The 57671-nt window shown below is 70.6% G+C and carries 41 protein-coding genes (1 of these 41 only partly in view); 21 read left to right on the top strand and 20 right to left on the bottom strand.

The window, feature by feature from the left end; translation table 11 throughout:
- Positions 1-318: 318 nt before the first annotated feature.
- From C6Y14_RS13645 to C6Y14_RS13605, 9 genes are all read right to left on the bottom strand, one after another.
- Positions 319-1515, bottom strand: coding sequence for an inositol-3-phosphate synthase (locus tag C6Y14_RS13645; RefSeq protein WP_107016866.1), 1197 nt, complete (start codon positions 1513-1515; stop codon positions 319-321).
- 123 nt (positions 1516-1638) lie between these two features.
- Positions 1639-3051, bottom strand: coding sequence for a ThuA domain-containing protein (locus tag C6Y14_RS13640; protein ID WP_107016865.1), 1413 nt, complete (start codon positions 3049-3051; stop codon positions 1639-1641).
- 35 nt (positions 3052-3086) lie between these two features.
- Entirely contained in the window at positions 3087-5543 is a 2457-nt protein-coding gene (locus C6Y14_RS13635; protein ID WP_225891060.1) for a PQQ-dependent sugar dehydrogenase, read from the bottom strand.
- Between the two features lie 225 nt (positions 5544-5768).
- Positions 5769-6773, bottom strand: coding sequence for a sugar phosphate isomerase/epimerase family protein (locus C6Y14_RS13630; protein ID WP_107016863.1), 1005 nt, complete (start codon positions 6771-6773; stop codon positions 5769-5771).
- Positions 6774-6788: 15 nt separating this feature from the next.
- Entirely contained in the window at positions 6789-8021 is a 1233-nt protein-coding gene (locus C6Y14_RS13625) for a Gfo/Idh/MocA family protein (protein WP_107016862.1), read from the bottom strand.
- Between the two features lie 173 nt (positions 8022-8194).
- Positions 8195-9232, bottom strand: a complete 1038-nt coding sequence (locus C6Y14_RS13620; RefSeq protein ID WP_107016861.1) for a substrate-binding domain-containing protein — start codon at positions 9230-9232, stop codon at positions 8195-8197.
- Positions 9233-9343: 111 nt separating this feature from the next.
- Positions 9344-10363 (bottom strand): ABC transporter permease, encoded by a 1020-nt coding sequence (locus tag C6Y14_RS13615; RefSeq protein WP_107016860.1) that lies wholly within the window; start codon positions 10361-10363, stop codon positions 9344-9346.
- A complete protein-coding gene (locus tag C6Y14_RS13610; protein ID WP_107016859.1) occupies positions 10360-11877 on the bottom strand; it encodes a sugar ABC transporter ATP-binding protein in 1518 nt (505 codons plus the stop codon). The genes C6Y14_RS13615 and C6Y14_RS13610 overlap by 4 nt, the downstream gene beginning before the upstream one ends.
- Before the next feature lie 223 nt (positions 11878-12100).
- Positions 12101-13282, bottom strand: a complete 1182-nt coding sequence (locus tag C6Y14_RS13605) for an ROK family transcriptional regulator (RefSeq protein ID WP_107016858.1) — start codon at positions 13280-13282, stop codon at positions 12101-12103.
- A 427-nt stretch (positions 13283-13709) separates the two neighbouring features.
- Between C6Y14_RS13605 and C6Y14_RS13600 the strand changes: the two genes are divergently transcribed.
- The 3 genes from C6Y14_RS13600 to C6Y14_RS13590 all read left to right on the top strand — a co-directional run bounded on the left by C6Y14_RS13600 (position 13710) and on the right by C6Y14_RS13590 (position 18069).
- On the top strand, positions 13710-15293 hold the full coding sequence (locus C6Y14_RS13600; RefSeq protein WP_107016857.1) for a flavin-containing monooxygenase: 1584 nt from the start codon (positions 13710-13712) through the stop codon (positions 15291-15293).
- 116 nt (positions 15294-15409) lie between these two features.
- Positions 15410-16378: an AurF N-oxygenase family protein gene (locus tag C6Y14_RS13595; protein WP_107016856.1), complete on the top strand. Its 969-nt coding sequence runs from the start codon at positions 15410-15412 to the stop codon at positions 16376-16378.
- Between the two features lie 50 nt (positions 16379-16428).
- On the top strand, positions 16429-18069 hold the full coding sequence (locus C6Y14_RS13590) for an FAD-dependent oxidoreductase (RefSeq protein ID WP_107016855.1): 1641 nt from the start codon (positions 16429-16431) through the stop codon (positions 18067-18069).
- A 118-nt stretch (positions 18070-18187) separates the two neighbouring features.
- On the opposite strand, the gene C6Y14_RS13585 is transcribed toward C6Y14_RS13590, so the two are convergent.
- From C6Y14_RS13585 to C6Y14_RS13570, 5 genes are all read right to left on the bottom strand, one after another.
- Positions 18188-18868: a TetR/AcrR family transcriptional regulator gene (locus tag C6Y14_RS13585; RefSeq protein ID WP_107016854.1), complete on the bottom strand. Its 681-nt coding sequence runs from the start codon at positions 18866-18868 to the stop codon at positions 18188-18190.
- Between the two features lie 102 nt (positions 18869-18970).
- Complete coding sequence (locus C6Y14_RS13580) at positions 18971-19651, bottom strand: GntR family transcriptional regulator (RefSeq protein ID WP_107016853.1); 681 nt, start codon at positions 19649-19651, stop codon at positions 18971-18973.
- A 150-nt stretch (positions 19652-19801) separates the two neighbouring features.
- The gene (locus C6Y14_RS13575; protein WP_107016852.1) at positions 19802-20740 is read right to left on the bottom strand and encodes a beta-ketoacyl-ACP synthase III; all 939 of its coding nucleotides are present in this window, start codon (positions 20738-20740) and stop codon (positions 19802-19804) included.
- Between the two features lie 207 nt (positions 20741-20947).
- Positions 20948-21112, bottom strand: coding sequence for an MFS transporter small subunit (locus C6Y14_RS44500; RefSeq protein ID WP_199854722.1), 165 nt, complete (start codon positions 21110-21112; stop codon positions 20948-20950).
- Positions 21099-22421 (bottom strand): OFA family MFS transporter, encoded by a 1323-nt coding sequence (locus C6Y14_RS13570; protein WP_107016851.1) that lies wholly within the window; start codon positions 22419-22421, stop codon positions 21099-21101. Before C6Y14_RS13570 ends, C6Y14_RS44500 begins: the two co-directional genes overlap by 14 nt.
- 352 nt (positions 22422-22773) lie before the next feature.
- On the opposite strand from C6Y14_RS13570, the gene C6Y14_RS13565 reads away from it, so the two are divergent.
- From C6Y14_RS13565 to fdhD, 5 genes are read left to right on the top strand one after another with little or no spacing between them, the layout of a single operon-like run.
- A complete protein-coding gene (locus C6Y14_RS13565; RefSeq protein WP_107016850.1) occupies positions 22774-23745 on the top strand; it encodes a 2-dehydropantoate 2-reductase in 972 nt (323 codons plus the stop codon).
- 34 nt (positions 23746-23779) lie between these two features.
- Positions 23780-25705 carry a molybdopterin oxidoreductase family protein gene (locus tag C6Y14_RS13560; protein ID WP_107016849.1) on the top strand — a complete coding sequence of 642 codons (1926 nt, stop codon included), beginning with the start codon at positions 23780-23782 and terminating at the stop codon, positions 25703-25705.
- 25 nt (positions 25706-25730) lie between these two features.
- Positions 25731-27554 carry an NAD(P)H-dependent oxidoreductase subunit E gene (locus C6Y14_RS13555; protein WP_107016848.1) on the top strand — a complete coding sequence of 608 codons (1824 nt, stop codon included), beginning with the start codon at positions 25731-25733 and terminating at the stop codon, positions 27552-27554.
- Entirely contained in the window at positions 27551-28411 is an 861-nt protein-coding gene (locus C6Y14_RS13550; protein WP_107016847.1) for a 2Fe-2S iron-sulfur cluster-binding protein, read from the top strand. The genes C6Y14_RS13555 and C6Y14_RS13550 overlap by 4 nt, the downstream gene beginning before the upstream one ends.
- 7 nt (positions 28412-28418) lie before the next feature.
- Entirely contained in the window at positions 28419-29282 is an 864-nt protein-coding gene (fdhD, locus tag C6Y14_RS13545; protein ID WP_107016846.1) for a formate dehydrogenase accessory sulfurtransferase FdhD, read from the top strand.
- Positions 29283-29397: 115 nt separating this feature from the next.
- Here the strand turns inward: fdhD and C6Y14_RS13540 are convergent, their stop codons facing one another.
- Positions 29398-29874, bottom strand: a complete 477-nt coding sequence (locus tag C6Y14_RS13540; protein WP_107016845.1) for a hypothetical protein — start codon at positions 29872-29874, stop codon at positions 29398-29400.
- A 367-nt stretch (positions 29875-30241) separates the two neighbouring features.
- On the opposite strand from C6Y14_RS13540, the gene C6Y14_RS13530 reads away from it, so the two are divergent.
- The 4 genes from C6Y14_RS13530 to C6Y14_RS13515 all read left to right on the top strand — a co-directional run bounded on the left by C6Y14_RS13530 (position 30242) and on the right by C6Y14_RS13515 (position 34760).
- Positions 30242-30514 (top strand): hypothetical protein, encoded by a 273-nt coding sequence (locus C6Y14_RS13530; protein WP_107016843.1) that lies wholly within the window; start codon positions 30242-30244, stop codon positions 30512-30514.
- A complete protein-coding gene (locus C6Y14_RS13525; RefSeq protein ID WP_225891052.1) occupies positions 30511-31335 on the top strand; it encodes a collagen-like protein in 825 nt (274 codons plus the stop codon). Before C6Y14_RS13530 ends, C6Y14_RS13525 begins: the two co-directional genes overlap by 4 nt.
- A gap of 223 nt (positions 31336-31558) precedes the next feature.
- Positions 31559-33514, top strand: a complete 1956-nt coding sequence (locus C6Y14_RS13520; protein WP_107016842.1) for an exo-alpha-sialidase — start codon at positions 31559-31561, stop codon at positions 33512-33514.
- Positions 33515-33524: 10 nt separating this feature from the next.
- On the top strand, positions 33525-34760 hold the full coding sequence (locus C6Y14_RS13515) for a DUF4185 domain-containing protein (RefSeq protein ID WP_107016841.1): 1236 nt from the start codon (positions 33525-33527) through the stop codon (positions 34758-34760).
- On the opposite strand, the gene C6Y14_RS13510 is transcribed toward C6Y14_RS13515, so the two are convergent.
- On the bottom strand, positions 34699-35760 hold the full coding sequence (locus tag C6Y14_RS13510) for a bile acid:sodium symporter family protein (RefSeq protein WP_107016840.1): 1062 nt from the start codon (positions 35758-35760) through the stop codon (positions 34699-34701). The genes C6Y14_RS13515 and C6Y14_RS13510 overlap by 62 nt on opposite strands.
- 169 nt (positions 35761-35929) lie before the next feature.
- Here C6Y14_RS13510 and C6Y14_RS13505 point away from each other — a divergent pair, with 169 nt between their 5' ends.
- From C6Y14_RS13505 to C6Y14_RS13475, 6 genes are all read left to right on the top strand, one after another.
- Positions 35930-36796 (top strand): LysR substrate-binding domain-containing protein, encoded by an 867-nt coding sequence (locus C6Y14_RS13505; RefSeq protein ID WP_107016839.1) that lies wholly within the window; start codon positions 35930-35932, stop codon positions 36794-36796.
- Between the two features lie 711 nt (positions 36797-37507).
- The gene (locus C6Y14_RS13500) at positions 37508-39334 is read left to right on the top strand and encodes an AMP-dependent synthetase/ligase (RefSeq protein WP_107016838.1); all 1827 of its coding nucleotides are present in this window, start codon (positions 37508-37510) and stop codon (positions 39332-39334) included.
- 189 nt (positions 39335-39523) lie between these two features.
- A complete protein-coding gene (locus C6Y14_RS13495; RefSeq protein WP_107016837.1) occupies positions 39524-40780 on the top strand; it encodes an ABC transporter substrate-binding protein in 1257 nt (418 codons plus the stop codon).
- Positions 40781-40790: 10 nt separating this feature from the next.
- Complete coding sequence (locus C6Y14_RS44970; protein WP_225891051.1) at positions 40791-43811, top strand: ABC transporter permease subunit; 3021 nt, start codon at positions 40791-40793, stop codon at positions 43809-43811.
- On the top strand, positions 43808-44647 hold the full coding sequence (locus tag C6Y14_RS13480) for an ABC transporter ATP-binding protein (protein ID WP_107016836.1): 840 nt from the start codon (positions 43808-43810) through the stop codon (positions 44645-44647). The genes C6Y14_RS44970 and C6Y14_RS13480 overlap by 4 nt, the downstream gene beginning before the upstream one ends.
- Positions 44648-44817: 170 nt before the next feature.
- On the top strand, positions 44818-45606 hold the full coding sequence (locus tag C6Y14_RS13475; protein ID WP_107016969.1) for an aldo/keto reductase: 789 nt from the start codon (positions 44818-44820) through the stop codon (positions 45604-45606).
- A 90-nt stretch (positions 45607-45696) separates the two neighbouring features.
- Here C6Y14_RS13475 and C6Y14_RS13470 read toward each other — a convergent pair whose 3' ends face one another.
- From C6Y14_RS13470 to C6Y14_RS13460, 3 genes are all read right to left on the bottom strand, one after another.
- Positions 45697-46398, bottom strand: a complete 702-nt coding sequence (locus C6Y14_RS13470) for an SDR family oxidoreductase (RefSeq protein ID WP_107016968.1) — start codon at positions 46396-46398, stop codon at positions 45697-45699.
- A 115-nt stretch (positions 46399-46513) separates the two neighbouring features.
- The gene (locus tag C6Y14_RS13465) at positions 46514-47425 is read right to left on the bottom strand and encodes a class I SAM-dependent methyltransferase (protein ID WP_107016835.1); all 912 of its coding nucleotides are present in this window, start codon (positions 47423-47425) and stop codon (positions 46514-46516) included.
- Between the two features lie 161 nt (positions 47426-47586).
- Positions 47587-49299, bottom strand: a complete 1713-nt coding sequence (locus tag C6Y14_RS13460; protein WP_107016834.1) for a glycoside hydrolase family 6 protein — start codon at positions 49297-49299, stop codon at positions 47587-47589.
- A 430-nt stretch (positions 49300-49729) separates the two neighbouring features.
- On the opposite strand from C6Y14_RS13460, the gene C6Y14_RS13455 reads away from it, so the two are divergent.
- The 3 genes from C6Y14_RS13455 (at position 49730) to C6Y14_RS13445 (ending at position 56519) form a co-directional block, all read left to right on the top strand.
- A complete protein-coding gene (locus C6Y14_RS13455; protein ID WP_107016833.1) occupies positions 49730-52642 on the top strand; it encodes a glycoside hydrolase family 48 protein in 2913 nt (970 codons plus the stop codon).
- Between the two features lie 173 nt (positions 52643-52815).
- Positions 52816-55494: a cellulose binding domain-containing protein gene (locus C6Y14_RS13450; protein ID WP_107016832.1), complete on the top strand. Its 2679-nt coding sequence runs from the start codon at positions 52816-52818 to the stop codon at positions 55492-55494.
- A gap of 191 nt (positions 55495-55685) precedes the next feature.
- Positions 55686-56519, top strand: coding sequence for a PIG-L family deacetylase (locus C6Y14_RS13445; RefSeq protein WP_107016831.1), 834 nt, complete (start codon positions 55686-55688; stop codon positions 56517-56519).
- Between the two features lie 97 nt (positions 56520-56616).
- Here C6Y14_RS13445 and C6Y14_RS13440 read toward each other — a convergent pair whose 3' ends face one another.
- Positions 56617-57671 carry the 3' portion of a rhamnogalacturonan lyase gene (locus C6Y14_RS13440; protein ID WP_107016830.1) on the bottom strand. 817 nt of this gene lie beyond the right edge of the window, so 1055 of the gene's 1872 nt are visible here — the last part of the coding sequence; its start codon lies off the right edge, out of view — the gene reads right to left on this strand; the stop codon is at positions 56617-56619.

Here is a 57671-nt window from a genome sequence, read left to right as displayed (position 1 = left end):
GACCCAGGCCCGGATCCGGCTCGGCACCGGGCTGCCGCGATGCGGTCAGGTCCGGCTGCCGCGATGCCCTCAGGTCCGGGTGCCGTGGTGGCTGCGCGTCCGCCGGCCGTGGCGCCCTGGCATCCGGCCGCCGCGGTGCTCCGGTGGCTGGGCGAGCCGGTGTCGCCGACCCCGTACGCCACCCGAGCCGCTCCCGCCACGCGGAGACTCCGCGCGCGGCGGGGGCCCCGTCCGGGCCGGGCGCACCGGTCCGCCCGGACGCCGCACCGCTTCCTGGCGCAGCGCCCCGCCCCGGGCCCACCAGTCCTCGTAGAACACTCACCGGTGCTCCCCCGCCATGCGCTCCGCGGCGTCGCGGACCTCTCGGGGCTCCTCAGGGCCCGGCGGTCGCGCGAGTTCGCGCAGACGGTCGGCGAAGCCGATCAGGTGGGCGTACTGCTCGCCCAGGGGCGCGGGGCCCTCCCCCACCGGGTCCTTGAAGTAGAAGCCCAGTTCGGCGAGCGGGCCCGAGACGCCCAGCTCGTGGGCGCGGGCGGTCAGGCGGGCCAGGTCCAGGATCAGCGGGGCGGCGAGGGAGGAGTCGCAGCCCTGCCAGGTCGTCTGGAGGACCATCCGGGTGCCGAGGAAGCCGTCGAAGGCGATGTGGTCCCAGGCGGTCTTCCAGTCGCCGAGGGACGGTACGTCGTCGATGTGGGTCTCGCCTTCGGGGACCGTGCCGAGGGTGTCGGCGAGGACGCGTTCCTTGCCGGCGTTCTTGGCGGCCGCGGCGGCCGGGTCGGCGAGGGCCGCGCCGTCACCGCCGCCCAGCAGGTTCGTACCGGACCAGGCGCGGACGGCCAGCGCGCGCTGCGCGAACATCGGGCCGAGGACGGATCGCAGCAGGGTCTGGCCCGTCTTGCCGTCGCGGCCGGCGTAGGGCAGCCCCGATGCGGCTGCCGCCGGTGCGAGGCGGGGGTGGTGCAGGCCCGCGGACGGGGTGAAGTTGACGTACGGGCAGCCGGCCCGCAGTGCGGCGGCGGCGTACAGGGAGCTGGCGGGGAGGGTGTCGCCCTCGGGGACGGGTTCCGTGGAGGAGACGTTCACCACGACGGTTCTGGCGAGTCCGCCCCGGTGGGCGAAGTCGCGGATGTCCTGGGCGAGGGCCTCGATCAGTTCGTCCTCGGTCCGGGTGTCGCCGGGGAGCGGGCCGCCGATCCTGATCTCCCGGTCGGCGGAGGCCAGTTCGGCGGCGACGGCGGACGGCAGGTCGTGGGGCAGGACCCCGCCCGCGGCGAGGGACTCGGCCCGTTTCGGGAGTGGGCAGTCGACGACGTCGTGGCCGCCGAAGACGAGTGAGGGCAGGGCGGGCAGGCCGGCCTCGTGGAAGGCGCCGGTCTCGGTCACCATGCCGGTCGGTGGATGGAGCCCGGCCGTGACGGCCGCGCAGCCCGCGACGGCGGTAGTGGCGACGGAGCCCCTCGCTCCGATCAGCCACACTCCGACCCGAGAAGGGGAAACAGACGGTTCGGCGGACATGGGCAGCCTCCCTCTCAAACGCGAACTCAGCGCGAACGCAACGCGGAAAAGCCGGTGCCGGAAGGTGGAGGTGGAGAGGTCAAGACGGCGGGCGGGGGTCCGGCGTCCCCCGCCCGCCGTCGCTCAGTCGCCGTGTACGGCGGTTCGCACCGGCCGCACCGGCAGTTGTTTGATCCGGACGTCGCGGAAGGACACCCGGTCCTCGGCACCGTGGTTCTGGATGCCGACATGACCGTCCCGCAGGCTCCGCGCCGGATCGGTGTTGGTGTAGTCGTTGACCTTCACGCCGTTGAGCCAGACGCGGAGTCGTTCGCCCTCCACGCGGATCTCGTACGTGTTCCACTCCCCCGGCGGGTTCAGCGCACGGTCGCGCTTCTTGATGTCGGCGGACTGGAAGCTGTACACGGCCCCGGTGGTGCGGTCGGGGGCGTCGGTCGCGTCGATCTGGATCTCGTACCCGTTGTCGACGGCCGACCACGGGTCGTCGGAGGCCGGGAAGCCCACGAAGACACCGGAGTTGTCGTCGCCGGAGGAACTCGCCATCCTCCAGTCGAGCTTCAGCGAGTACGAGGTGAACTCCGAGGCGCCGTACCAGAGCATGCCCAGGCCGCCGGACGACGTGAGTGTCCCGTCGTCCGAGAGCGAGAACGCACCCGGTCCCGCCTGCTTCCAGGCGGCCAGCGATTCGGCACTTCCGTCGAAGAGCGGTGTGTAGCCCTTCTCCGGACGGCAGTCGGCCTGGGTGTCGCCGACGGCCCAGCGGATGCCGCCCAGCAGGTGCTGCCGGAAGGCGGGGTCGGCGTACGACTCCTTGGTGTGGCCGCTGCCCGTGTAGAAGGAACGGCCGCCCTTGTACTCCTGGCACCAGGCGATCGGATGGTCGCCGCTCATCGTGCCGCCGGTGTACGACGACTCGTCGAGCGAGGCCAGTACATGGGCCCGGTCGCGCGGGTTGGAGCGGTAGTTGTACCACTCGTCCGTGCGGTTCCAGGACTCCCCGAGGTGCGAGGTGGCCGGGTGGCCCCGGTCCTCGACCTCGACGCGGGCGGGCTGGATCGCCGGGTGCGACTGGAACCAGGCGCCGGCGAGGCCGCCGTAGAACTCCCAGTCGTACTCGGTGTCGGCGGCCGCGTGGATGCCCACGTAACCGCCGCCCTGCCCGATGTACCGCTCGAACGCCTTCTGCTGCCCGTTCGTGAGGACGTCCCCGGTCGTGGAGAGGAACACCACGGCGTCGTACCGGGCGAGGTTGCGCGTGGAGAAGGCGCGCGAGTCCTCGGTGGCGTCGACCGCGAAGCCGTGTTCGGCTCCGAGGGCCTTCACCGCGGCGATGCCCTCGGGGATGGAGTCGTGCCGGAACCCGGCGGTCTCGGAGAACACCAGGACCCGGTCACCGGCCGAAGACCCCTTCGGCCCGTTCGATCCGTTCGGTCCTTTCGATCCGTTCGGACCGTTCGACGCCGCCGGACCCGACACACACCCGATGAGCAGGGCGGCGCCGATCACCGCGGTCACGGTACGGCCAGTTGCTCGCATGAAAGACCTCCCTCGGCGAATCAGCGGATCGGCGGTCAGCGGGTCGTGAAGGTGAAGTCGTCCACGTCGTACAGGGCCCCGGTGCCGCGTCCCTTGAAGACGAGGTAGAGCGTGGTCGTGCCGCGCGGAGCCTTGGACAGGGAGGCGGTGACGTCCTGGAAGGTCTCCCAGCCGCCGGTCACCGGGACGGTCGCGCTGCCCAGGAGGCGTCCGGTGGGCGAGCCCGCGCGGACTTCGAGCTTGCCGCCCGTGCCCGCGGAGGAGACGCGTGCCGTGAGCTTCGTGGCGTTGCTCAGGACGTACGGCTCGAAGGAGATCCAGTCCTTGTTGTGGATGTCACCGACGGTCTTCGCGCCGTGCGCGCCGGCCCGCTCCGTGACGGTCACGCCCTCGGACTTGCCGAAGTGCTCGGCCTGGCGGTGCTTGGGCTGGACGACGGACTGGTCGTGCGTGGTGAGGGCCTGCTGGCCGCCGCCTCCGCCGTCGGTGTACTCCGCGTCGAAGACACCGAAGATGTTGGCGTCCTCGTCGTGGCCGCCGTCGGCGCTGGTCTGGATGGTGCCGGAGCAGCCGTTCGCCGAGGTCACCGGGTGGCCGTGGCTGTCGTGGCCGAGGACGAAGGTGACCTTCACCTTGGCGCAGTCGATGGTGCCGTCCTCCGGGTCGGTCACCTTCACCTTGAAGGGCACCGCGTCACCGAAGGCGAACAGCTGGCCGTCCTCGGGGAGTTGGAGCGTCACCTTGGGGGCGGTGTTGCCGACGACGATCTGCACGCTGGAGCTGCCGGTGCGGCCGTCGGGGTCCTTCGCGGTCAGGGTCGCGGTGTAGGTGCCGTTCGCCTTGTACTTGTGCGTCGGGTTGGCCGAGGTCGAGGTGCCGCCGTCGCCGAAGTCCCAGCTGTACGTGAGGGCGTCGCCGTCGGCGTCCGTGGAGCCGGCCGAGGAGAACTTGACCTTCAGGGGCGCCTGTCCGGACTGCTTGTCGGCCGTGGCCTGGGCGACGGGCGAGTGGCCGTCGGTGGCGTTCTCGATGCGGTACAGGGCGGAGTTCTCGTCGCCGCCGAACCAGGAGACACCGTAGTCGAGGACGTACAGCGCGCCGTCCGGGCCGAAGGCCATGTCCATGACCTGGGTGCCGGTCCACGGCACGTCGTTGATGGACTGCACGGTGCCGTCGCCGTCGGAGGAGATCCGCTTGATCCAGCGGCGGCCGAACTCACCGGCGAAGAAGTCACCGTCGTACGCCTCGGGGAACTTGACCGGCGAGTCGAGCGCGGGGTCGAAGTGGTAGACCGGTCCGCCCATCGGGGACTCGGAGCCGGTGCCGAACTCGGGCACGGAACCGCCGTCGTAGGGGATCCAGGCGGCCTGGGCCGGCGGCAGGTCGGTGAGACCGGTGTTGTTCGGCGAGGTGTTCTTGGGCGCGGCGCAGTCGAAGGCGGCACCCGAGGTCTTCGTGGCGAAGTCGTAGTCGACGTAGGCGTCGTTGTCGCCGGTGCAGTACGGCCAGCCGAAGTTGCCGGGCTCGGTGACGCGGGCGAACTCGACCTGTCCGGCGGGGCCGCGCGCGGGGTCGGCGGCACCGGCGTCCGGGCCGTAGTCACCGACGTAGAGGATGCCGGTCTTCTTGTCGACGCTGAAGCGGAACGGGTTGCGGAAGCCCATCGCGTAGATCTCGGGACGCGTCTTGTCCGTGCCGGGCGCGAAGAGGTTGCCGTCGGGGATGCCGTACGAGCCGTCGGCGTTCACCTTGACGCGCAGGATCTTGCCGCGCAGGTCGTTGGTGTTGCCGGAGGTGCGCTGGGCGTCGAAGACGGGGTTGCGGTCGGCGCGCTCGTCGATGGGCGCGTAGCCGTCCGACTGGAACGGGTTGGAGTCGTCGCCGGTCGACAGGTAGAGGTTGCCGTCCGCGTCGAAGTCGATGTCGCCGCCGACGTGGCAGCAGATGCCGCGGGTCGCGGGGACGTCGAGGACCTTCTTCTCGCTGGCGTTGTCGAGGGTGCCGTCCTCGTTCAGGACGAAGCGCGAGAGGCGGTTGACGCCGTCGAAGGGCGCGAAGTCAGCCGCGGTGCCCGTCTCGGGGGCGTCGCCCGCCGGGGTGTCCAGCGGCGGGGCGTAGTAGAGGTAGATGAAGCGGTTGTCGGCGAAGCCGGGGTCGATGCCGACGCCCTGGAGGCCTTCCTCGTCGTGCGAGTAGACGTCGAGCTTGCCGGCCAGGCGGGTGTTGCCCGCGCTGTCGGTGATCCGCAGTTCGCCGTCGCGCGAGGTGTGCAGCACCGAGCGGTCCGGGAGGACGGCCAGCGACATGGGCTCACCGGTCTCGGCTTCGCCCTTGGCGAGGGTGACCTGCTGGAAGTCCTCCGCGGCGACCGGTGCGGCGGGTGCCGCGCCCGGGTCCGCGGTGGCCGCGCCCGCCGGGGGTGTGGCGAGGGTGAGTGAGGCACCGGCGAGGAGTGCGCCGGTGAGCAGGGCCAGCGCCTTGCGGACCCGTATCTTCGGGCGGCCTCTGCGACTGTCGGAGCCATGGTTGCCGGAACCATGGTCGCCGGAGCCGTCGCTGCCGGAGCTGTGACCGCCGGCTCTGTGGCTCTCGGTTCTGTCGGTGCTGGTGGGGTCGTTCGCGTGCACGGGTGCCTCCAGAATGGGGCTGGTGGTTCCTGCGGGTGCGATACGCCGGGGTGCGCCGTCACCCCGGAGAGAACTCCTTGAGGGGGGTGGCTAGTCGTTGCCGCCGAACGCGGCGTCGAAGGACGCGGTGGGCGGTTCGAAGTCGAAGGCCTTCAGCCGGGTGAGTGCCTCGGGTGCGCCCTGGAGGCGGTCCATGCCCGCGTCCTCCCACTCGACCGAGATCGGTCCCGTGTAGTCGATGGAGCGCAGCATCCGGAACACGTCCTCCCAGGGCACGTCGCCGTGGCCCGCGGACACGAAGTCCCAGCCGCGGCGGGGGTCGCCCCACGGGAGGTGCGAGCCGAGGCGGCCGTTGCGGCCGTCGAGACGCTTGCGCGCCTCCTTGCAGTCGACGTGGTAGATCCGGTCGCGGAAGTCGTAGAGGAAGCCGACCGGGTCGAGGTCCTGCCAGACGAAGTGCGAGGGGTCGAAGTTCAGCCCGAAGGCGGGCCGGTGGTCGACCGCCTTGAGCGCCTCCTTGGTCGTCCAGTAGTCGTACGCGATCTCGCTGGGGTGGACCTCGTGGGCGAACCGCACGCCCTCGTGGTCGAAGACGTCGAGGATGGGGTTCCAGCGGTCGGCGAAGTCCTGGTAGCCGCGCTCGATCATCGACTCGGGGGCCGGCGGGAACATCGCGACCAGGTGCCAGATCGCGGAGCCGGTGAAGCCGATGACGGTGTCGACGCCGAAGGCCGCGGCGGCCCGCGCGGTGTCGGCGATCTCGGCCGCCGCCCGCTGCCGTACGCCCTCGGCCTCGCCGTCGCCCCAGATACGGGCGGGCAGGATCGCCTGGTGGCGTTCGTCGATGATGGCGTCGCAGACGGCCTGGCCGACGAGGTGGTTGGAGATGGCCCAGCACTTGAGGCCGTACTTGTCGAGCAGTTCCCGCCGCGAGTCCAGGTACCCGGGGTCCGCGAGGGCCTTGTCGACCTCGAAGTGGTCGCCCCAACAGGCGAGTTCGAGGCCGTCGTAACCGAAGTCACGGGCGAGGCGGCAGACCTCTTCGAGCGGCAGGTCGGCCCACTGGCCGGTGAAGAGCGTGAAGGTGCGCGGCATCGGGACTTGCCCTCCTCAGCTGGCGATGGGGGTGAAGACGGAGTTCTTCTCGGCGCTCTCCTCGACCGCCGCGAGCACGCGCTGCACCTGCAGCCCGTCGGCGAAGGACGGCAGTGGCCGGCCGCCCTCAGCGATCGTGTGGACCAGGTCGCGGGCCTGGTGCACGAAGGTGTGCTCGTAGCCGAGGCCGTGGCCCGGCGGCCACCAGGCCTCCAGGTACGGGTGATCGGGTTCGGTGACGAGGATGCGGCGGAAGCCCGCGTGCGTGGCCGGCTCCGTACCGTCGTGGTACGAGAGTTCGTTGAGGCGTTCCAGGTCGAAGGCCAACGAGCCCTTCTCGCCGTTGAGTTCGATGCGCAGGGAGTTCTTGCGGCCGGTCGCGAACCGGGTGGCCTCGAAGGACGCCAGGGCTCCCGAGGCGAACCGCCCGGTGAACAGGGCGGCGTCGTCGACCGTGACGGGACCGAGTTCGCCGCCGCCCGCCGCCGAGAGGCCGCTGGAGGCTCCGGAGAGCAGTGGCCGCTCCCGTACGAACGTCTCGGTGAGGGCGGACACCCCGATCACCGGCTCGCCCGCCACGTACTGCGCGAGGTCGACGATGTGGGCGCCGAGGTCGCCGAGCGCGCCCGAGCCCGCCGACTCCTTGCGCAGCCGCCAGGTCAGCGGGAACTCCCGGTCCACCAGCCAGTCCTGAAGGTACGTCACCCTTACGTGGCGCAGTGCGCCGATGCGGCCCTCGGCGACCATCTTCCTGGCCAGTGCCGTCGCGGGCACCCGGCGGTAGTTGAAACCGACCATCGCCACCTGGCCGCGCGCCGCGGCGGCCTCGGCGGCCGCGGTCATCGCCTCGGCCTCCTCGACCGTGTTGGCGAGGGGCTTCTCGCACAGCACGTGCTTGCCCGCGGCGAGCGCGGCGATGGCGATCTCGGCGTGGCTGTCGCCGGGAGTGCAGACGTCCACGAGGTCGACGTCGTCGCGGGCGATCAGGGCGCGCCAGTCGGTCTCGGCGGCTGCCCAGCCGAGCCGGTCGGCCGCCGTTCTCACGGCTGCCGCGTCACGGCCGCAGACTGCGGCGAGGACGGGTCGGAGCGGGAGGTCGAAGACGCGGTCCGCGGTGCGCCAGCCCTGGGAGTGGGCGGCGCCCATGAACGCGTATCCGACCATGCCGACGCCCAGCGGGGGTCTGCCGGCCTGTGCCCCGGCTTGCGCCCCGGCCTGTTCCTCGTCAGGCTGCTGCGGCTGTCCCATCGGGAGGTCCTCCTCTTCGTCATGGCGCGGTGGGGGGTGTATAGGGCGCCCGCCGGGTTGCGGTGGTTCGGAGGCTGCGGGATCGCTGTGGCCGGTCGCGCAGTTCCCCGCGCCCCTTGAGGGCGCCCCTCACGGGCGCCCGCCCTTGAGGGGCGCCCCCAGCGGAGCAGTGCCTACTTGAAGCCGGTGGGCAGGTACGTCTTGACGTTCTCCTTGTCCACGACCGCCGAGTAGAGCGTCAGGGACGAGGGGATCTCGAACTCCGCAAGGCCGCTGATGCCCTTGCCCTGGCCGAGCGCGCGGGCGAGGTCGATCGCGGACGCGGCCATGGTGGGCGGGTACAGGACGGTGGCCTTGAGGACGCTGTTGTCCGACTCGATGGCCTGCATGGCGGACAGCGCGCCCGCTCCGCCGACCATCAGGAAGTCGTCGCGGCCGGCCTGCTCGATGGCGCGCAGGGCGCCGACGCCCTGGTCGTCGTCGTGGTTCCACAGTGCGTCGAAGCTCGACTGGGCCTGCAGCAGCTGGGACATCTTGGCCTGTCCCGACTCGACGGTGAACTCGGCGGCCTGGCGGGCCACCTTCTTGATGTTCGGGTAGTTCTTGAGGGCCGCGTCGAAGCCGGCCGTGCGCTGCTTGGTGAGTTCCAGGTTGTCGAGTCCGGCCAGTTCGATGACCTTGGCGTTCTTCTTGTCCTTGAGCTTCTCGCCGATGTAGTGCCCGGCGTTCAGGCCCATGCCGAAGTTGTCGCCGCCGATGTAACTGCGGTACGCCTGCGGGGAGTTGAAGATGCGGTCGAGGTTGACCACCGGGATGCCGGCCCGCATGGCCTTGAGGCCGACCTGGGTGAGAGCCTTGCCGTCGGCGGGCAGGATGACCAGGACGTCGACCTTCTTGTTGATCAGCGTCTCTATCTGGCCGATCTGGGCCGCGGTGTCGTTGGAGCCCTCGGTGATCTCCAGCGTCACGTCCTCGTACTTCTTGGCGCGGCTCTTCGCGTTGTCGTTGATCGCGTTGAGCCAGCCGTGGTCGGCCTGCGGGCCGGCGAAGCCGATGGTGACCTGCTTGCCCTTCTTGTCGTCGGCGGCGGGCTGGTCGTTGGAGGCCGGCTCGTCGTCGGAGTCGTTGCTGGTGCAACCGGCGAGGAGGACACCGGCCGAGACGGCGGCGGTGCCGAAGAGCAGTCCTCTGCGGCTCGTGAGCTCTGGCATGGCGGTGGTCCCTTTCCTCAAGGCGAGTCCCTCGGGTCGTGCAGGGCGGTGCTGTGCGGGGTGCTTCGCGTACTGCTTGGTGTGTTGCTTCGTGTGTTGCTTCGTGCGGCTCTACGTGGTGTTCGCGGTGCGGCGCTGGACGAGTACGGCGGCGACGATGATCGCGCCCTTGGCGATCTGCTGGACGTCGCTCTGCAGGTTGTTGAGAGCGAAGATGTTCGTGATCGTGGTGAAGATCAGCACCCCGAGCACCGAGCCGACGATGGTGCCGCGTCCGCCGGTGAGCAGGGTGCCGCCGATGATCGCGGCGGCGATCGCGTCGAGTTCGTACAGGTTGCCGTTGGTGTTCTGGCCCGAGCCGGACAGGATGATCAGCATGAAGGCCGCGATGCCGCAGCACAGTCCGGAGAGCAGGTAGAGGTAGAGCCGCTGGCGGCGTACGTCGATGCCGGCGAGCCGGGTGGCCTCCGCGTTGCCGCCGACGGCCACCGTGCGCCGGCCGAAGGTGGTGCGGTTGAGCACGAGCCAGCCGATGATCGTCACGACCGCGAACATCAGGACCAGCGGCGGGACACCGAGGATGTAGGAGTCCCGCTCGCCGAGGTCGAGGATGCCGTCGATGGTGACGACCTGGGTGTTGCCGTCCGTGATCTGCAGGGCGAGGCCGCGGGCCGAGGCGAGCATGGCGAGGGTCGCGATGAACGGGACCATGGCGCCGTACGCGATCAGCACCCCGTTCACGAGGCCGCAGCCGACACCGACGAGCACCGCCGTGAAGAGGACCCCCGTGAAGCCGAAGTCCTGAGTGGCGACGGTGGTCGCCCAGACCGAGGCGAGGGCCACGATCGCGCCGACGGACAGGTCGATGCCGCCGGAGATGATGACGAAGGTCATCCCGACGGTGACGACACCGATCACCGAGGCCTGGGTGAGGACGAGTTGGAGGTTGCGGGTGTCGAGGAACTCGTCGGGCTTGGTGATGCCTCCGATGAGGATCAGGACGGCGAGCACACCGAGCAGTGACAGGGTGCGGACGTCGGCGCGGGCCACGACCGCCCGCCAGGGGCTGGGCTCCGCCTTCGATGACAGCTTCGGGGTGTCGTCCCGGGGCGGGGACACGGGCTGCGTCATGACGCCGGGCTTCCTTCCATGACGAGGTCGAGTACGCGGTGTTCGTCGAGCTCCTGGGCGGGCGCCCGGTGGACGACCCGGCCCTCTCGGAGCACCAGGACGCGGTCGGCGAGGCCGAGGACCTCGGGTACTTCACTGGAGACCATGAGCACGGCCAGGCCTTCGTCGGCGAGGCGGCGGATGACGGCGTACAGCTCGGCGCGGGCGCCGACGTCGACGCCGCGGGTGGGTTCGTCGAGCAGCAGGACCCGGCAGCCGCGCAGCAGCCAGCGGGCGAGGACCGCCTTCTGCTGGTTGCCGCCGGAGAGGGTGCGGATGAGGGCGGACGGGTTGTCGGGGCGCAGCGACAGTTCACGGGTCGCCTTGCGCGCCGCGTCCCGTTCGGCACTCCGGTCCACCCAACCGCCGTACGAGAAGCGGGACATGGAGGACACGGAGACGTTCCGGGTGACGGACTCCAGCATCAGCAGGGCCTGCGCCTTGCGTTCCTCGGGGGCGAGTCCGAGTCCGGCGGCGACGGCTGCCCGGACACTGCCGGGCCTCAACTGCTTGCCGTCGACGCGGACTTGTCCGGTACTGGGTTTGCGGGCGCCGTAGATCGTCTCCAGGATCTCGGAGCGGCCGGAGCCGACGAGTCCCGCGAGGCCGACGATCTCGCCTGGCCGCAGGGTGAGGTCGAGTGACTCGAACTCGCCCTGCCGCGACAGTCCTTGGACTTCAAGGACCGGCTCGGGCAGGTCCTGGTGCCCCGGTCGCGGAGGGAAGACGTACTCGACGTTCCGGCCAGTCATCAGCGCGACGACCTCACGGGTCGGCGTCGACTTCGCGGGCAGTCCGTTCGCCACCGCGCGGCCGTCCTTGAGGACGGTGACCCGGTCGCCGATGCGGCGGATCTCCTCCAGCCGGTGCGAGATGTAGACGACGGCGACGCCCTCGGCGGTGAGGTCCCCGACGATGCGGAAGAGGTTGTCGACCTCGTCGGGGTCCAGGGCCGCGGACGGTTCGTCCATCACGATGAGGCGTACGTCGTGGGAGAGCGCGCGGGCCATGGAGACGATCTGCTGGTGGGCGGCGGACAGTTCGCCGACGAGCCGCCCCGGGTCGATCTCGGGGTGCCCGAGTCGCTTGAGCAGCGCGGCCGTTGAGGCCCGTGCGTCCTTGCCGCGTACGACGAATCCGGCGGAGGTCGGTTCATGGCCGAGGTAGACGTTCTCGGCCACCGACAGGCCTTCCACCAGGTCGAGTTCCTGGTAGATGGTGGCGATGCCCAGGCGCATGGCGGCGATCGGCGAGCGCAGGGTGACCTGCTCGCCGCGCCAGCCGATGGCGCCGTCGTCCGGCTGGTGGGCGCCGGCCAGGACCTTGATGAGCGTGGACTTTCCGGCGCCGTTCTGGCCGAGCAGGCAGTGCACTTCACCGGTCAGGACGTCGAGGTCGACGCCGTCGAGGGCCCGGACACCGGGGAACGACTTGGTGATGCCGGACATCGTGAGAAGGGGTGGTTCTGGTGCCATGACGGTTCCCCTCGGCATGTGGGCCGGTTTCAGGGCAGGGCGGAGTGAGGCAGGGCGAAGCCAGGTGGGTGGCGGCTCGGAAGGAGTGCGGCTCGGGAAGAGGGCGGCTCTGGGAGAGTGCGGCTCCCGGAGAGGCGCTGACTGGTTGCTTGCTGGTTACTGACTGCTGGTTACGGGGTCGGCTCAGACAGAAGTGGCGTGTGTGCGGCTCTTCAAGCGGGTCTTACGCGGGTGAGAACAGGTGGTCGCTGATGAGGCGGGCCGCGCCGATGACTCCGGCGGTGGGGCCCAACTCCCCCAGGACGATGGGTAGGTTGCCGGTCGCGAGAGGCAGCGACTGGCGGTAGACCTGGGTGCGGATCGCGGCGAGCAGGGTGTGGCCGAGGCCGGTCACTCCGCCGCCGATGACCACCAGGCCCGGGTTGAAGAAGCTGACGAGTCCGGCGATGACCTGGCCGGTGCGGGTACCGCCCTCGCGGATCAGATCGAGCGCGGTGGCGTCCCCCGCGGCAGCGGCGGCGGCGACGTCGATGGCGCTCAGGGCGCCCGCCGCCTCCAGTCGTGCCGCGAGTTCCTGGGAAAGCCCCTGGTGGGCGGCGTCCGTGGCGTCGCGCGCCAGGGCCGCTCCGCTGAAGTGGGCCTCCAGGCAGCCCCGGTTGCCGCACGCGCACGGGCGGCCGTCCGGTACGGCCTGGATGTGGCCGATGTCGCCCGCGCTGCCTGTCGTACCGCGGTAGACCTCACCGCCGACGACGATCCCGCAGCCGATACCGGTACCGATCTTGACGCAGAGGAAGTCGCCCACGGAGCGGGCCACGCCCGCGTGCTGCTCCCCCATCGCCATCAGGTTCACGTCGTTGTCGACCATGACGGGGCAGCCGAGGTCCTGACTCAGCGCCTCGCGGACGGGGAATCCGTCCCAGCCCGGCATGATCGGCGGGGCGACCGGGACACCTTCGGGGAAGCGAACCGGACCGGGTACCCCGATGCCTGCGCCGTCGAACCCCTCGGCGAGTCCCGATGCCTTCAACTTCGCTGCCATGGACAGGACCTGCTCGAAGACCGCGACCGGGCCCTCGCGTACGTCCATGGGCTGGTTGATGTGTCCCAGCACCTCCAGCTCCGCGTTGGTGACGGCGACGTCTATCGACGTGGCCCCGATGTCGACGCCCAGGAAGCGCAGCGCCGGAGCGAGCCGGATGTTGTGGGACCTGCGGCCGCCGCGGGAGGCGGCGAGTCCGTCGGCCACCACGAGGCCGGTCTCCAGGAGCCGTTCGACCTCCACGGCCAGTTTCGACCGGGAGAGGTCGACCTGGTCTCCCAACTGAGCCCGTGAGTTGGGGCCGCCGTCTCGCAGCAGTCTGAGCAGGCGCGCCTGGTGGGCGTTCCCGGGTCGCGCTGTCATACGTCTCACGAGCCCCTCCCCGCCTCATCGGCACCGCCGTCGTTGTCTTTCGAGGGGAACGTAGCAGTGGCTGCCGGGGGTGGGAAGAAGTTGAGCAGGAATTGCCTCCTACTTTTTCCACTGAGTGGACAAAGGGAGGCGCTGCGCGGCTCGGCCCACCTCGACAGGTCGGCTTTTCGACTGCGGGTGCGTCGGGGCTGGTCGCGCAGTTCCCCGCGCCCCTATCGGGGCACAGACCGGCATGAATGGCCCACCCATGAGGTCGCTACTGTGATCTACGACACGTTACCGGGGGTATCTGAAACATGGTGTCGCAGGTAAATTGCCGGTAGCGCGCTGAAGTCGAGCCATGTTTCTGAGTAGTCGTCAGTCGTCAGCCGTCAGCCGTCAGCCGTCAGCCGTCAGCCGTCAGTGAGGATCCTTCGCGATGGAGCAGCAGCACGTCGACGTCCTGGTCATCGGCGCCGGAATCTCCGGTGTCAGTGCCGCATGCCACGTACTGCGTGCCATTCCGGACGCTTCGCTCGTCGTCCTGGAACGCCGTGCCCGCGTCGGTGGCACCTGGGACCTCTTCCGGTATCCCGGTGTCCGCTCCGACTCCGACATGCACACCTTCGGATTCGGGTTCCGCCCCTGGCACGACGCGCGCATCCTCGCCGAGGGCGCGCAGATCCAGCGGTACGTCGAGGACACCGCGGCCCACGACGGTGTGCTGGAGCGCATCCGCTTCCGCCGTCGGGCGATCGCCGCCGACTTCTCGCACGCCACGGGCCGCTGGACCGTCGAGGTCGAGGACGAGAGCACCGGCGCGCGCGAGTCGTACAGCGCGGGCTATGTCATCGGATCGACCGGCTACTACGACTACGACACCCCTTATAGGCCGCAGTTCCCCGGCGAGGCCGACTACCGGGGCACCCTGGTCCATCCGCAGCAGTGGCCGGAGGATCTCGACCACACCGGGCGGCGCGTGGTCGTGATCGGTTCGGGGGCCACCGCCATCACCCTGCTGCCCGCGATGGCCGACGCCGCGGCGCACGTCACCATGCTGCAGCGCTCCCCCACGTACGTCCTGGGGCTGCCCGAGATCGACCCGCTCACCCGCGTCCTGCAGTTGCTCCGCGCCCCGGCCCGGCTGACGCACAAAATCGCCCGCGCCCGCAACATCGCGCTGCAGCGCGGGAGTTACGTCTTCTGCCGCAAGTACCCGCGCCTCGCCCGCAGGATCCTCCTCGGACTGGTACGGGCCCGGGCCGGCAAGGACGTCGACATGCGCCACTTCAGCCCGGCGTACAAGCCCTGGGACCAGCGGCTGTGCGTCGTCCCCGGCGGCGACCTGTTCAAGGTGCTCAGGAACAAGAAGGCGTCGATCGCCACCGGCCACATCGACACCTTCACCGCCGACGGCATCCGGCTGAAGTCCGGCGAGGAGCTGAAGGCCGACATCGTCGTCACCGCCACGGGCCTGAACGTCCGCCTGCTGGGTGGCATGGCGCTCACCGTCGACGGCCGCCCGGTGGACGTCAAGGACCGCGTCCTCTACAAGGCGGTCCTGCTGGAGGGCGTCCCCAACATGTCCCTCGTCATCGGCTACACCAACGCCTCCTGGACCCTCAAGGCGGACCTGGCGGCCGACTACACCGCCCGGCTCATCGCACACATGCGGCGGCACGGGCACGACGTCGCCACCCCGGTGGCCTCCGACGGTGACCGCTCGGCGGCCTCCGTCATGGGCGAGGCGCTGACCTCCGGCTACATCACGCGCGCCGACCAGGTCATGCCGCGACAGGGCACCCGCGCCCCGTGGCGGCTGTGGAACAACTACTACCGCGACCGCGCCATGCTCCAGGACGCTCCCATCGAGGACGGCCCGCTGCACTTCGCCACGGCGGGGGCGCAGACCTCCGTACGCACGCCCGCCACGGACACGTCCACCACGGGCACGGGCGTCGCGGACACCACGGGCGTCGCGGACACCGTGGCCGACGCCCAGGAAGCCCCCCGCGTCGCCTGACCGTCCGGCCGCACCCCCACCGGCCCCAGCCGCAGCCCCGCACGACTGCACAGCAACGCACCGGCCCGCGCACCCGCCTCCCCCCATGGCGGCCGAGCAGACAACCGAGGACGAAGATGACCGCGCACCTGACCAGGAAGCTCTACGACGAGCGCCTGCGGACCCTGTCCGAGGGCTCCGTGAACGTCAACTTCAACGCTTTCGTCGACATCAAGTGGGACGACCCCGAGTTCGCCGTGGACCTCGACGACCCGCGCTGGGTGCTCACCAGCGCGGACGCCCTGGGCGCCCACCCCTGGTACCAGGAGCAGTCGCTGGAGGCCCGGATCCGGATCGGGATCTGGCGCTGGGCGGTCATCGCGAAGGTCGGCATGCAGTTCGAGAACCTCCTCATGCGCGGAGCCCTCGACTACATCTACCAACTGGACAACCGGGACGAGGAGTTCAGGTATCTCACCCACGAGATCACCGAGGAGACCCACCACACCCAGATGTTCCAGGAGCTGGTCAACCGCACCGGCGTGGACACCGCGGGCGGCAAACGCTGGTTCCGGCAGCTCAGCCGGATCCTGCCGCTGGCCGGTTCCCTCTACCCCGAGGCGTTCTTCACCGGCATCCTGGCCGGCGAGGAGCCCATCGACCATCTGCAGAAGGGCGCCCTGCGCAGCGGGGAACCGGTGCACCCCCTCCCGCAACGGATCATGCAGATCCACATCGCCGAGGAGGCCAGGCACATCTCCTTCGCGCACGAGTTCCTGCGTCTGCGCGTGCCGCGCTTCGGCAAGGTCCGCCGCGGCGCCCTGTCCCTTCTCTTCCCGCTGATCATGCGGACGCTGTGCGACGTCATCATGATTCCCGACCGGAAGTCCGCCGCGCGGGTCGGCATCCCGGCCTGGGTGGTCAAGGACGTGTTCTGGAAGTCCGAGGCCGGGCAGCGGATGCTCCACGACCTCTTCTCCGACGTGCGGATGCTCGCCCAGGACATCGGCCTGATGAACAAGGTGTCCCGTCCGCTGTGGAGGGCCCTGCGCATCGACGGCCGCCCGGCGCGCTTCCGCGGTGAGCCCGCCCTGCACACCGACTGAGCCGCCTCCAGCCGCGCTTCGCCTCACTCCCGAACGGAGACCAGCCCGCCGTGCCGTACGTCGTCACCCGATCCTGCTGCGCCGACGCCTCCTGCGTGCTGGCCTGTCCGGTCAACTGCATCCACCCCGCGCCGGGTGAGCCCGGTTTCGCGACGGCCGAGATGCTGTACGTCGATCCGCTCACCTGCGTGGACTGCGGCGCCTGCACGACCGCCTGCCCGGTGGACGCGCTGAAACCCCATACGGCCCTCAGCAGCGCCGAGTTGCCGTTCCTGGAACTGAACGCCACCTACTACAAAGAGAATCCGCACGCCGACCGCACGCCCATGTACGTCGTGCCCCGGCAACGCGTCCTCCCGGCGGGCGAGTTGTCCGTCGCCGTCGTCGGTGCGGGTCCCGCCGGTCTCTTCGCCGCCGACGAGCTGCTGCGCCACCCCGGTGTGCGCGCCACGGTCTACGACCGCCTCCCGACGCCGTACGGGCTCGCGCGGGCCGGTGTCGCACCGGACCACCAGGACACCAAACAGGTCACCCAGCTCTTCCGGACCATCGAGTCCCAGCCTGGTTTCAGCTACCGCCTCGGTGTCGAGGTCGGCACCCACCTCACCCACGCCGACCTCCTGCGCGAGCACCATGCGGTGGTCTACGCCGTCGGCGCCGCGACCGACAAACGCCTCGGTATCGAGGGCGAGGACCTGCGGGGCAGCGCCTCCGCGACGGACTTCGTCGCCTGGTACAACGGCCACCCCGACCGGGCGCACGACGCGTACGACCTGGACACCGAGCGGGCCGTCGTGATCGGCAACGGCAACGTCGCCCTCGACGTCGCCCGCATCCTCACCGCCGACCCCGACGTCCTGGCCCGTACGGACATCTCCGACCGCGCGCTCGCCGCGCTCCGCGCGAGCAAGGTCCGTGAGGTCGTTCTGCTGGGCCGGCGCGGGCCCGCCCAGGCGGCGTTCACCCTGCCCGAACTCCTCGCCCTCGCCGCCATCGAGGACGTGGACGTGAGCGTGGAGGGGTGGCCCGACGACCTGGACCCCGCCGCCACCGAGAAGACCCGGCTCCTGTCGCGGCTGGCCGCCCGGACGCCGGTCGAGGGCCGCCGCCGTATCGTGCTGCGCTTCCTGACCAGTCCCGTACGGCTCACCGGAGACACTTCCGTCCGGGCGCTGGAGGTCACCGCCACCGCGCTGCACACGGACGAGGACGGCTCCGTACGCGCCCTGCCCACCGGCGGGACGCAGGTCCTGGAGACCGGTCTCGTCCTGCGCTCGGTCGGCTACCGCGCCCGGCCCGTCCCCGGTCTGCCCTTCGACGAGGCCGGCGCGACCGTTCCCCACGAGGGCGGCAGGGTCGAGCCCGGCGTCTATGTCGCGGGCTGGATCAAGCGCGGGCCCACCGGTTTCATAGGGACGAACAAGACCTGCGCCCACGAGAGCGTCGAGTCCCTCCTGGACGACTTCGCCGCCGGTCGCCTCGCGCGGCCCGTGCGCGGCGGTGCCGGCACGACGACGGCCGCGCCGGGAGTGACCGCTCTGGAAGTGGACGCTCTGGGCCTGGACGCCTGGCGCGCGATAGACCGTGCGGAACGGGCGGCGGGCGAGGCCCAGGGCCGTCCGCGCGTGAAGTTCACGGACACCGAGTCGCTGCGCCGGGCCGCACAGGCCGTCCCGGCGTCCCGCGGCTGAGCAGGCCGTCCCGGCGTCCCGCGACTGACAGGCACAGGGACCAGGGAGCCCGCGGCCGACCACCCACAAGGTCCGAGGACCGAGGGCTCAAGCAGGTCGCCGATCCGGCTGAAAACCCCTACAGATCCGCCACGCGCTGCTGCGGTGACAGCTCCACGCCCAGGTTCCGCAGCGTCGCGTCCAGCACCGCCCAGACCGAACGGCACAGCATCGCGCGCAGCTCCTCCTCGGACAGTTCGCGCTGTTCGTCGCGCACCCACTGGTTGACGGAGGTGTCCACGAACCCCACGATGCCGATCGCCACCGACCGGATCGGCGCCTCGGGCACCCCGAGTGCCTTGAGCACGTCCCCGAACCGGTCGCTGAGCATCAGCGCGATGGCCGCCTTGGTGTCCGCGACCAGCGATCCGTCGCCCATGGCGTGCTCCCCGACGCCCATGTAGGCGTACAGGCGCGGGTGTTGGGCCACCCAGTCCAGATGCGCGCCCACCACGCGCCGTACGGACTCCTCGATCGTGCCGTCGAAGGTGAGGGTGGGCTCGATGCCCCGCATGAACGACTCCACCACCCTCCGGCGGATCAACTCGTCCAGCGTGGCGCGGTCCTTGAAGTGCCGGTAGAGCACCGACCGCGGCAGGCCCACGCGCTCCGCCAGCCGCTGCAGCTTGAAGCGTGTGCCCTCGTCCTCGATGAGGGCCACCGCCGCGTCCACCAGGTCGAGCTGCCGCTGCGCCTTGTGGTCGTCCCAGCGGGTGGAGCGCCCGTCGGTCTGCGGCTCGCCGCCGGTTCTGTCAGCCATCTCGCCACACTATCGACGTCCCGGCGAAGGCACGGACGCGACGAACCACTACTGGTCACCTGGTCACGCGGGCGAACCACCGCTGGTCACGCGGACGGGCCCTCACTGGTCACGCGGGCGGGCGTGGTACGTCGTGCGAGTGTGTTCCGTGTGGGTGCGCATGACCTCGGTCGCGCGCTGTTCGTCGCGGGCCGCGATCGCGGCGATCAGGTCGCGGTGCTCGATCCAGGACTGCTGTCCGCGCTGGCGGGCGACCGGGGTGTAGTACCAGCGCACGCGCCGGTCGACCTGCGCGGCCAGTTCGGCGAGGACCGTGTTCCCGGCGAGGTCCATGACCTTGGCGTGGAAGCGGGCGTTCGTCGCGACCGCGGCGTCCACGTCGTCGGCGGCCACCGCCGCCTCGCCCTGGGCGCACAGCTCCTCCAGGTCGGCGATGCCGGTGGTGCCCGTGTTGGCCGCCGCGAGCCGGGCCGCCTCGGCCTCCAACAGGGTGCGTACGGTGAGGAGTTGGTCCGCCTCCGCCTCGGTCGGCTCGTGCACGAACGCGCCCTGGGCGGGCCGCAGATCGACCCACCCTTCCGTGTTCAGCCGCTGCAGCGCCTCGCGCACGGGCTGCCGGGAGACGCCGAGGTGCCCGGCCAGTTCGCTCTCGACCAGGTGCTGACCGGGCTGGAGGGCGCGTGTCGTGATCAGTTCGAGCAGGGCCTCGTAGACGCGGTCCCTGAGCGGACCCGGCCGTTCGAGCTTCGGCACGGACCCCTGCGGCAGTCCGGTCGACAACATCGCGGTCCCCCTCCTGGGCAGTGGCGGCGTGTGCGCGGACGGCACGGCAGCCTGAAAGCCAGTATCAATTGTCTTTCGTCTACAGTCTACGGCGCACAATGGCCAGGCCGAGGGGGAGTTGGCCTCGTCACACTCCGCAGGACCCGCAGGTCACGGGCAGTGGATGACCTGACCCGCGTACGAGAGGTTGCCGCCGAAGCCGAAGAGGAGGACGCGGTCGCCGGTGGAGATCTCGCCGCGTTCGACGAGCTTCGACAGGGCCATCGGGATGCTGGCGGCGGAGGTGTTGCCGGACTCGACGACATCGCGGGCGATGACTGCGTTCACGGCGCCGATCTTTCCGGCGAGGGGCTCGATGATCCGCAGGTTCGCCTGGTGCAGCACGACCGCGGCGAGGTCCTCGGGGGTGACTCCGGCGCGCTCGCAGGCCTTGCGGGCGATGGCCGGGAGCTTGGTGGTGGCCCACCGGTAGACGCTCTGGCCCTCCTGGGCGAAGCGCGCGGGGGTGCCCTCGATGCGTACCGCGTGCCCCATCTCGGGCACCGAGCCCCAGAGCACGGGTCCGATGGCGGTTTCCTCGGCGGCCTCGACGACGGCGGCGCCCGCCCCGTCCCCGACGAGGACGCAGGTCGTACGGTCCGTCCAGTCGGTGACCTCGGACATCTTGTCGGCGCCGATCACCAGGACACGGGTCGCGCCCCCGGCCCGTACGGCGTGGTCGGCGGTGGCCAGCGCGTGGGTGAAGCCCGCGCACACCACGTTCAGGTCCATGACGGCCGGTGACGGGATGCCGAGGCGGGCGGCGACCCGGGCGGCCATGTTCGGCGACCGGTCGACGGCGGTGGACGTGGCCACCAGGACGAGGTCGATGTCCTCGGGGGTGAGGCCGGCGGCGGCCAGGGCCTTGGCGGCGGCGTGCGCGGCCAGCTCGTCGACCGGTTCGTCGGGTCCGGCGATGTGGCGCGTGCGGATGCCCACCCGGCTCGTGATCCACTCGTCGCTGGTGTCGACCAGCTCCGCCAGGTCCTCGTTGGTGAGAACCCTGGCGGGCTGGTAATGGCCGACGGCGGTGATGCGTGAGCCGTTCATGGGCGGTCCCTTGCTTGCCGGGGTAACGGGACTCACCAGTCTGATCAGGTACTCACGGGTACGCGGGCACGTAAAGTCACAGGATTGCCGCGCCGCCCTTGTCGGCTTCCGTCAGACCCTCGGACGCCCGAACACCCCTCCAGCGGACGTTCGGGTACCTATCCCATGATCACGCCCGGCGGGCCGCCCATGATCGTGTACGGACACTTATCCCGTGAACAACTGGGTCGCTTTCTGTACGAGCTCGTACAGACCATAGGCCAGCGGCGCTCCCACCCAGACCCACGCGAAGACGATCAGCGGGCGGCGGTCGGGCACGGGGCCGTCCGCCGCGGCGCCGCCGCCGGACGGATTGCTGTCACTCGTGGACATCGGCGGCCTCCTTCTTCTTCTGGGCGGGGACGTGATGGCGGGCGTCGACGGGCCGGACGAGTTCGTTGGCCACGAACCCGACCGCGAGCAGCCCGATCATGATGACCAGTGACAGTCCGTACAGGGACGCGCCGGATTTGCCGGCCTCCTCCTGCCGGTCCGCGATCCAGTTGACGATCAGCGGTCCGAGGACACCGGCCGTGGACCAGGCGGTGAGCAGCCGCCCGTGGATCGCGCCGACCTGGTAGGTCCCGAAGAGGTCCTTCAGATAGGCGGGGACGGTCGCGAAGCCGCCTCCGTAGAAGGAGAGGATCACCAGCGCGGCGATGATGAAGACGGGCTTCGAGGAGTCCCCGACCCAGGCGATGAGCGCGTACATCAGCGCGCCGACGCCCAGGTAGACGCGGTAGATGTTCTTGCGCCCGATCAGGTCGGACGTGGAGGACCAGCCGATGCGGCCCGCCATGTTCGCGGCGGAGAGCAGCGCGACGAAACCGGCCGCCGCCGACACCGAGACGGGGGTCGAGGTGTCCGCGAAGAAGTCGGTGATCATCGGCGCGGCCTTCTCCAGGATGCCGATGCCCGCGGTCACGTTCATGCAGAGCACGATCCACAGCAGCCAGAACTGCGGGGTGCGCACGGCACTGTTCGCGGAGACCTGGACGCCCTCCAGCGGTGCCGGGGTGCCGTCGGCCGCGGTCTTCGCGGGGCGCGGCACGCGCACGAGCAGCACGCCGAGCGACATGAAGACGGCGTACGTCAGTCCGTGCACGAGGAAGGCGAGTGCGATGCCCGAGCTGTCGGAGCCGAAGGACTCCAGCATCTGCGCGGACCACGGCGAGGCGATCAGCGCGCCGCCGCCGAAGCCCATGATGGCGATGCCGGTGGCCATGCCGGGCCGGTCCGGGAACCACTTGATGAGCGTGGAGACGGGCGAGATGTAGCCGATGCCCAGGCCGATGCCGCCGACGAAGCCGTAGCCGAACACGATCAGCCAGTACTGCTCGGTGGCGGCGCCGAGGGCGGAGATCAGGAAGCCCGAGGAGAAGCAGATCAGGGCGACCGTCATCGCCCAGCGCGGCCCGTTGCGCTCCACGAGTGTGCCGCCGAACGCGGCGGACAGGCCGAGCATCACGATGCCGAGCTGGAAGGGCAGGGCGCTCTGGGTGCCGCTGAGGTCGAGCGCGGACTCCAGGGACGGCTTGAACACGGACCAGGCGTAGGCCTGTCCGATGGAGAGGTGGACCGACAGGGCCGCGGGCGGGACCAGCCAGCGGCTCCAGCCCGGTGGGGCTACAGGGGGACTCATGATCCCGGACGATAGGAAGCGGTTGTTCGGTTGGGAAGGCGCTCCACCCCAACTGGTCGACCGTATGCGGTGAACGGTATGCGCGCTGCGGTGAACGGTCGGTTTCGGCCGACGAACGGTATTTCCGGCCGAACTCCGTGTGTCTACCAAGGGTGTTCGGGAGGCGACCCTCAGCGAGCCCTTGAGCCGGCTCCAACCCGCGCGGGCGCCCACGGATGCCCTGTCCCAGGTGCTGCGCGAACCCTTGCTGCCCCAACTCCCATACTGTAGACAATATTCAGTCGACATGGTTCATCACGTCTCAACGCTGTTCAGCGTCTCCTCGGTACCCTCGACCGAACGGAGCCCTCAAGTGAAAGTGGCAGTTCTCGGCGCCGGTGCGATCGGCGCCTACGTCGGAGCCGCGCTGCATCGCGCGGGTGCCGATGTGCACCTCATCGCCCGTGGACCGCATCTCGCGGCCATGAGGCAGCACGGAGTGCGAGTGCTCAGCCCGCGCGGTGACTTCACCGCCCGGGCCCACGCCACCGACGACCCGGCCGAGGTCGGCCCGGTCGACTTCGTCTTCCTGGGCCTGAAGGCCAACTCGTACGCGGCGTGCGGGCCGCTCATCGAGCCCCTGCTCCACGACTCGACCGCGGTGATCGCCGCGCAGAACGGCATTCCCTGGTGGTACTTCCACCGGCACGGCGGCCCGCACGACGGCCACCGGGTCGAGAGCGTGGACCCCGGCGGTGCGGTCAGTGCGGTGATCGCGCCCTCCCGGGCCATCGGCTGTGTCGTCTACGCGGCCACCGAACTGGCGGGCCCAGGCGTGGTCCGCCATCTCGAAGGCACCCGGTTCTCCCTCGGCGAGCCCGACCGTACGGTCTCGGCGCGCTGCACGGAGTTCGGCGAGGCCATGGTGGCCGGCGGGCTGAAGTGCCCGGTGGAGCCGGACCTGCGCAACGACATCTGGCTCAAGCTGCTCGGCAACATCTCCTTCAACCCCATCAGCGCCCTGGCCCGGGCCACCATGCGGCAGATGTGCCTGCACGGCGGCACCCGCCGGGTCATCGAGATCATGATGACCGAGACGCTCGCGGTCGCCGAGGCACTGGGCTGCCGGGTGGGTGTCTCCATCGAGCGGCGCCTCGCCGGCGCCGAGCGGGTCGGTGACCACCGCACCTCCACGCTCCAGGACCTGGAGCGCGGCAAACCGCTCGAACTCGACGTGCTGCTCTCCGCCGTCGTCGAACTGGCGGAGATCACCGACGTCCCGGTGCCCACACTCCGCACCGTCCACGCCATCTCGGACCTGCTCGCCCTGAGGACCGCCGCATGAAGCGCCGCCCCCTGCCGAACACGAGGACCGCCGTATGAGGAAGCGAGACCGAACTCCGAAGATCTACAACCGACTTCAGTACCCCATGGTCCGTGACTCCCGTGACGAGCCCTTCCGCAGGGCGAGTTGGGACGAGGCCCTGGACCGGGCCGCCCGCGGCCTGGGCGCGGCGCGCGGCGCGTTCGGGATGTTCTCCTGCGCCCGCGCGACGAACGAGATGAACTACGTGGCGCAGAAGTTCGCCCGCGTGGTCATGGGCACCAACAACGTCGACTCCTGCAACCGCACCTGCCACGCACCCAGCGTGGCGGGCCTGTCGGCGGCCTTCGGCTCGGGCGGCGGCACCTCCTCGTACGCCGAGGTCGAGCACACCGACCTGGTCGTCATGTGGGGCTCCAACGCCCGTTTCGCGCACCCGATCTTCTTCCAGCACGTCCTGAAGGGCATCAGGAACGGCGCCCGGATGTACGCGGTCGACCCGCGCCGCACCTCCACGGCGGAGTGGGCCGAGAGCTGGCTCGGGCTGAACGTGGGCACGGACATCCCGATGGCCCACGCGATCGGCCGCGAGATCATCCGGGCGGGCCTCGCGAACGACGCGTTCATCGCACGGGCGACCACCGGCTTCGAGGAGTACAAGCAGCTCGTCGAGCCGTGGACGCTGTCGCTCGCGGAGAAGGTGACGGGCGTACCGGCCGCCGCGATACGGGAGTTGGCGCACGCCTACGCCCGTGCCGAGCGCGCCCAGCTGTGCTGGACGCTCGGCATCACCGAGCACCACAACGGCACGGACAACGTCCGGGCGCTCATCAATCTGTCGCTCCTGACCGGGCACGTGGGCCGCTTCGGTTCCGGGTTGCAGCCCCTGCGCGGACAGAACAACGTGCAGGGCGGCGGTGACATGGGCGCCATCCCGAACCGGCTGCCCGGGTTCCAGGACATCCTGGACCCGGACACCCGGCTGAAGTTCGAGTCGGCGTGGGACACCGTCATCCAGCCGCACTACGGGATGAACCTGACGGAGATGTTCGAGGCCATGGAGGAGGGCTCGCTCAAGGCCGTCTACTGCATCGGGGAGAACCCGGCGCAGTCGGAGGCCGACAGCGAGCAGGCGGTACGCCGTATGAAGGCCCTCGACTTCCTCGTCGTCCAGGACATCTTCCTGACGAGGACGGCCGAACTGGCGGACGTGATCCTCCCCGCGACGGCCGGCTGGGCCGAGACCGAGGGCACGACGACCAACAGTGAGCGGCGGGTTCAGCGGGTGCGGCGGGCGGTCGTCCCGCCCGGTGAGGCCCGCGAGGACATCGACATCCTCTGCGACCTCGCCTCCCGTATGGGACACGAGTGGAAGTACGAGGACTCCGAGGCGGTGTGGGACGAGCTGCGCTCGGTGTCCCCGGACCACTACGGGATGACGTACGAGCGTCTTGAGGAGCATCAGGGCATCCAGTGGCCCTGCCCGCAGACGGACCGGCTCGAACCGACCTATCTGCACGGCAGGTTGTGGGAGTCCGAACCGGCGGCGCGCGGACGGCTCGCGCCCTTCGGGATCGTCCAGCACGATCCGCCCGTCGACCTGACGGACGAGCGGTTCCCCATCCGGCTGACCACCGGGCGGCGGCTCGACTCGTACAACACCGGGGTGCAGAGCGGTGGTTTCGCCTCGCCGATGCGGCGCGGTGAGTTCGTCGAGCTGTGCCCGGAGGACGCGGAGCGCTACGGCGTGGTGGTCGGCGAACAGGTCCAGGTCTCCTCGCGGCGCGGTTCGGTGGTGGCCCCGGTGTGGATCGACACCGCGCTGCGGCCCGGACTCGCGTTCATGACCATGCACTTTCCCGACGAGGTGGACACCAACCAGCTGACGATCGAGGCCAACTGCCCGATCGCGGGGACGGCGGAGTTCAAGGCGTCGGCGATCCGCATCGAAAAGCTGCCGGTCGCAGCTCAGGTGAAGTGACGCGACTCAAGTGAGGTGATGTCAAGTGGACCTGCACTTCGGTGACAGCAAACCGACGGACGAGGAACGGGCGGCGATCGACACACTGCTCGGCCCTCCGGAGTCTTCGTGGGAGGGCGCCGACCGGTCCGACGCCGACCTCAGGTGGGCACGCGGCGGGCGAGAGGCCCGGGAACGTCGTGACCTGCTGTTGCCGGGGCTGCACGCCGTCCACGACCGGATCGGCTGGATCAGCGAGGGCGCCCTCGACTACCTGTGCCGGCGGCTCACCGTGCCACCGGCGGAGGCCTACGGGGTCGCCACCTTCTACGCGATGTTCTCGGTGAAGCCGCGCCCGGCGACGGTCCTGCACGTGTGCACGGACCTGGCGTGCGCGGCGGCCGGGGCATCGGACCTCTGTGCGGGCGTCGAGGCCCGGCTCGGCCTCGGCAGCGGCGTCAGCGTCGAGCGCAGCCCCTGTCTCGGCCTGTGCGAACGCGCCCCGGCCGCGCTCGTGGTCAAGGCCGGGGACCCGGTGCGTACGGCCGTGTCGGCGCCCGCGACCGTCGAGCGGGCCGTGCTCGCGGCGAGCGCACCCGACTCGGCACCCGAGGAACCGCCCGCCGCGCTGGCGGTCCCGCAGGCCGGGGACCCCTCCCTCATGCTGCTGAACCGGGTCGGCGTGGTCGATCCGGCGTCGCTCGACGACTACCGGGCGCACGGCGGCTACACGGCCCTGCGGCAGGCCTTCGCGATCGGCCCCGCCGGGGTCATCCGCGAGGTCACCGACGCGGGCCTGGTCGGGCGCGGCGGCGCCGCCTTCCCCACCGGCCGCAAATGGCAGGCCACGGCGTCGCAGCCCGACCATCCGCACTACCTCGTCTGCAACGCCGACGAATCCGAGCCGGGCACCTTCAAGGACCGTGTGGTCATGGAGGGCGACCCGTACTCCCTCGTGGAGGCGATGACGATCGCGGCGTACGCGGTCGGCGCACACAAGGGCTACCTCTACCTGCGCGGCGAGTACCCGCGGGCGCTGCGCCGCATGGAGCACGCCATCGGGCAGGCCCGTGCGCGCGGCCTGCTCGGGGACGACGTCCTCGGCCAGGGGTACGCCTTCGACATCGAGATCCGGCGCGGCGCGGGCGCGTACATCTGCGGTGAGGAGACCGCCCTCTTCAACTCCATCGAGGGGTACCGGGGTGAGCCGCGGTCGAAGCCGCCCTTCCCCGTGGAGAAGGGCCTGTTCGGCAAGCCGACCGCCGAGAACAACGTCGAGACGCTGGTCAACGTCCTGCCGATCCTCACCATGGGCGCCCCGGCGTACGCGGCGATCGGCACCGGCACCTCCACCGGGCCGAAGCTGTTCTGCGTGTCGGGCAGCGTGGAGCGGCCCGGCATCTACGAGCTGCCGTTCGGCGCGACGCTCGGCGAACTGCTGGAACTGGCGGGCGTACGCGACAGGCTCCGCGCGGTCCTGCTCGGCGGCGCGGCCGGTGGCTTCGTACGGCCCGACGAGCTGGACATCCCGCTCACCTTCGAGGGCACGCGGGCCGCCGGCACGACACTCGGCTCGGGAGTGGTGCTGACCTTCGACGACACCGTGCCGCTGCCCCGCCTGCTGCTGCGGATCGCGGAGTTCTTCCGCGACGAGTCGTGCGGGCAGTGCGTGCCGTGCCGGGTCGGGACCGTGCGCCAGGAGGAGGCCCTGCACCGCATCGTCGAACGGACCGGCGCCGACGCGGCGGCCGACATCACGCTGCTGCGGGAGGTGGGCCGGGCCATGAAGGACGCCTCGATCTGCGGTCTGGGACAGACCGCGTGGAACGCCGTGGAATCCGCCATCGACCGCCTGGGGGCGTACGAATGACCGTGACATCGCTGGGGATCCCCCGCCGTCTGCTGGAGTTCACGATCGACGGCGATCCCGTGCGGGCCCCGGAGGGCTCGACGATCCTGGACGCCTGCCGGTCGGCGGGCAAGGACGTACCGACCCTGTGCCAGGGCGACACCCTCACCCCCAAGAACGCCTGCCGGGTCTGCGTCGTCGAGGTCGAGGGCGCCCGCACCCTCGTCCCGGCCTGTTCCCGCAAGGCGGAGGCGGGCATGGAGGTGCGCACGGACACCGAACGGGCCCGCCACAGCCGCAAGGTCGTCCTCGAACTGCTCGCGTCGTCCGTGGACCTGTCCACCACGCCGGAGGTCGCGGGCTGGCTCAAGGAGTACGAGGCCAAGCCCGACCGGTTCGGCCCCGACGCGGCCCGCGTCGACGAGCAGCCGAGGATCGACAACGACCTCTACGTCCGCGACTACGACAAGTGCATCCTCTGCTACAAGTGCGTGGACGCCTGCGGGGACCAGTGGCAGAACACCTTCGCCATCTCGGTCGTCGGCCGCGGTTTCGACGCCCGGATCGCCGTGGAACACGACGGCCCCCTCACCGATTCGGCCTGTGTGTACTGCGGCAACTGCATCGAGGTGTGCCCGACGGGTGCGCTTTCGTTCAAATCGGAGTTCGACATGCGTGCGGCGGGTACGTGGGACGAGTCGGCGCAGACCGAGACGACCACGGTGTGCGCCTACTGCGGAGTGGGCTGCAACCTCACCCTGCACGTACAGGACAATGAGATCGTCAAGGTCACCTCACCGCACGACAACCCGGTGACCCACGGCAACCTCTGCATCAAGGGCCGCTTCGGCTACCAGCACGTACAGAACCGGGACTGATCAGGACATGGGACGAGTCACGGAACGACGCAAGGTGATCCGCATCCGCGACGGGGTGGTCTCCGCCCGTCCGGACACGCTCGTCGCCGAGGAACCACTGGAGATCCGCCTCAACGGAAAACCCCTCGCCATCACGATGCGCACCCCGGGCGACGACTTCGCGCTCGCGGCGGGCTTCCTGGTCAGCGAGGGGGTGCTGGGCGCGGCCGACGAACTGCAGAACATCGTCTACTGCGCCGGCGCCACCGTGGACGGTTCCAACACCTACAACATCGTCGACGTACGGACGGCGCCCGGCGTCGTCATCCCCGACATCACGCTCGAACGCAACGTGTACACGACGTCGTCCTGCGGGCTGTGCGGCAAGGCCAGCCTGGACGCGGTCCGAACGACGGCCCGCTGGACGATCGACGACACCCACGGCGACACGGCTCCCCCGGTACGGCTCGAACCCGAACTGCTCGCGAGCCTCCCCGACCGGCTGCGCGCGGCGCAGCGCGTGTTCGACCGGACCGGGGGCCTGCACGCGGCGGCCCTGTTCACCGAGGACGGTGAGCTGGTCGACATCCGGGAGGACGTGGGCCGGCACAACGCGGTCGACAAGCTGGTCGGCCGCGCCCTCCAGAACGGCTCCCTGCCGCTCTCCCGCACTGTCCTGCTGGTCTCGGGGCGCGCCTCCTTCGAGCTGGCCCAGAAGGCGGTGATGGCGGGCATCCCGGTGCTCGCCGCGGTCTCGGCGCCGTCCTCGCTCGCGGTCGACCTGGCCGCCGAGTCCAATCTGACCCTCGTCGGTTTCCTGCGGGGCACCTCCATGAACGTGTACGCGGGCGAGCACCGCATCGCTCTGCAGGCCGCGGCCGCCCAGGGCTGACCGGTCTCCCCGCTGCACGGCGGCGGGGCCCCGATCCGGCGGGGAGCGCCCCCTGCGCCGGAGGGGCCCCGCCTCACTCCTCACGACGGTCGGCCGGGCCTTCGGCCTCAGCGGCTCAGCCCGTGTGTACGCTCCACCGTTTCACCATGCCGTCCGAGTGCAGTGTGGTGAGGGTCCCGGGGCCGGGGATCTCGTCCAGTCCGTCGACGATCGGCGTGACGAGGCCGTGGTCGAGGACGGTCCGGGGGATCTCGGGGCGGCCCCGGTAATAGGTGTCCGCGAGAGTGCGGACGATCCAGTCGTCCAGTGATTCACAGATCGGATCCCACGACGACGCCGAGAGCAGTACCGGCACCGGTTCGCCCGCACGCCGGCGACCGAGCAGACCGAGGGTGAGCAGGATCGCCAACACCGTCTTGCCCGCGCCGGGTTCACCGATGGCGACCAGGCGTCCGCCCGGCAACCGGCAATAGCCGTCCGCTAGTTGGGCGGTCATGCTGTCGGAGTCGCCGTCCAGGCGGCCGTCGAGGCGGATGCGAATACGGCCGTCGGCGGTCGACTGGACGGCGGGGTCGGCGGTCGTCCAGGTCAAAGGCAGGACACGAGGGTCACGAAGCCTGCGGGACTTGGCCTCCTCCGCCCACTGGCCCTGGACCTCGTCCGCGAGGGCGTCGGCCTGGCCACCGGGAGAGAGCGGAGCTCCGCTGCCTCCGCGGAGATAGCGGAATCGCCAGGACGGGCCACCTCGTCGGATCCAGCGGTACGAGCGGTACGAGGGCGCCTGCGGACGTCGTCCCAGGAGTCACACAGAGCGGTGGTACGCGGCTGTCTGACGCTCCATCAGCACTCATCCGGAGGTACGCCGCCACAGCCACGTACCCCGACGCCGCCCGTCTCGTTTTCCTGACGACCTCGAACGGGCCGCCATACGGCCCGTCGTCCGGGTAGGAGGCGGTTACTTGGATGCCGGCACGACCCTGTTCGGCTCGTTACTTGCCTGCGTGGGCGTGCTGGGCGCGGCCCTCGTGGCATATATGGGAAAGCGGGGCGAGAACGCCCTGAACGGATTTTCGAGCCTGACCGAGAAGCTGCAGTCCGAGCGCGACCGTCTGGAACGGCAGATCGCCGAACGCGACTCGCGCATCGATGAGTTGGCGACCATGCACGTCGCCGACCAGTCGGAGATCGCTCGCCTCCGCCTCGACATCGACCGACTCGGAGGGGCGCCGTGAGCAGGTTCCAACGGGTGCTCGCCGTGCGCTGGCGCAGCATGTTCCTCGTCTGTGTGCTGATCGCGCTCAGCGGCGTCGCGGTGATCCTGTGGGCGCGCATCGACGCCGGTGACCGCCGGGCCGACGAACTGCGCGCCGAGGCGGACCGGCGCGGTGACGCCGTGTCGACGCTGGCACAGGACGTACGCGCGCTGCGCGCCCAGGTCGAGGCCGGCGGCGGTACTCCCGCGGCCCCCGACCCCTCCGACGCGGTGGACGACCTGCTCGACCGGGTGCGGGTGCCCACCGCGGCCCATGGCCGGCCGGGCGCCAAGGGCGAGCGCGGCGCGACCGGGGCAGGCGGTGCCGGCGGGAAGCCGGGCCCCGGCGGGGAGCGCGGAGAGAACGGAGAGAACGGATCGCGCGGCGAACCCGGGCCGCCGGGGCCGTCCGGTTCGCCGGGACCCTCGGGGCAGCCGGGCGAGCCCGGCCCCCCGGGGGCCAACGGCGCGGACGGCACCGACGGCACGAACGGGAACAACGGCGCCGACGGGGCCGGGGGACCTGCGGGGCCACCCGGTCCCGACGGCGCACAGGGCTATCAGGGCACCAGAGGGGACACCGGGCCCCGGGGAGAGAAGGGCGAGAAAGGAGAGAAAGGGGAGAAGGGCGACCCCGGTCCCGGCTGCCCGGACGGCTACAGCTTCCAGGTGCCCGCGAACGACCCCGACGCGCTGGTCTGCCGGAAGGCCGCGGCCCAGGCCCCGCCCGCCGACCCGTCGGGGATCCTCCCGGTGCCACCGCCGCTGTTCCGGCGCAGGAAACGGCCCGTCAGTTCCTAGGCAGGTGCGGGAAGTTCTCGCGCCACGGCCGTGCGCGCTTCTTGTGAGGTGCCTGGGAGCCCAGTAGCGTCTGTGGCGCGCAGTCAGGACATGGGATGTCCAGATGTTCGGATGTCCAGATGCCCGGGGTGCACGAGATACGTGAGTCGCAAGAGACCCGTGAGTCGCACGGGACCCACGGGTCGCAAAAGACGCTTCAGACGCATGAAGGGCAGGTCGCACCATGCCGTCAAGTCTTCGCGCACGCCCCCTAACTCCTCGTACGGCCAGACCGTGGAGGACCGCCGTCACAGGCGCTCTGACAGCGGTCCTCACCCTCACCGCGCTGCTCGGGCTGCCGGGCACCGGACACGCCGGGATCGCCGCCGACCCCGGCGCGGCGGTCCCGGCCGGCGTGGCCGGCAGGGCCGCCGCGTTCGAGCAGCAGGTGCTCTTCAAGGCCTCCCAGGATCCCGGATACGCCTGCTTCCGGATCCCGGCCGTCGTGAGGACGGTGAAGGGCACCCTGCTGGCGTTCGCCGAGGGCCGGGTGAACGACTGCAGTGACGCCGGTGACATAGACCTCGTGCTCAAGCGCTCCACCGACGGCGGTCGCACCTGGGGCCCACTGCGGATCATCAACGAGGGCGCGGGCGACACGCACGGCAACCCCGCCCCGATGGTGGACCGGAAGACCGGCCGGATCGTACTGGCCGAGACGTACAACACGGGCCGTACCGACGGCGGCAACTGCGCCGTCCCCTGCGACCGCGCCCCGCACATGCAGCACAGCGACGACGACGGCCTCACCTGGTCCGAGCCCCGCGACCTCAGCGACGAGATCCTGCCCGCGCACTGGAACTCCTGGTACGCGACCGGGCCCGTGCACGGCATCCAGCTGACCCGCGGCAAGCACGCGGGACGGCTCGTCTTCGCCGTCAACACCGAGACGTGGGACGGCAGCCACGTTAGCGCCAACCACGCTGCTCTCATCGTCAGTGACGACGGCGGCGACCACTGGCGGATCGGCGCCACCGACTCGTGGCCGATCGCGGCGGACGGCACGTTCCGCCAGAAGCCGTCCGAGATGACCGTCACCGAGCGGGCCGACGGCGGCGTCCTGGTCAGCGGGCGCGAGCAGGACGGCACCGATCTCGGCCACCGCTCGCAGGCGTTCAGCACCGACGGCGGCGACAGCTTCACCTCGCACTTCAAGGCCCTGCCCGACCTCTACACCCCTCAGGTCCAGGGCTCCACCCTTCGGCTGGGCGACCGGATCCTGCTCGCCTGCCCCGGCGACTCGGACCGCCGCCGCACGATGATGATCCGCTCCTCCTACGACGGCGGACGCACCTGGGACAGCGTCGACCGCGGAACGGTCGTCACGACGGACTGGTCCGGCTACTCCGACCTGGTCGGCATCGGCGCCGACACGGCGGGTCTGCTGTACGAGGGCGGCGCCGTGGACGCGCGCGACGAGATCCGTTTCGCCCGGTTCACCGAGGACTGGCTGGCCCCGCGCCGCGGCCCGGACCCGACCACCCCCGACCTCGCGCCCCGCGCACCCGGCGCGGCGGTCCTCGGCGGTGCGACGGCGACGGACGGGATGTTCGGCGGCGCCCTCGCGTTCGACGGCACCGACGACGCCGTACGCCTGCCCTACCGGACCCAACTGCCGCTCGGCAAGAAGGACTTCACCGCCTCGCTGTGGTTCCGCTACACGGCCGCCACGGGTGAGCAGCCGTTCCTGTGGATGGGCGGGGTCGGCACCGGCCAGCCACAGGTGTGGCTGCGCGGCGAGCCCGCGAACAACCGGGTCCAGGGCCTGATCACGGCCCGCGACGGCGCGAGCGCCCCCCGCTCCGCGTCCGTGCGCACCACCGGCGCGTACAACGACGGGCAATGGCACCATCTGGCACTGCGCCGGGGTGCGGGACAACTGACGCTGTTCATCGACGGGACCGTGGCCGGCACGGCGGCGGACGTACCGGGATCGGTGAGCCGCAACGCGCCGTTCGGGGTCCACATCGGCCAGAAGCTGGACAGCCGCGCCCACTTGGCCGGCGCGATCGACGATGTCCGGGTCTACGACCGGGCGTTGAGCGACGGTGAACTGTCCGGGGTGCGCACCGGGGACACGGCGGTGACCGCCGGAACCGTCCTGCGGCTGCCCATGGACCGGGTGAGCGCCAGCCACTAACGTCCCGGGCGTGCCCGACGACACACGAGCACGACAGCGTACGGGGACCGGGCTGGGACTGATCCTGGCCCTGGTCCTCGGGGCCGTGCTGCTCACCGCCCTCCCGGAGGACGACAGCGGGGAGGCCGCCTGCCGCGCCCGTGCGGTCACCTCGTGGGACGTGGACGCCGACGTCACGGAGGAGTTCGCGCGGTACGGGGACGACGCCTCGCGGGCCGACGACTGGACCGGCGGCGACGGTACGCACTCGGTGCGGCTGCCGGACGGGCGGGTGCTCTGGCTGTTCTCGGACACCTACCTGGGCCAGGTGTACCGGCCGCCGAACCCGGCGGGCGAGTCCTACGCCTGGCGGGACACGACCGCGCCGCTGGTGCGCAACTCGGCCGTGGTCATGAAGGACGGGCGACTGCAACGCACCCTGCCCGCGCCCCTGTTCGCCGATCCGGCGCCCGGCCGGTGGCGCTGGCCGGTGGCGGCGCGCGTCGAGCCCCGCTCCCCCGGCTCGTCCGAGCAGGTCGTACGGGTCGTGCTGTGGACCCGTACGACCGGCGCGTATCCGTGGATCTACGGGGTGCCGACCGCCACCGAGGTCGCCACGCTGTCGCTGCCCGGGCTGCGGCTCGAAGGCATCACCGAGGTCCTCGACCAGGGGCAGGTCCGGGATCCGGCGCGGCGGGTGCTGTTCGGCACGACCGCGCTGACCCACGACGAGGACTGGACGTACGTGTTCGGCGGGGACGACGCGCGGGCCGCCGCCCGGCCCGCGTCGAACGCGTATGTCGCGCGCGTGCCCCGGGGGCGGCTCGCGGACCCGGACGCCTGGCGGTACTGGGACGGCGAGCGATGGACCATCCCCTCCCACATGGAGCCCGTACTGAGGAACGGCACGGACAGGGGCGTGGGCAGCGCGTTCACGGTGGCCCGCGACGGGGGGACGTACGTCCTGTTCACGATGGCGGCGGGCACCGAGGGACTGACGACCGTCACCTCGTACTGGGCGTGCTCCCCCACCGGGCCCTGGCACGGGCCCGGCAAGGGCTTCAGCCCGCCGCTGCCGGAGCGGGGGGCGGGCGTGGCGGCGTACAACCCGCAGGTCCATCCGACGATCGGCGGGGGCGGGCTCGTGCTGAGCTACGACGTCAACTGGCTGGACGCGAACGGCGGGGCGACGGCGCAGGCCAACCTCAGCCGGAACGTGTCCCTGTACCGACCGAGATTCGTGACGCTGCGGCTGGGTCCTGGCTGAGGGGCTGCTCCGGCTGCGGTTCCGGTTCGGCCTCCGGGTCGCGGGAGCGGCGCTTGGCGATGACCGCGCAGACCATGAGCTGCATCTGGTGGAAGAGCATCAGCGGCAGCACGGCCAGCGAGGCGTGGGCGCCGAACAGCACGCTCGCCATGGGCAGTCCGGACGCAAGCGACTTCTTCGAGCCGGCGAACTGGATGGCGATACGGTCGCCCCGGCCGAACCCGAGGGCCTTGGACCCGTACCAGGTCACCGCCAGCATCACCGCGAGCAGGACCACCTCGACGGCGAGCAGTCCGCCGAGGCGCAACGGGCTGACCTGGTGCCAGATGCCCTGGACCATGCCCTCGCTGAAGGCGGTGTAGACGACCAGCAGGATCGAGCCGCGGTCCACGTAACCGAGGATCTTCTTGTGGCGTGCGACGAAACCGCCGATCCAGCGGCGCAGGAGCTGCCCGGCCAGGAACGGCACGAGCAACTGCAGCACGATCTTCAGGAGCGAGTCCGCGGAGAACCCGCCTCCCGTGCCGCCGAGGAGCGCCGCCGCGAGCAGCGGGGTGAGCACGATGCCCACGAGGGAGGAGAAGGAGCCCGCGCAGATGGCGGCGGGCACGTTGCCACGCGCCATGGAGGTGAAGGCGATGGACGACTGGACCGTCGAGGGCACCAGGGTCAGGAAGAGCAGCCCGGTGTAGAGGTCGTGGCTCAGCAGCACCGGTTCCAGGCCGCGGGCCGCCAGCCCGAGCAGCGGGAACAGTACGAACGTGCAGGCCAGAACCGTGAGATGCAACCGCCAGTGCCGTACGCCGTCCATCGCCTCGCGGGTGGAAAGACGCGCCCCGTAGAGGAAGAAGAGGAAGGCGATCGCCGCGGTGGAGGCGCCCGAGGCGACCTCGGCACCGGCCCCTCGGGCGGGCAGCAGGGCGGCGAGCCCGACCGTCCCGAGCAGCAGCAGGATGTACGGGTCTATCGGCAGCCAGGACGGCCACTTCAGGCGTTTCACGGTGCTCCGATGGTGCTGGGGTGTGGTGTCACTGGGCTCGCCGGCCCCGGTCGTCGTTCTCCGGACGGGGCGAGCCCTCTCCATCGTCCTCCTCCGATCCTTGATCGGGAATCCGGTACACCGCTCTGACTGTCATCACGCTTCGCGATGACGCGGTAGCCTCGGGCCCGTGTACGACCCCTCGCAGCTGCGTACCTTCCTCGCCGTGGCCCAAACTCTGAGCTTCACGCAGGCGGCCCGGCGGCTCGGGCTGCGCCAGTCCACGGTCAGCCAGCACGTGCGGCGCCTGGAGGGCGCCGCCGGACGGCAGCTGTTCACCCGGGACACCCACTCCGTGGAACTGACGGAGGACGGCGAGGCCATGCTCGGGTTCGCACGCCGGATCCTGGAGGCGCACGAGCAGGCGGCGGCGTTCTTCGGCGGCACGCGGCTGCGCGGGCGGCTGCGGTTCGGCGCCTCGGAGGACTTCGTCCTGACCCGGCTGACCGAGATCCTGGAAGCCTTCCGCCACGACCACCCCGAGGTCGACCTGGAGCTGACAGTGGAGCTGTCCGGCACCCTGCACGAGCAGCTCGCCGACGGACGGCTCGACCTGGTGCTGGCCAAGCGGCGCCCCGAGGACCCGCGCGGCGAACTGGTCTGGCACGACCGCATGGTCTGGATCGGCGGGGAGCGGCTGCGGCTGGATCCCGACCGTCCGGTCCCGCTGATCGTGTACCCGCCGCCGGGCATCAGCCGGGCGCTGGCCCTGGAGGCGCTGGAGCGCCAGGGCCGGTCCTGGCGCGTCGCCTGCACGAGCGGCAGCCTGAACGGTCTGATCGCGGCGGCCCGCGCGGGACTCGGCGTGATGGCCCACACGCGCGGTCTGATCCCGCCGGGACTGGTGCGCGTCCCCGACCGCGCGGGCCTCCCGGAACTAGGTGAGGTGGATTTCGTCCTCCTCCATGGCAGGCGCCACACGGCGGCCCGCGGAGCGGCCGACGCGCTGGCGGCCTCGATCCTGACATCCCCGGACCGCCTGCACCGGGCCCCATAAGGGGCGCGAGCAACGGCGCGGGCCCGCAGCCGACATCGGCGCAGGCCCCACCCCGCCCCCTAGGGGCGCGGGGAACTGCGCGGCCCACCCCCACCGGCCCGCAGATAATTCGGCACTCCCCGTACCGGGCCCCGTAGGGGTTCGGAGACATCTGCGAGCCGGTGGGGGCTTGTCGCGCCGTTCCCCGCGCCCCTAAGGGGTGGCGGGCGCCCGGAGGGAATCTGCGGGTCCGGTCGGGGCTGGGCGCGCCGTTCCCCGCGCCCCTGAGGGGTGGCGGATGCCCGGAGGGAATCTGCCGGTCCGGTCGGGGCTAAGCGCGCCGTTCCCCGCGCCCCTGAGGGGTGGCGGGCGCCCGGAGGGAATCTGCCGGTCCGGTCGGGGCTGGGCGTGCAGCTCCCCCCGCCCCTTGGGTGGGGGTTGGCTGTCGCCGGGGGACTCTGCGGGTCTGATGGGGGGGCGCCCGCGCCGTTGGTCGTGGAAGGCGCCGCGCGCGCCCGACCCTCGGTAAGCGCCCCGTACAGATTCCGTGGAGATTACGGAACCGAAACTTACGGAAGAGTAAGGATTCTGTCCCGGCCTCCCCCCTTGTGGCCGGATTTCAGGGGTTGACCAGTGCATACGCCACCCCCCACCCCCCTCCGCCACCCCTCCCGCGGCAGCGTCACGTGGGGTAGCTTTCACCGCCTGCGGAGCACCTTCAAGGAGCGGGGATTGAGCGAGTTCACCAACCCTCCCCTGGCGTCGGCACCGCCGGTGGGCGGCCTGGCCGATGCCGTGTTCGAGTATGCCCAGGAGGACCCCCTCTACATCGCGCTGGGCCGTAAGGACGAGCACGGCAGATGGCGGGACGTGACGTCCGCCGAGTTCCGTGACGAGGTCCTCGCCCTGGCGAAGGGCCTGCTCGCGCACGGCGTCCGGTTCGGCGACCGGGTCGCGATCATGTCCCGTACGCGCTACGAGTGGACCCTCTTCGACTACGCACTGTGGTCGATCGGCGCGCAGGTCGTCCCGATCTACCCCACCTCGTCGGCCGAGCAGGTCTTCTGGATGCTGCACGACGCCCAGGTGTCGGCGGCCATGGTGGAGCACGAGGATCACGCGATGACCGTCGCCACGGTCATCGACCGGCTGCCGACGCTGCACAAGCTGTGGCAGCTCGACGCGGGCGCGGTGCAGGAGCTGTACGAGGCCGGCGGCCACATCGACGACGAGGTGGTGCACCGGCACCGCCGGGCGGTCACCCCCGAGTCGACGGCGACGATCATCTACACGTCCGGCACCACCGGCCGCCCCAAGGGCTGCGTCCTGTCGCACGCCAACTTCATGTTCGAGACGGACACGGCGATCGGCCGCTGGGAGCCGCTCTTCCACTCCAAGCGCGGCGACGAGGCGGCGACTCTGCTGTTCCTGCCGCTCGCGCACGTCTTCGGGCGGATGGTTCAGGTCGCCGCGGTCCGGGGGAAGGTCAAGTTCGGCCATCAGCCGCAGCTGAACGCGGCGGCCCTGCTGCCGGATCTGGCCGCGTTCCAGCCGACGTTCTTCCTGGCGGTGCCGTACATCTTCGAGAAAGTCTTCAACGCGGCTCGCCGCAAGGCCGAGAAGGAGGGCAAGGGCGGCCCGTTCGAGAAGGCGGTCGAGGTCGCGGTGCGCTACGCGGACGCGGTGGAGGCGAGGGCGTGGGGCATCGGCCCCGGGCCCTCGGCCGCGCTGCGGATGCAGCACCAGCTCTTCGAGAAGCTGGTCTACTCCAAGATCCGTGCCGCGATGGGCGGACGCGTACGGCACGCGATGTCCGGCGGCTCCGCGATGGACCGCCGCCTGGGCCTGTTCTTCGCGGGCGCCGGCGTGCAGATCTACGAGGGGTACGGGCTCACCGAGTCCACGGCAGCCGCGACCGCCAACCCGCCCGAGCGCACCCGGTACGGGACCGTCGGCCAGCCCATCCCCGGCACGACCGTGCACATCGCGGACGACGGCGAGATCTGGCTGCACGGGGACAACGTCTTCCAGGGTTACCTCAACGACCCGAAGGCCACCGACGCGGCCCTGCACGACGGCTGGCTGGCCACCGGTGACATCGGCGCGCTCGACGAGGACGGCTACCTCACCATCACCGGACGCAAGAAGGAGATCCTGGTGACCTCCGGCGGCAAGAGTGTCTCGCCGGGCGTCCTGGAGGAGCGGGTGCGGGACCATCCGCTGGTCGCGCAGTGCATCGTCGTCGGCAACGACCGGCCGTACATCGCGGCGCTCGTCACGCTCGACGGGGAGGCCGTCGACCACTGGCTGCAGATGCGGGGCAAGTCCCCGCTCGCCCCGGCCCAGCTGGTGCGGGACCCCGACCTGGAGACCGAGGTACGGCGGGCCGTGGTGGCCGCGAACACGCTGGTCTCGCAGGCCGAGTCGATCCGCACGTTCCGGATACTGGCTCACCAGTTCACCGAGGAACACGGCCTGCTGACCCCGTCCCTGAAACTGAAGCGCAAGGCGATCGAGAACGCGTACGAGACAGAGGTCGAGGCCTTGTATCGGGCGTAGCACGCCAGCGGGGGGGGGCGCCCCGAAGGGGCGCGGGGAACTGCGCGACCAGCCCCCACCGGCCCGCACCGAACACTCGACCTGACGCGCCGTCACATACTGCCGTACCGCATATTGACGCCCCGTCAGATCCGCCGGATCATTTCGGTCACCCGAGACACCCGAGTCACCCGACGGAGGGGGCCGACCGTGTCACGACCGACCCGCACATTCGCCGCAGCGGTGGCCGCAACCGCCCTGCTGCTGGCAGCCGCCTGCAACTCGGCCTCCACCGGCGGGGCTTCGAAGACCGACGACTCCGTACGCGGGGTCACGGACACCCGCATCAAAGTCGGCGGCATCGTCTCGATGACAACCGCGAGCGGCTACTCCAAGAAGGACACCGACCTCGGCGCGAAAGCCCGTTTCGACCGCGCCAACGCCGAAGGCGGCCTGCACGGACGGAAGATCGACTATCTGGGCGCCGAGGACGACGGCCAGGACCCGTCCAGGAACCTCGCCGCGGCACGCAAACTCGTCCAGCAGGACAAGGTGTTCGCGATCGCGCCGATGAGCTCGACGACCTTCTCCGGCGCGGACTTCCTGCAGAAGCAGCGCGTCCCCACCTTCGGCTGGGGCACGCTGCCGTCGTTCTGCGGGCCGTCGTACATCTACGGTTTCGGCGGCTGCATGGTGCCGACGCCGGGCGGCACCATCTCGCAGACCTGGCCCGAGGGCCTCGAACAGGTGATGGGCGGGGCCAAGGGCCGCAGCGTGGCGATCCTCGCCAACGACAGCGACGCCGGGAAGTTCGGCATCCGCACCTACCGGCAGAGCTTCGAATCGGCCGGGTTCACGGTCACGTACGCCAAGCCGTCGGTGTCCGCGGCCTCCGTCCCGAGCGACTGGTCGGCGTACACGAAGGAGATCCTGCGCAGCGACGGCGGCAAGGCGCCCGACGCGATCGTCTCCGTGATGCAGACCCCGTACAACATCGGGCTGTTCACGGCGGTCAAGCGGACTGGGTATCGCGGTGTACTCACCGATCCGACCGACTACGACCCGGGGCTGCTGGCCAAGAGTGCGACGCGCAAGGCGCTCGACGGGGTGCATGTCCTGACGTCGTTCCAGCCGTTCGAGCAGCAAAGTGCGGCGATGACGCGGTTCGGGAAGGACATCAGGAAGGCCGCGGGCAAGGACGTACCCCTCAACATGCACATGATGACCGGCTACATGTCGGCCGACCTGTTCCTCGCCATCGCCGGGAAGGCCGGCAAGGACCTGACGGTGTCGTCCTTCCAGAAGGCGGCGGACGGGTTCGCGGACACCGGCACGCTCGTCGGGGACCGGGCGGAGCGGAAGGGCCAGAAGGAGTCGTTCGGGTGCGGGGCGCTCGTCCAGCTGAAGGGCGGCGCGTACGTGGTGTCGGCGCCCTTCAAGTGCTATCCGCCGATCCCCTTCACGTAAGGCACACGGCATGGCCGACCTTCTCGGATTCGTGCTGAGCGGACTGGTGTCGGGCGCGCTGTACGCGCTGCTCGCCACCGGTCTCGTGCTCTCCTACTCGGCCTCGGGGCTGTTCAACTTCGCGCACGGCGCCACCGCCTACCTCTGCGCCCTCGCCTTCTACGAACTGCACTCGGGCTTCGGCCTGCCGGCCGTCCCGACGGCGGTGCTGCTGGTGTGCGTACTGGCGCCCGCGCTGGGCTGGGGCCTGGACCGGCTGATGTTCCGCAAGCTGGCGCGGGTCGGTGAGACGGCTCAGATCGTGGCCACCATCGGGCTGCTGGTGGCGCTGCCCGCGCTGGGGCTGTGGACCGTCGAGCTGCTGGCGGACGCGGGCGCGTCGGTGAAGCCGGCCGAGAACCAGTTCGGGCTGCCGGGGGTCGGGCCCAGCCCCGCGCACTCCTGGCAGCCGGTCGACGGCGTCGGCGTCGACTCCGACCAGCTGATCATCTGGGCGGCGACGGCCGTGGTCGCCCTCGGCCTGTGGATCCTGATGCGGCACACCCCGCTGGGACTGCAGCTCAGGGCGGCCGTCGACAACCGTTCGCTGGTGGAGCTGCGCGGGCTGAGCGCGGACCGGCTGTCCTCGATCGCGTGGATGCTGTCGTCGGGACTCGCGGGCCTGGCGGGCGTGCTGGCCACCCCCCTCCTCGGTCTTTCCTCGCACGACTTCACCCTCTTCCTCTTCGTCTCGGCGACGGCGGCTGTGCTCGGCCGGTTCGTCTCGGTACCGCTGGCGTTCGCGGGCGGGCTCGGGCTCGGCGTGCTGCAGAACCTGGTCGCCGGGTACGCGGACTTCGCCGAGCGGATCACCGGGTTCCGTACCGCCGTGCCCTTCCTGATCCTCTTCGCCGGGCTGCTGCTGCTGACGCGGCGCAGGCGCACGGCGGGCACGGCGGCGGTGGACCCGCCGCCGGTCGACTATCTGACGGGGCGGTCCCGGCTGCGGCGGTGGGGCCCGTGGGCGGTGGCCGCCGTCCTCCTCGCGGCCTCCTTCTACACGGTCACGACCCCCTTCTGGAGCGGCCTCCTCGCCCAGGGGCTGGCCCTGTCCCTCGTCTTCATGTCCTTCACCGTGGTCACGGGGCTCGGTGCGATGGTGTCGCTGGCGCAGGCGACCTTCGTGACAGGGGCGGCGCTGGTGGCGGGGCTGCTGCTCAGTCACGGCTGGCCGTTCGTGGCGGCGGCGGCCGTGGGCACGTGTACGGCGGCGCTGCTCGGGGCCCTGGTCGCCCTCCCCGCGCTGCGGCTCGGTGGCCGTTCGCTCGCCCTCGCCACCCTCGCGCTGGCCTTCCTCGCCGACCAGGTCCTGTTCCAGATCGGTTGGCTGCGCAACGGCGACACGGGGTGGGCGGTTCCCCGGCCGGTCCTCGGTCCGGTGGACCTGGGCGACGACCGGGCGCTCGGGGTGGCACTGACCGTGCTGGTCGCGGCAGCCGTCGCCGCGCTGAGCGCGCTGCGGAACTCGCCGTCCGGCCGGGCGATGCTCGCGGTGCGCTCCGCGCCCGCGGCGGCGATGGCCTCCGGGGTGTCGGTCGTCCGCACCAAGCTGGTGCTGTTCACGCTGTCCGCCGGGCTCGCGGGCTTCGGCGGTGTCATGTACGCCTCGTACAACACCCGCGTCAACGCGACCGACTTCACCGCGATGACGGGCCTGATCTGGCTCGCGGTGGTCGTGGCGGCGGGCCTTCGCCGCCCCCAGTTCGCGGTGGTCGCGGGCCTGGTCTACGCCCTCGTACCGCACCTCCTCTCGGACTACGTCACCGAGTCCGTCCACCTCCCGGTGATCCTCTTCGGCCTGGCAGGCCTGGCCCTCGCGAACGACCCGGACGGCTACTGCGCGGCGGTACCGGTGCGGTTGCAACGGCGTCGGCTGGCGGGGTCGGGCGCGGGTACGCCGACCGCGACTCCGGCAGGTGAGCCGCCCACCGCGCTGCCGGGCGACACGGCGACGGGCGACACGCTGCCGCCCGACACGACGACGGCGGGCACGGCGGTGGCAGGCACGGCGACGGCAGGCATGACGGCGACCGCCGCGGGCTCGACCGGCGTGGTGGCGCCCGCCGCGGAAACGCCCACCGTGGTCCCGGGCGGTACGAGTCCAGCGCACACGGGTTTGACCGGCGCCGTCCCGAGCGAGGCGGGCACAACCAGTGCGGCCCCGGCCGGTGCGGGCGCGGCCGGTGCCATGTCCGTCGAGGCCGTTCCCGGAGTGGGCGACGGGGGGCAGGCGGGCGGGGCCGTCGGCTTCGGCGGGCGGTCGTTCGCGGACGCTCTGCGCCTGCGCGGTATCCGTGCCGGTTACGGCGGGGCTCCCGTGCTGCGCGGGGTCGAGCTGGCCGTCCGGGCCGGGGAGATTCTCGTGCTGCTCGGGCCCAACGGGGCCGGGAAGTCGACGACGTGCCGCGTCGCCGCGGGTCTCGTCAGCCCGCTCGCCGGACAGGTGTACGTGGCCGGACGCGACGCCACGCGGGACGGTGCCGTGCGCCGGTCACGGGCCGGGGTCGTTCTCGCGCCGGAGGGGCGGGGCATCTTCCCGGCTCTCACCGTCGAGGAGAACCTCGGCCTGTATCTGCGCGGCCGGGACGGGCGGGACGCGCGCGATGCCGTGTACCGGCGCTTCCCCGGGCTCGCCGGACGGCGTGGCGTCCCCGCCGGTGCCCTCTCCGGAGGGGAGCAGCAGATGCTCGCCCTCGCCCCGCTCCTCCAGCGTCCCCCGAAGGTCCTGATCGCCGACGAGCCCTCCCTGGGACTCGCGCCCCGGGTCGTCGAGGAGGTCTTCCGTCTCCTCACCGAACTCCGGGATCAGGGAACGGCCCTGCTCCTCGTGGAGGAGAAGGCCACCGAGGTGCTGAAGGTGGCGGACTCGGTCGCCTACCTGGCGCGGGGGCGCGTGACGTGGTGCGGACCGCGCGCGGCCGTGGAGGCGGACCGGCTGACGGAGGCCTATCTGGGACTGGCGGCCACGCGTGAGGGGGCTGCCCGCCCATGACGAGCCCGAGCCCCGTCCTGCGCGCCGACCACGTCGCCGTGCGCTTCGGCGGCGTACGCGCACTCGACGACGTGAGCCTGTCCCTGCGCCCCGGCGAGATCTGCGGGCTCATCGGCCCGAACGGCGCCGGCAAGACCACCTTCTTCGACGTGCTGTCCGGCATCCGCCGCCCCGACGCGGGCCGTGTCCACCTCGACGGGACGGACGTCACGCGCCGCTCCCCCGTCTGGCGCGCCCGCCACGGAATGCGTCGCACGTTCCAGCGCCAGCAACTGTTCGGGCAGCTCACGGTGGCCGACAACCTCGTGGTGGCCCAGGAGTGGCGCGGGGGCGGAGGCGGACTCCCGGCCGACCTGCTGGGGGCGCGCACCCGGCGTACGTACGAGAGGGAGCGCCGGGCCCGCGCCGCCGAGGTCCTGCGGGCCTGCGGACTGGCCGGCCTCGGCGACACCTGTGCCGCCGCCCTCCCCGTCGGCCGCGCCCGCATGCTCGAACTGGCCCGCGCCGTCGCGGACCGGCCCCGGGTACTGCTCCTCGACGAACCCGCCGCCGGGACGACGGCCGAGGAGAGCCAGCAACTGGCCGACGTCATCGGCCGGTTGTCCGAACACGAGGACTGCGCGGTCCTCCTCGTCGAGCACGACGTCGCCTTCGTCATGGAGGTGTCCACCCGGATCGTCGTACTCGACCTGGGCCGCGTACTCGCCGAGGGCACTCCCGCCGAGGTGCGTGCCGACCGGCGGGTGCGGGAGGCGTACCTGGGTGCGGCGACGGCAGCCCGGGCCGGCGCCGCCTCGCCGTCGCGGGACGCCCTTCATGGTTCGGACCTGCCGTAGCGGGTACTTTCCGGCCAATCTCCCTTACGGTCTCCCTTTCGACCGGTGAACGCACGGGACAGGAATGCACGACAGCCCGTGATCGTTCACGATGGAGTACCACCCGACGACGTAAGGATCGAAAGCTCGTGAGCAAGGTCCCCCCGATCACCCTGAACAACGGCGTCGAGATGCCCCAGCTGGGCTTCGGTGTCTGGCAGGTGCCGGACGACGAGGCCGAGCGAGCCGTCGCCACCGCGCTGGAGGCCGGGTACCGCAGCATCGACACCGCCGCGATCTACGGCAACGAGGTCGGCACCGGCAAGGGCCTCGCCTCCTCCGGCCTCGCCCGCGAGGACCTCTTCGTCACCACAAAGCTCTGGAACGCGGAACAGGGCTACGACTCGACGCTGCGCGCCTTCGACGAGTCCCTGGAGAAGCTCGGCCTCGACTACGTCGACCTGTACCTCATCCACTGGCCGATGCCGGACCGGGGCACGTACGTCGACACGTACAAGGCCTTCGAGAAGCTGTACGCGGACGGCCGCGCCAAGTCCATCGGCGTCTCGAACTTCCACCCGGAGTACCTGGAGAAGCTGCTCGACGCGACGTCCGTCGTGCCGGTCCTCAACCAGGTCGAGCTGCACCCGCACCTTCAGCAGTCCGCCTTGCGCGAGTTCCACGCGGAGCACGGCATCGCGACCGAGGCCTGGTCCCCGCTCGGCCAGGGCAAGGGCCTCCTGGAGGTCCCGGCCGTCGTGGCCATCGCCCGCAAGCACGACCGTACGCCCGCCCAGGTGGTCCTGCGCTGGCACCTCCAGCTGGGCAATGTGGTGATCCCCAAGTCCGTGACGCCGTCCCGGATCAAGGAGAACATCGACGTCCTCGGCTTCACCCTCGACGACGAGGACATCGCCGCGATCACCGCCCTCGACGAGGGCCGCCGTCTGGGTTCCGACCCGGCGACCGTCAACGACTGAGCGAGCAGCCGCGCGACCGCTTGACGAAGCCGCCGCCCGGCCGGGCGGCGGCTTCGTCGGTCAGCGCCATCGGCCGGATCGAGGCCCGGCTCAGACCGGCTGCCCGATCGGCCGTACGACCACCGTGTTGACGTCGACCCCGGCGGGCTGCCGGATCGCCCAGACGACCGACTCCGCGAGTTGCTCCGAGGTGAGCAGCTGCCCAGGCGGCAGGCTGCCGTAGCTGTCCCAGAACGGGGTCTCCACCCGTCCCGGTGAGATCAGCGTCACCCCCACGCCGTACTCGGTGACCTGCCGGCGGGTGTTCTCGGCGAGGCCGGTCACGGCCCATTTCGTCGCCCCGTAGATGTTGCCGGGGGTGTGAACATGCCCCGCGACGCTGCCGACGAGCACGATCCGGCCGCGGGTCTCCTTCAGCTGCTCGATCGACGCCCGGACGAGCAGCGCGGGTCCGAGCACGTTGGTCAGCACCATGTCCCGCCAGCCGGCCGGGTCCCCCTCGGCGACGGTGTCGTGCGTGGCGTAACCGGCGTTGGCGACGACGGTGTCGAGGCGTCCGAACCTCTCCACCGTCGCCGCGACCGCGCCCTGTACGTGCTCGTAGTCGGCCGCGTCACCCCGGTACGTCAACAGCCCCTCGGGCTTGCCCAGTTGTTCCGCGAACCCGCGCAGCCGCTCCTCCCCGCGCCCCGTCACGGTCACCCGGTGTCCGGCGTCGAGCAGTTGCCGGGCGACCGCCGCCCCGATTCCGCTGCCGCCGCCGGTGATGAGCGCAACCGGTGAGTCAGTCATGTCTTCCCCCAAGTCATGTTCGGCCAGGCCGCGTTCGACGAAGTGCCCGGAGTTCATCACTTGGAGCGCACTCGATGTCAACGCCGTTCGCAGGACGCCCAGTTGAGGGAAGGAGCTACGGCTTCACCCCGACGTACACCGTCAGTGCCGTGAGCACGAACACGTCCGGGCGGTGGTACACGCTCGCCTTGTCCTCCGGGTCGAGGAGCCGGTCGAGGGTCGCGCGGTCGTCGGCGTCGAGGCCTTCGGCGAGGCCGTCACGGCGGTGGCCGAGGGAGGTGGCGACGAAGGCGCGCGCCTCGTCGGAGGCGGGGGCGGGGAGGTCGAGCAGGAAGGTACGGGTCGCGGTGTGGCGCAGGCCGACCGCGGAGAGCAGGGCCGGCCAGTCCTCGACGTCCTCGACGACGGCGCCGGGCAGCTCGGCCCGCATCCGGGCGAACCACTCCTGCTCGATCGCGTCCATCCGGGCCTGCAGTCCGGGACGGCCGATGCCGAAGTCGCGCGGGAGGTAGCGCGAGGGCAGGCCGCCCTCCAGCAGTGCGAGGGTGCCGCCCGGCGCGAGCCGGTCGGCGAAGCCCGCGAGGGCGCCGCGCTGGTCGCCGACGTGGTGCAGGGACCGGCTCGCCCAGAGGAGGTCGGCCGGGTACTCCAGGTCACCGAGCCCGTCGCCCAGCTCGGCCCGGAGGGTGCCGAAGCGGTCGGCGATCCCCCGCTCGGCGGCGCGTTCGCGGGCCCGCTCCAGGAGGGGTTCCGCCCCGTCCACGGCGATGACCCGGGCGGCGGGGAACGTGTCGGCGAGCAGGCAGGAGATGACACCGGGACCGCTGCCCGCGTCCACGATCAGCTCGGGATCCGGCCGCGTCTCCCGCAGCCAGCTCGCCGCCCGCGTGTACAGCGGACTGAACAGCTCGGCCTCCTGCTCCAGCATCGGAAGCATCTCGGCGAAGTCGATGTGCGTACCGCTGTGGGTGTGGCTGTGGCTGTGGCTGTGACCGTTGCCCTCGTGCCGTTCGTGACCGTGCGCCATGGCTGCGAGCCTTTCGTTCGGGATGCGTCCAGCCTGCTCCCGCGTCCCGAAATCAGCCACTCATGTTGCCAAAACAGCAACGGTCCCCCGCACCCCCGATAAGGGGCGCGGGGAACGGCGCAATCTCTTGATCTTTCAGGTGACCGAGCAAAAAGCCAAGGTCACAGAGCGGGATACGCGTTCTTCATGAGCTCCTGGAACTGCGCGGAGAACCAGTGTCCGGACAGCGGCGCGTTCGCCAGCGCCCCGGACATGTTGTTGTTGTTCCGCGGGTTACCGGTGTACGTCGGGTCGCACATGCGGTCGAAGCCCTTGCCCTCGTCGTTCGGGATGGCAGTGCTCGACCCGTCCGACTCACCCGGCGGCTTCATCCACACGTACGCGTCGATGCCGGTCGCCGGCGCCGCCTGCGGCCGCTCGCCGAGGCCCGCACCGGACTGGTTGCACCAGTTGCCGAGGTGGATGCGCCGGTCGTAGCGGCCACCGTCGACGTACGTGTCCACGGTGGTCGTCGGGCCGGCGGCGGTGGGCCGTGCCGTGCCGCCCCAGCCGTTGCGGGAGGTGTCGATCAGCATGCCGATGCCGGACGGGAATCCGATCGAGACCAGCTGGGCGCGCATGGCCTGCGCGTACGACTGCTCGTCGACGTACCGGTTCCAGTCGATCCACTTCGACAGCCGTACCGACGTCCCGTTGACCGAGTCGTTGATGGTGAAGTGGTTCTCCTTCGTGGCGCTGTAGTTGGCCGTGTTCACGATGAAGCCGTGCACGTCGGCGACGGTCGCGCCCTCGGTGGAGGCGGCCTCCTTGAAGAGCGCGGCGGAGGGCGCGAAGTTGTCGTCCCAGCCGAGCCAGCCGTGGTGTCCGGCGTCGATGTAGTTGTAGACGTTGGGTACGTCGCCGAGCTTGTTCAGCGCGTAGCCGACGCCCTTCTGGTAGTTGCCGTTCGCCTTCATCGTGTCGCAGTTGGCCGTGGCGGTGGCCCGCGGCGAGACGTTGGTGACGAGGTTCGGCAGTGAGTCGATCTCGACGGTGGTGACGATGCGCAGACCCGCGTACTTGGTGTCGGCGAGGATCGCCGCGATCGGGTCGATGTACTGGGTCTTGTACTTGTCGATCTCCGTCGGGCCCAGTTCGCCGTTGGACGCCAGGGCGGCGCAGTCACGGCCGGGCAGGTTGTAGATGACCAGCTGGACGACGAGTTCGTCCGAGCCCTTCTGCGTCAGTGCCGCGTCCAGGTGGGCGCGCAGGCCCATGCCGCCGTTCACCCCGTTGATCGCGGCGATCCGGTCGAGCCACACACCGGTCGGCTGGTTGGCGATACGGCTGCCGCCGGTCTCGGCGGTGGCCTTCGCCTTCCACTCCGGGTTCACGTACACCTTGGCACCGGAGTACGGGTTGTCCACCCGGCTGCCCGTGCCGGGATCGGTCGGGTCCGTGGGATCCGTGCCGCCGTCGTCGACGTTGCAGGTCACACCGTCGAGGGTGAAGGTGGTCGGCAGCGCGTTGGTGCCGCTGTACGTGCCGTTGAAGCCGAAGCTGACCGAACTCCCGGTGCCCAGCGTGCCGTTGTAGCTCTCGTTGGCGGCGGTGACCGCGGTGCCGCTCTGGCTGAGCTTGGCGTTCCAGCCGCTGGTGACCTTCTGGTTGCCGGCGTACGACCACTTGACGGCCCAACTGGACTTGGCCGCGCTGTTGTTGGTGACCGTCACCGCGGTGGTGAAGCCGGTGTCCCACTGGTTCTGCACCTTGTACTCGACGGTGCAGGGGACGGCGGCGGCGCCGACGTCCGGGGGTGTCGCCGCGACGGCGGCGCCCGCGGTCCCGGCGACCAGCGCCAGCGCCGCGAGAAGTGCAGTTCTGGTACGGCTCATGTGCGGGGTGTCCTCTTCGTCGAGGGCGCGCGGAAGCCCGCGGCCCGATGCCGAACGACGTGGTGGTGCCGTCGTGAACACGTCGAAGCACGTCATGGCGCGGCCGATGAAGGAGTGCGTTGGCGCCGACCGCTGAGGGCCGACCACTGGAGGAAGTGAACGCATGGGTGGTGCATGAGCGACTCCTTGCAGTGCGGTCGCGCCGTGACAGACGCGTCGACTGGTGGAACCGCTCCCACTGGTGCGGACGAAGGTAGCGCCAAGTGTTGGTAAACGACAGAGGAGTTGCACTCTTGATCTATCGAATCATTTCGACTCTTCAAGCACCTTGACCCCTTGCACCCCTCTCTCCAATATGGGAGCGCTCCCACTGGTTCAAGGCTTGTTGCTCCTCCCCCCATCTCCGAGCCGCAAGGAGAGGAACCAGAACATGGCACCCAGACGCAGACGCCGTGCGCGGCGGATGTGGACAGCCGTGGTGGCGGCCCTCGCGCTCCCGCTGACCATGCTCACCACCGGTACAACTCCTGCACAGGCGGCGGCCGTTCAGTGCAGCGTCGACTACAGAACGAACGACTGGGGCTCCGGTTTCACCGCCGAGCTCACCCTCACCAACCGCGGCACGGAGGCGATCAGCGGCTGGACCCTGACGTACGGCTACACCGGCAACCAGCAGCTCAGCAGCGGCTGGAGCGGCACCTGGTCGCAGTCCGGGAAGACCGTCACCGCGACGAACGCGTCCTGGAACGGGACGATCGCGGTCGGGGCGGCCGTCACGACCGGCGCACAGTTCACCTACAGCGGCACCAACACCGCACCCACCTCCTTCGCGATCAACGGCACGGCCTGCGCCGGCGCCCATCAGCCGCCGATCACCGTGCTGACCAGCCCCGCGGCAGGTGCCGTGTACTCCCAGGGGACGGCGGTCCCGCTCGCCGCGACGGCAGCGGCGGCGGACGGCGCGACGGTCAGCAAGGTCGAGTTCTACGACGACACGACCCTGCTGGGCACCGACACCAGCTCGCCGTACTCGCTCTCGGCCACGGGATTGACCGTGGGCAGTCATTCGCTGCTGGCGAAGGCGTACGACAGCCTGGGCGCCTCCGCGGAGTCCACCCCGGTCGGCATCACGGTCGCCTCGGGTCCCGCGGTGGTGGTCTCGCCGACCCAACTCGGCGTCCAGCAGGGCAAGACGGGCACGTACGACGTCAAGCTCTCGACCCAGCCCTCGGCGAACGTGACCGTGGCGACCGCTCGCGCGAGCGGCAACACGGGGCTGTCCGTCACCGGCGGGGCGTCGCTGACCTTCACCCCGTCGAACTGGGCCACGGCACAGAAGGTGACCGTGACGGCCAATGCCACGGGTACCGGTTCGGCCGTCTTCGACTCGACGGCCACCGGGCACGCCAAGGCCTCCGTGACCGTCACCCAGCTCGCCGCGTCCAAGGAGTACGACGCCCGCTTCCTGGACCTCTACGGGAAGATCACCAACCCGGCGAACGGCTACTTCTCGCCGGAGGGCATCCCGTACCACTCGGTGGAGACACTGATCGTCGAGGCGCCCGACCACGGCCATGAGACGACGTCCGAGGCGTACAGCTACCTGCTGTGGCTGCAGGCCATGTACGGCAAGGTCACCGGCGACTGGACGAAGTTCAACGGTGCCTGGGACATCATGGAGAAGTTCATGATCCCCACGCACGCCGACCAGCCGACCAACTCGTTCTACAACGCCTCGAAGCCCGCGACGTACGCACCCGAGCTGGACACGCCGAACGAGTACCCGGCGCAGCTCGACTCGGGCGTCTCGGTGGGCCCCGACCCGATCGCGGCCGAGCTGAAGAGCGCGTACGGCACGGACGACGTGTACGGCATGCACTGGCTGCAGGACGTGGACAACGTCTACGGGTACGGCAACTCGCCGGGCAAGTGCGAGGCGGGCCCGGCCGACACAGGTCCGTCCTACATCAACACCTTCCAGCGCGGCGCGCAGGAGTCGGTGTGGGAGACGGTGCCGCAGCCGACCTGCGACGCCTTCAAGTACGGCGGCACGAACGGGTACTTGGACCTGTTCACGAAGGACGCCTCGTACGCAAAGCAGTGGAAGTTCACCAACGCTCCCGACGCCGACGCGCGGGCCGTGCAGGCCGCGTACTGGGCGGACATCTGGGCCGAAGCACAGGGCAAGGGCGCGGACGTGTCCGCGACCGTCGGCAAGGCGGCGAAGATGGGTGACTATCTCCGCTACTCGATGTACGACAAGTACTTCAAGAAGATCGGCAACTGTGTGGGTCCGTCGACCTGCCCGGCGGGCACCGGCAAGGACGCCTCGCACTACCTGCTGAACTGGTACTACGCGTGGGGCGGTGCGACCGACACCTCGGCCGGCTGGGCCTGGCGCATCGGCTCCAGCCACACGCACGGCGGCTACCAGAACCCCCTCGCCGCGTACGCGCTCAGCTCGTACGCCGACCTGAAGCCCAAGTCGGCGACGGGGCAAGCGGATTGGGCCAAGTCACTCGGCCGCCAGCTGGAGTTCTACCGGTGGCTGCAGTCCAGTGAGGGAGCCATCGCGGGCGGTGCCACCAACAGCTGGCAGGGCCGCTACGCGACACCGCCCTCCGGGACGCCGACCTTCTACGGCATGTACTACGACGAGAAGCCCGTCTACCACGACCCGCCGTCCAACCAGTGGTTCGGCTTCCAGGCGTGGTCGATGGAGCGGGTCGCCGAGTACTACCAGCAGACGGGCAACGCGGACGCCAAGACCGTCCTCGACAAGTGGGTCGACTGGGCGCTGGCCAACACCACGGTCAACCCGGACGGCACCTTCCGGATCCCGAGCACGCTCCAGTGGTCGGGCAAGCCGGACACCTGGAACGCGTCGAGTCCCGGTGCCAACACGGGACTTCACGTCACCGTCGCCGACTACACCAACGACGTCGGGGTGGCGGCCGCGTACGCCAAGACCCTGACGTACTACGCGGACCGGTCCGGTGACACCGAGGCGAAGACCACGGCGAAGGCGCTGCTCGACGGCATGTGGGCGAACAACCAGGACGCGCTGGGTGTCGCGGTGCCGGAGACGCGGGCCGACTACAACCGGTTCGACGACTCGGTGTACGTGCCGAGCGGGTGGTCCGGCACGATGCCGAACGGGGACGCGATCAACTCGTCGTCGACGTTCGACTCGATCCGGTCGTTCTACGAGGACGACCCCGCGTGGTCGAAGATCGAGGCGTATCTGGCCGGCGGGGCCGCGCCTTCGTTCACGTATCACCGGTTCTGGGCCCAGGCGGACATCGCCCTCGCCATGGGCTCGTACGCGGAGCTTCTCGAATAGTCCCCGCATGTCGCTCCGCGGGTGGGGCGGTACTGAGGCTGCGGGCCGGATGTGGCTGGCCGCGCAGTTCCCCGCGCCCCTGAAGGGGCTCGTGTGCACCGGGACCGGGCGGCTCCACCCCCACGGAGCCGCCCGGTCGTCACGCCTTTCACCTCACGAAAGGGACCCTCACCGTGCGAAGAACCCGAATAACCCCCGTCCTGACCGCTGTGCTCGGGCTCGCCGCCGGGCTGCTCGCCGGCACGCCGCCCGCGCTCGCCGCGCAGCCCGTCGAGAAGGGTCCGGCGGTGTCCATCGCCGCCGACACCTATACCTGGAAGAACGCCCGTATCGACGGGGGCGGCTTCGTCCCCGGGATCGTGTTCAACCGGTCCGAGAGGAACCTCGCGTACGCCCGCACCGACATCGGCGGCGCCTACCGCTGGCAGGAGGCGTCGAAGAGCTGGACGCCGCTGCTCGACTCGGTCGGGTGGGACCGGTGGGGGCACACCGGAGTCGTGAGCCTCGCCTCCGACCCGGTGGCGCCGAGCAAGGTGTACGCCGCCGTCGGCACGTACACCAACAGCTGGGACCCGGGGAACGGGGCCGTGCTCAGGTCCTCCGACCGGGGCGCGACCTGGCTGAAGGCCGATCTGCCGTTCAAGCTGGGCGGGAACATGCCCGGCCGTGGGATGGGTGAGCGACTCGCGGTCGACCCGCACAGGAACAGCGTGCTGTATCTGGGTGCGCCGAGCGGCAAAGGGTTGTGGCGGTCCACGGACTCGGGGGCCTCCTGGGCACAGGTGACGAACTTCCCGAACGTCGGCAACTACGTCCAGGACGCGACCGACACCAGCGGGTACGCCTCCGACAACCAGGGCATCGCCTGGGTCACCTTCGACGAGTCGAGCAGTACGGGCACCGACGCCACCAAGACCATCTATGTGGGGGTCGCCGACAAGGACAACGCCGTCTACCGCTCGACCGACGCGGGCGCGACCTGGTCCCGTATCGCCGGGCAGCCGACCGGGTACCTGGCCCACAAGGGCGTCCTGGACGCGACGAACGGCTATCTCTATCTCGCGTACAGCGACAAGGGCGGTCCCTACGACGGCGGCAAGGGCCGGATCTGGCGGTACACGACGGCGACCGGCGCCTGGACGGACATCAGCCCGGTCGCGGAGGCCGACACCTACTACGGCTTCAGCGGGCTGACCGTCGACCGGCAGAAGCCGGGCACGGTGATGGCCACCGCGTACAGCTCCTGGTGGCCCGACACCCAGATCTTCCGCTCCACCGACAGCGGTGGCACCTGGACCAAGGCCTGGGACTACACCTCGTACCCCAACCGCTCCAACCGCTTCACCATGGACGTGTCGTCCTCGCCCTGGCTCACCTGGGGCGCCAATCCCTCGCCGCCCGAGCAGACGCCCAAACTGGGTTGGATGACCGAGGCGTTGGAGATCGATCCGTTCAACTCGGCCCGGATGATGTACGGGACGGGCGCGACCATCTACGGGACCGACAACCTCGGCCAGTGGGACAGCGGCGGCCAGTTCACCATCAAGCCGATGGTGCAGGGGCTGGAGGAGACGGCCGTCAACGACCTCGCCGCTCCCCCGTCCGGCGGCGCCCAACTCCTCAGCGCCCTGGGTGACATCGGCGGATTCCGGCACACGGACCTGACCAAGGTCCCGTCGATGATGTTCACCTCGCCGAACTTCACCAGCACGACGAGCCTCGACTTCGCGGAGTCCAACCCGGGCATCGTGGTGCGGGCGGGCAACCTGGACTCCGGTCCGCATGTGGCGTTCTCGACGGACAACGGCGCCAACTGGTTCGCGGGCACCGACCCTTCGGGGGTGAGCGGCGGCGGTACGGTCGCCTCGGCCTCGGACGGGAGCCGGTTCGTATGGAGCCCGGAGGGCGCGGGCGTGCACCACGCGACCGGGTTCGGTACGTCGTGGTCGGCGTCGAGCGGCATCCCGGCCGGCGCGGTCGTCGAGTCGGACCGGGTCGACCCGAAAACCTTCTACGGCTTCAAGTCCGGCAAGTTCTATGTGAGTTCGGACGGCGGCGCGACCTTCACCGCCTCGTCGGCCACCGGACTGCCGAGCGGCGACAGCGTACGGTTCAAGGCGCTTCCCGGCACGAAGGGTGACGTCTGGCTGGCGGGCGGGGCGAGCGACGGCGCGTACGGGCTGTGGCACTCCACGGACTCCGGCGCGACCTTCACCAAGCTGTCGGGCGTCGAGCAGGCGGACACCATCGGCTTCGGCAAGGCGGCGACCGGCGCCTCGTACCAGACGCTCTACACGAGCGCGAAGATCGGCGGTGTGCGGGGCATCTTCCGCTCCACCGACAAGGGCGCCACCTGGACCCGTATCAACGACGACGCCCATCAGTGGGGCTGGACGGGCGCCGCCATCACCGGTGATCCGCGCGTCTACGGGCGCGTGTACGTGTCGACGAACGGGCGCGGTGTCATCTACGGCGACTCGTCCGACGCCGGCGGCGGTGACGGTGGCGGCGGTACGGATCCGACGCCGACCGGCGCCTGCGCGGTCACGTACAAGATCACCAACCAGTGGTCGGGCGGCTTCCAGGCGGACGTCCAGCTCGCCAACACCGGCACGACCGCCTGGACGGGGTGGTCGCTCGGCTGGTCCTTCGCCGACGGGCAGAGCGTCACCCAGGCCTGGAATGCCGAGTCGGCCCAATCCGGGGCGGCCGTCACAACGAAGAACGTGAGCTGGAACGCGAACGTCTCGGCCGGTTCGTCCGTGGGCTTCGGCTTCACGGGCAGCTGGTCGGGATCGAACAGCAAGCCGACGGCGTTCAAGCTCGGTGACCAGTCCTGCTCGGTGACCTGACACCCCGGGCCGGACGGACGGGAGGGCGCGGACCCGATGGGGTCCGCGCCCTCCTTGCGCGCCATGCCCCGAAGGCCGGGCGGCCGTGCCGGGAACAGGAGGTGTGGTCGACACTGTTGCATCGACCGAGGCACCGGTGTGTCCCGCCCCGGCCTCGTACCACGATGTAACTCTGCAGAAGGATCTTCCTCATGACCGACCGGCCCTTGACGATCATGGCAGTGCACGCCCACCCCGACGACGAGGCCACCGGCACGGGAGGGATCCTCGCCCGGTATGCGGCGGAAGGAATCCGCACGGTGCTCGTGACCTGTACCGACGGCGGTTGCGGAGACGGGCCGGGGGGTGTCAAGCCGGGCGACCCCGGACACGACCCGGCGGCCGTCGCGCGGATGCGCCGGCAGGAACTTCAGGAGAGCTGTGACGTCCTGAAGATCAGCGATCTGGAGACGCTGGACTACGCCGACTCCGGGATGATGGGCTGGCCCAGCAACGACGCCCCCGGATCCTTCTGGCAGACCCCCGTGCAGGAGGGCGCGGCCCGGCTCGCGGACCTCATGCGCCAGTACCGGCCCGACGTGGTCGTCACCTACGACGAGAACGGTTTTTACGGCCACCCCGACCACATCCAGGCCCACCGCATCACGATGGCGGCGCTGGAGCTGACCGACCTGACGCCGAAGGTGTACTGGACGACGATGCCCCGCTCGGTCATGCAGCGGTTCGGCGAGTTCATGCGCGAGTTCAATCCGGACATGCCCGAGCCGGACCCCGCCGAGGTCGCCGAGATGGCCAAGATCGGCCTGCCCGACGACGAGATCACCACATGGGTGGACACCACCGCGTTCAGCGGTCAGAAGTACGACTCGCTGGCCGCGCACGCCAGCCAGGGCGAGAACATCTTCTTCCTCAAGATGGGCAAGGAGAGGTTCGGCGAGCTGATGGGCATGGAGACGTTCTCGCGTGTCCGGGACACCACCGGGGCGGCTCTGCCCGAGAACGACCTGTTCGCCGGACTGCGCTGATCCCCGACCACCGGCCACCGGTCTCCGGTGGAGGGGCGGCCGTCCCACTGGCTGGGGCGGCCGCCCCTCTCCTGTCTCCGGGAGCCGTTTCAGCAGGTCACGGCGTGTACACCGTCGGTCGTGGTGCCGTTGGCATGCCGTTGCCGATGAAGAAGCTGGGGTGCGGGGGCTGGTTGTACGCCGTGTTCTGCCAGGCGATGCCCGTGCGGTACATCGTGTCGTGGAGCAGGGTCGTGATCTTCGTGGTGGTCTCGGTCGGGGTCGAGTAGATCCGCAGGGCCGTGTTGTCGCTCGTCGCCCAGACCACCTCCTCGCGCCAGTCCCCGAAGAGGTCGCCCGAGAGGGCCGGCGTCGCCTTGGTGCCGTTGTTGGAGTGGACGGAGGCGCCGGTCAGCAGGCGGGTGTCGGACGAGGTGCCGTACTTGTCGATGTGGGTGCCGTCGAGGAGTTCGCGGGTGGTGTCGCCGTCCCACCAGGACAGGAAGTTGACGGAGGACGGCTCGCGGCCCTTGGTGGCGCCGGCCTCGTCACGGATGTTGGTGTCGGAGGCGGACCACACCTCGGCGCCGTCGTTGCCCGCGTAGATGTCCCCGGCCACTCCCCTGCCGTTGTCGCAGCAGGCGGCGAGCTGCCAGCGGATCGCGCCGTTGGCCGGGTTGATGTACAACTCGGCGGGCTGGGAGGTGGATTCGGAGACCTTGAAGTACTCCAGGCCCGAGGTCCCCGGGTCCAGGTCGCCCAGGTGCTGGGCGTCGCCGTGCCCCGTCTTCGTCGTCCACAGGCCGTTGCCGTTGTCGTCGACGGCCATCGCCCCGTAGACGATCTCGTCCTTGCCGTCGTTGTCGACGTCCCCGACGGACAGGCTGTGCGAGCCCTGGCCGTCGAAGCCCTTGCCGGTGTTGGTCGACGAGTTGGTGTCGAAGGTCCAGCGGCGGGTGAACGCGCCGCCCCGCCAGTCCCAGGCCGCGATCACCGAGCGCGTGTAGTAGCCGCGCGCCATGATGAGCGAGGGCCGGGCCCCGTCGAGATAGGCGGTGCCCGCGAGGAACCGGTCCACGCGGTTGCCGTACGAGTCGCCCCACGACGAGACAGTGCCGCGCGCCGGGACGTAGTCCACCGTCCCCATGGCCTTGCCCGTCTGGCCGTTGAACA

It is taken from the genome of Streptomyces dioscori (genome assembly GCF_003024195.1).
Taxonomy (GTDB): Bacteria; Actinomycetota; Actinomycetes; order Streptomycetales; family Streptomycetaceae; genus Streptomyces; species Streptomyces dioscori.
This window is presented reverse-complemented; position numbering and strand designations above follow the sequence as displayed.

Excerpts from the sequence above, each read along its gene's own strand:
- C6Y14_RS13645 (WP_107016866.1), bottom strand. The coding sequence starts at position 1,515 with ATGTCCGCCGAACCGTCTGTTTCCCCTTCTCGGGTCGGAGTGTGGCTG.
- C6Y14_RS13640 (WP_107016865.1), bottom strand. The coding sequence starts at position 3,051 with ATGCGAGCAACTGGCCGTACCGTGACCGCGGTGATCGGCGCCGCCCTG.
- C6Y14_RS13630 (WP_107016863.1), bottom strand. The coding sequence starts at position 6,773 with ATGCCGCGCACCTTCACGCTCTTCACCGGCCAGTGGGCCGACCTGCCG.
- C6Y14_RS13625 (WP_107016862.1), bottom strand. The coding sequence starts at position 8,021 with ATGGGACAGCCGCAGCAGCCTGACGAGGAACAGGCCGGGGCGCAAGCC.
- C6Y14_RS13620 (WP_107016861.1), bottom strand. The coding sequence starts at position 9,232 with ATGCCAGAGCTCACGAGCCGCAGAGGACTGCTCTTCGGCACCGCCGCC.
- C6Y14_RS13615 (WP_107016860.1), bottom strand. The coding sequence starts at position 10,363 with ATGACGCAGCCCGTGTCCCCGCCCCGGGACGACACCCCGAAGCTGTCA.
- C6Y14_RS13610 (WP_107016859.1), bottom strand. The coding sequence starts at position 11,877 with ATGGCACCAGAACCACCCCTTCTCACGATGTCCGGCATCACCAAGTCG.
- C6Y14_RS13605 (WP_107016858.1), bottom strand. The coding sequence starts at position 13,282 with ATGACAGCGCGACCCGGGAACGCCCACCAGGCGCGCCTGCTCAGACTG.
- C6Y14_RS13600 (WP_107016857.1), top strand. The coding sequence starts at position 13,710 with ATGGAGCAGCAGCACGTCGACGTCCTGGTCATCGGCGCCGGAATCTCC.
- C6Y14_RS13595 (WP_107016856.1), top strand. The coding sequence starts at position 15,410 with ATGACCGCGCACCTGACCAGGAAGCTCTACGACGAGCGCCTGCGGACC.
- C6Y14_RS13585 (WP_107016854.1), bottom strand. The coding sequence starts at position 18,868 with ATGGCTGACAGAACCGGCGGCGAGCCGCAGACCGACGGGCGCTCCACC.
- C6Y14_RS13580 (WP_107016853.1), bottom strand. The coding sequence starts at position 19,651 with ATGTTGTCGACCGGACTGCCGCAGGGGTCCGTGCCGAAGCTCGAACGG.
- C6Y14_RS13575 (WP_107016852.1), bottom strand. The coding sequence starts at position 20,740 with ATGAACGGCTCACGCATCACCGCCGTCGGCCATTACCAGCCCGCCAGG.
- C6Y14_RS44500 (WP_199854722.1), bottom strand. The coding sequence starts at position 21,112 with ATGTCCACGAGTGACAGCAATCCGTCCGGCGGCGGCGCCGCGGCGGAC.
- C6Y14_RS13570 (WP_107016851.1), bottom strand. The coding sequence starts at position 22,421 with ATGAGTCCCCCTGTAGCCCCACCGGGCTGGAGCCGCTGGCTGGTCCCG.
- C6Y14_RS13560 (WP_107016849.1), top strand. The coding sequence starts at position 23,780 with ATGAGGAAGCGAGACCGAACTCCGAAGATCTACAACCGACTTCAGTAC.
- C6Y14_RS13550 (WP_107016847.1), top strand. The coding sequence starts at position 27,551 with ATGACCGTGACATCGCTGGGGATCCCCCGCCGTCTGCTGGAGTTCACG.
- fdhD (WP_107016846.1), top strand. The coding sequence starts at position 28,419 with ATGGGACGAGTCACGGAACGACGCAAGGTGATCCGCATCCGCGACGGG.
- C6Y14_RS13520 (WP_107016842.1), top strand. The coding sequence starts at position 31,559 with ATGCCGTCAAGTCTTCGCGCACGCCCCCTAACTCCTCGTACGGCCAGA.
- C6Y14_RS44970 (WP_225891051.1), top strand. The coding sequence starts at position 40,791 with ATGGCCGACCTTCTCGGATTCGTGCTGAGCGGACTGGTGTCGGGCGCG.
- C6Y14_RS13480 (WP_107016836.1), top strand. The coding sequence starts at position 43,808 with ATGACGAGCCCGAGCCCCGTCCTGCGCGCCGACCACGTCGCCGTGCGC.
- C6Y14_RS13475 (WP_107016969.1), top strand. The coding sequence starts at position 44,818 with ATGCCCCAGCTGGGCTTCGGTGTCTGGCAGGTGCCGGACGACGAGGCC.
- C6Y14_RS13470 (WP_107016968.1), bottom strand. The coding sequence starts at position 46,398 with ATGACTGACTCACCGGTTGCGCTCATCACCGGCGGCGGCAGCGGAATC.
- C6Y14_RS13465 (WP_107016835.1), bottom strand. The coding sequence starts at position 47,425 with ATGGCGCACGGTCACGAACGGCACGAGGGCAACGGTCACAGCCACAGC.
- C6Y14_RS13460 (WP_107016834.1), bottom strand. The coding sequence starts at position 49,299 with ATGAGCCGTACCAGAACTGCACTTCTCGCGGCGCTGGCGCTGGTCGCC.
- C6Y14_RS13455 (WP_107016833.1), top strand. The coding sequence starts at position 49,730 with ATGGCACCCAGACGCAGACGCCGTGCGCGGCGGATGTGGACAGCCGTG.
- C6Y14_RS13445 (WP_107016831.1), top strand. The coding sequence starts at position 55,686 with ATGACCGACCGGCCCTTGACGATCATGGCAGTGCACGCCCACCCCGAC.